Origin of the sequence: Bradyrhizobium sp. Ec3.3 (assembly GCF_000472925.1) — a bacterium.
Classification (GTDB): domain Bacteria; phylum Pseudomonadota; class Alphaproteobacteria; order Rhizobiales; family Xanthobacteraceae; genus Bradyrhizobium.
Map to the genome: position 1 here is coordinate 1 of NZ_AXAS01000067.1, position 42,344 is coordinate 42,344.

Sequence of the window (42,344 nt, forward strand, 5' to 3'; positions counted from 1 at the left end):
CTGCTCGCCTCAAAAGGTTGCGACATGTGGCGCTCCTTTGGTGTCTTTGGACAGAGCGCCGAGCGTGCCACAAACCCTCGCCGTCCGCCCCGCCCCATAGCATCTTGATCCAATGCTTTTGCCGCCCACTGCTCCACGCTTGATTACCTGAGCGCCCCCTGAGTTTTGCCTTAAAGGCGGCGGCTCAACGGCGAGGTGTTTTCCAATGCTCCGCTTCCGGAGCGATTGACGGTGAGGGCTCCAATTCGCAGAGCCGGTCGATCTGCGTTTTGAGGCGCGCTGGCAATTTCGGCTCTGGTTTCAGCGACGCGCGTAGTCTCTCGCCGATCTCTCGAACGATGGCCCGGCTGTGCACGTAGTCAATGTCGATGCGGTTGCGCATAGCGGAGCCTTTGGATTGGCAATAACGGCACCGCCTCCGCCCCCGCACCCAACCGGGGCAGGCTGGCCCTTCAGAGGAACTGGAGACCGCCGCTTTTGGCTATCTGCGCGAGCGCTTGTATTCAGAGCAGCGGGTCGCTGGCAACGACCTTTGGCTATCCGCGACATGCGCCGTGTTAGTACCGGCGAGCGACGGTCTCATGTTTTTCTAAAGCCTGGCAGGCGCTTTTCGTTCCTTTGATCTCTCTGATCGTGACACGATGTTCCTTCGGACGAGGAACCCGGAATGCGGCGTCGACGCATCCGCTAGACCGCTAAGCGATCGCAGCCATGCACTCGGGGCCAACTGATACACGAACAGTACTCGGGAACTGTTTCTGAGAGTGCCCGGTTAATTCATGGGGCGATGAAGGGGACTATCGCTATGAGGACCGAATATCTCGCTGCGATTGCGATAGCTGTTCTTGCCGCTTGTACCGGGCTGACCACTCTCGGCTCGCTGCCGCCCGGAAAGCAGTCCACGCCGGCCGTCACGCAAGTGGCGGACCGATTAGCTCTGTCCGTAGATCCGTTTTTGATGCGGTCTGGTGGCTAATAGGCGGCGTAACTCGAAATGCATTGGCCGCCGGGTGATGTCGGCGAGCAGAATCGAGTTGCCGATCAGCCCAGGGCGACCGCTTTCGCGTTCATCGAACAATGCTGTAGGCAACCTCGTTCAGTCGTGCCTACGCCGCCGCCCGATCTTCCTTATCCGCCCCGCGCATCACGATCCTGAGCGTCTCATCCGGCAACGACCGTTGCAGCGCCTTCGCCTCATCCCACGGCGCGCGCATCCAGACATCGCGCTCTTCATCAGTCGTCAGGATTACCGGCATGGCCTTCGGATGGATCGGCTCAATCACCGCATTTGGCGTAGTCGTCAGGAAGCCATACACGAGGTGCGGCCCCGGGGATCGGCTTGGATTTCGTCCCTTGAACTCAGTCCAGATGCCTGCGAAGGCCGTAAGCGGTCGGTCATCGTTCAGGCAAACCAGACGACATCCTTCTTCTTTGTCTCAGGGTTCGCCTCAGGCGCGTACTCGGCGAAGCTGTCGAAGGGGACGAGGCAGCGGTTCTCTGGCTTCAACCAGCCGCGCCAATGAGGAGATGACGTGTTGCGGATGTTGGTGACTGGAGGGCCGCCTGAGCGCGGCGGCGGTGGCATGCCCCAGCGCATCAGCGTCATCTCGGTGCCAGCCTCCCTGTTGCGGATCACAGGGGCCGGGTAGTCCGGGAAGACGCCGGGCATCGGCTGCAAGTTGCCGACGTAGCGATTGACCACGCGGAAGAGCGCGAGGATGGCGGCTTGGTTGGTGGTGATGCTGTAGAGGTTGCACATGTAGGTCAGCGGCCCGCCGACGTACTCGACCTAGGTCATCCCTTCCTGGTAGTCCGCAAACTACGGACGTAATACCCTTGTCCCTGAACGGCCGACCTGATCTCGTCGCTAACTCTGAAAACTCATTTTCTGCTCTTCCGCCACTTATGTCTGGAGCTGAGCGTCGGTATCGCAGAGCCTTTGCTTAGAACGAGCAACTCGCGCTTATCATTGCGATAGACATCAAACACCTTTCGCCCCCGCTGATTATATTGGAATAGACATGAAATAAGTTTCGGTCCTAGACGGACCAGACTAATATCTATAAGGGCCGCGCGGGTTGTAATTCTGCAACGCTCGCCGCTTTCTGCTTCACCGCGTTCCGGATTGGGATCGAGCTGATACGCTTCCGGACAGATTGGTCGGCCTAGGCGATGCAACGAGGCCGCGGATATCGTGACCGGCGGGCCGCCAGTGTGCCGCGACGGCGGCATGCCCCAGCGCATCAGCGTCATCTGCTTCCGGCAACCGTGTTGCGGATCACGGGAGCCGGATAGTCGGGAAAGACGCCCGGCATCGGCTGCAAATTGCCGACGTAGCCATTGACCACGTGGAACGGACGCTAAGCATCCTGAATCAGAATGTCGGTCAGGCTCTTTTCGTCGCGCTGTCGCGGCGTCAGATCCAGTCCTGTCAGCAGATCGGCTAGATGACTTGTCATCAGCTCGGCTGCGACGTCGGTGTCGTGGCGGGCGATGGCGTCGACCAGATGATGATGGGCATGGCTTGCACAGATGGTGTCGCGCCGGATCCAGTACAATGCGATTATTAGCGATGAGCGCGTGACGAGGTCGGCGACGATCTCGCACAGGATCGACTGCGACGCGATCTTCGAGACCTCAACATGAAAATTGGCTGACAGCATCAGCGCGTCACTGTCGCGTCCTTCACGCACCGCTTCGTGCTCCTGATCGAGATGGGCGCGCAGCCGCGCCACGTCGTCGGCCGTAGCGCGCGCGGCGGCAAGCGCTGCCGCGCGCGCCTCGACCAGCATGCGCATTTCGAAGATCTCGCGGGCTTCGGTCTGCGAGGGTTGTGCCACGAAGGCGCCGCGGTTCGGCTCCAGGCGCACGAGGCGATCGTGCGCGAGCGCCTGCAGCGCGGACCGGATCACAGTACGGCTCACCGCGTAGATCGAGGCCAGTTCGTCTTCGGGCAACTTGGTGCCGGGCGCCAGCCGATGGGCAAAGATCGCATCCCGCAGACGGGTGTAGGTCGCGGACCACCGCGCCGCTGGTTTCAAGGAGTAGGTCTGTCGGTCTTCGGTCGTGTGCATGGCCTCAGAAGCTGGACGGAGATAGCGAGGTGCAAGGTGCGATTGGATTTGTGCACGCGTTTTCACCGTCATCATATCGCGTGCTTACCTGCAGGTGAAGTGGCGAGCGGGCGGGACGTCATGTCCGGCGCATGCTGTGGCTGCGGAGCTTCCGGCGCGAACGCGGCAAACAGGCCATCATAAGGCTTGACCCGCGGCGCGGCATAGCCGCCACGCTTTGATGTCTTGTGGCCGAGGCTCACCAGGCCTTCAGCGAGTTTCACCGCCGCGCCAACGCCGTCGACGACAGGAAGGCTGTGCTCGCGCGATAGCTCGGCAGCGAGATCGGCCATGCCGGCGCAGCCCAGCACGATCGCTTCGGCTCGGTCCTCGACCACGGCCTTGGCGATCTCGGCCGAGATCCGTTGGCGTGCGTCCGAGCCGGGAATCTCGAGATCGAGCACTGGTATTTCCGATGCTCGTACCCGCGCGCAGCGGCCGGCCAAGCCGTATTTGGTGAGGTTGTGCTCGATTGCTGAGACCGAGCGCGACAACGTCGTCACAACGCTGAAACGACCTGCCAGCAGGCTGGCGATGTGGAAAGCGGCCTCGCCGATGCCGATGACCGGTGCGGCGGTGAGGCAGCGCGCCGCATCCAGCCCAGTGTCGTCGAAACAGGCGATTACATAGGCATCCACATCTGGCGCGGCGTGTATCTGCGCTAGCAGGCCTGGAATCGAGAATACTTCGTCATAGTAACCTTCGATGCTCGGCGGACCGTATGTCGGATTGATAGCCTGGATCGCGGTGCCGGAAGCGGCGGCCGCTTGCGCCGCCACGCCGATCTTTTGCGTCATTGATGCGGTAGTGTTGGGATTGATGACCAGAATGCGCATAAGTGTTTACCTGGGCTCACAATTCTCCGCCAAGATAGAGGGTTTTGATGCGTTCATCGTTGAGTAGCTCAGCCGAAGGCCCGGAGAGCGCGACGGCTCCGGTCGAGAGCGCATAGGCGCGGGCGGATATCTTGAGCGCGATGCGCGAATTCTGCTCGACTAGCAGCACGCTGACCTGCTCGTCGCGATTGATGGCGACGATCGATCGCGCAATGTCCTGCACCAGTTTCGGGGCAATGCCGAGTGAGGGCTCGTCGAGCAGCAGCAGCGTCGGCCGGCTCATCAGTGCGCGGCCGATTACTAGCATCTGCTGCTCGCCGCCGCTCATAGTTCCCGCCGCCTGGCTATAGCGTTCGCGTAGCCGCGGAAAGCGCGTGAGTACCGCCTCGAGCGTGTTGGCGACTTCGGCCTTGTCGTGGCGGGTGAAAGCCCCCATCAGGAGATTGTCCTTCACTGACATCAGCGGAAACGATCGGCGGCCCTCCGGAACCATCGCGATACCCATCTTCACTAGCTCGTCGGGCGGGCGGCCATCGATGCGTTGGCCGCGAAACCGAATTTCGCCCTTGCGGATCTTGCGAAGGCCGGTGATGGCTCGCAAAATCGAGGTCTTTCCCGCGCCGTTGGCGCCGATCAGCGCCACGGTCTCGCCCTCGTTGACCTCGAGCGAGACGTTTCGCAAGGCGTAAACCTGATCGTAATAAAGTTCGACCCCGGAGAAGGTGAGAAGCGGCTCCATCGACTACATCCCGATCGATTCGTCGGCGCTGCCGAGATAGGCCTCGATCACACGCGGGTTTTGCTGGATCTCCGTTGGCGTTCCTTCCGCGATCTTCTCGCCGAAATTCAGCACGACAATGCGGTCGGAAATCTTCATGACGGCGGGCATATCATGCTCCACCAAGAGGATGGTAACGTCGCGATCGCGTACCGCGCGCACCAGCTGGACTGCACGTCGCGTTTCATCATGGTTCATGCCGGCAAAGGGCTCGTCGAGCAGTAGGATTTTAGGGTTAGTGGCAAGTCCGATGGCTATGCCTAGCGCACGTAGATGGCCTTGCGGCAGGGTGTTGGCTAACTGTCCCGCGATCGCGCGCAGACCGAGAAAATCCAGGATCTCATCGGCAGAGCGGGCAAACTCGCGCTCGTCGGCGCGCGCGCTTGTCGAACCGGTGTAGAACCCGAGCAAGCTGGCGCGCGAACGCAAATGGTGGGCGATGATGACGTTGTCGCGCACGCTCATAGTCTTGAATATGGTGGTTTCCTGGAAGGTGCGTACGACGCCGGCACGCGCCACGACGTGAGGGGCCAGACCGGAGATGCGGTTGCCGCGCAAAAGCACTTCGCCATCGCTCGGTCGCATGAACGAGGCGATCAGCTTGAACAGGGTCGACTTGCCGGCGCCGTTCGGCCCAATCACCGAAAGGATCTCGCCCTCGCGCACGGAGAAGGAGATTCCATTCACGGCGACGAGGCCGCCGAAGCGTTTGGTTAGAGATTTGACCTCAAGCAACTCGGCCACGGCTCAGCTCTCCTTCCGCCGCGGCGCAAATAGGCTGAGAATGCCGTTGGGTAGCACCAGCATCAGCGCGATCAGCACCATGGAATAGATCAGCAACTGGAACTCACCCGTCCTGAACAGGAAATCCCAACCGAAATACAACACGAAGGTGCCGACCAAGGGGCCCATCACGTACCCCAAACCGCCGAGGAAACAGTTCAGCATGAAATTTACGGAGTCGGCGACGGCGAAGCTCGACGGATAGATCGATTGCGCGATGGCGACAAACATAGCGCCGCCAATGCCGCCGAGGAACGAGGAAATCGCATAGGCAATGATACGCAACGCGGCGACGTTGACGCCGATTGAGGAGGCCAGCTCTTCATTTTGCTGAAGCGACAGGCAGAGTTGCCCGATGCGAGAATGTACCAGACGATAGACGCCTGCGAATACCAGTACCATCAGCGCCACCGTTACGAAATAGAACGCCTGACGCGGGTTGGCCAGCGTTGCAAAATCCGGCAGTAGCGTGAGGCCGAACAGGCGGATTGCGCCTGGAGGCGGGATGTCGGTGATGCCTTTGGCGCCGTTGGTCAGCGGCACGGCCAGCGCCGCGAGCCGCGCCACCTCCGTCAGGACAAGCGTCACCATCGCGAAATAAACGCCGCGCAGCCGCAGGATCGGCAACCCGATCAGGACGCTGATGCCAGCGCAAAGCAGTCCGGCAAGCGGTAAGCTAAGCCAGAACGAGACGCCACCGGCCGTGACGAGGATCGCCGAAACGTAGCCGCCGAGCAGCGCATAGGCGCCCTGGCCGATGTTGATGCGGCCGATGAAGAAGGTTAGCCACACGCCTGCGCTGGCGATGCTCAGAAGCGCGACAGAGGTCAGGGTATAATAGAGGTCGCTGCGGCCACTGACCGCGATGAGCCAGGGCACGAGGACGAAGGCGACGACCAAAAACAGCGCCAGGGCCGAGACTTTGGATGCGGTGCTCGTCATTGTCAGCCCCATGGTTTGCCCATGAGCCCGTTGGGACGGATACTCAGGAACACCATCAAGGCGGCGAAGATCACCAGATAAGTGACGTCGCCGTAGGCATGCAGTACCGACAGACCCACCGACTCCAGCATGCCGAGAATGAAGCCGCCGGCGATGGCGCCGCCGACCACGCCGGCGCCGCCGATCATCACCATCAGGAAGGCCTTGATCGAGATCGGCCCGCCGATGCCGGAGTTGACGCCGGTAATAGCGACCAGCAAGCCGCCGACCACGCCGGCCAGCATCGCGCCAAGCGCGAATCCGATCATGGAATAGCGATCGACATTGACGCCCATTAGCTGCGCCGCGACGCGGTCCTGGGCCAGCGCCCGCATCGCCCGTCCGGGACGGCTGAACTGCATGTAAGCCATAAAGCTCGCGATCAACACCAGAGCAATGACGCCGACGATGATCTTATCATAAGGGATGATCAGCCAGTCGACGTTGAGCACACCGTTGACGATCTTCGGCACGCCGCGCTGTTTCTCGCCAAACAGCAGCAGGATTACTGCATCGAGGAAAAAGGCTGTACCGGCGGCGAGCAGCATAGTGCTCTCGTCGCGCACGCTACGCCGGATCACGGTGCGGAATAGAAACCGCTCGAACAGGGCGCCGATGATCGCCAGCGTCACGCCCGAACAGGCAAGCGCCACCACGAACGGCAGGTGCAGTTGGCCGTAGACCGTATAGGTGATGAAGCCGCCGAACACGTACATCTGGCCATGCGCAAAGTTCAGCACGTTCATCAGCGCGAAGATCAGCGTCAGGCCGAGCGCGATCAGGGCGTATTGTGCGCCGAGGTAAAGGCCGTTCACGATGACCTGTGTCATGTGCAGTCCCGTTCGAGGAGCGCGCGCAATCCGTTGCGCGCTGCGGCTCGCGTCCGCCGCGGCAAGGGGAGGGGCGAACGACGCCAGCCTTAGGCTGCCGTCGCCCGCACCCGGTCAGAGGTGTCAATCGACGTCGGCGACGAACAGCGTTTCGAACTTTCCGTTCTTGTATTCCGTGACGACGAGTGGCACGGCGAGTTGACGCTTCTGGCCGAAAGAGGTGGTGCCGACGTAGTGAAGCATCTTGTCGCCCTTGACGTAGGGGTTGGGTGCCGAAAATCCGTCAATGGTTTTCTTGTACTCGGCGATATCGTCGATCGCTTTGGGGTTCGCCTTCAGAGTATCGATGATGTATTGGAGGGCGTATACCTTGGTGTTCGACTCATCGTTGTATTCGCCGAACATTTTCGTATAGCGGGCGATGAAGTCATCCATCGCCTTGGAGCGGATCTCTGGGGTCGAAGCGCCGCCGACCGAGATGAAGCCGTTGGCAAGTTCGCCCGCGCCTTCCTCGAGCACCTTGGCATCCTGCGCAGTTTCGGTTGAGAGCAGGCCCTGATAGCCGAGTTCGCGCGCGGCGCGGATCAAGAGTGGCGCGTTGGCCGGGGAGACGCCGGACAGCACCAAGAGATCGGGCTTCAGCTTGACGATCGGCGTCAGCACCGGTGTGAAGTCGCGTGTGTCGTTCTGGTAGGTGTCCTTGTCGGCGACCACTTGGAGGCCAAGCGCGTTGGCCGCCGCGACGCCGCCGTCGCGTTGACTGAGCGGATCGGATTCATTAGCTGCGACGAAGGCGATCGTCTTCACGTTCCTTTTGTCGTGCAGATATTTGTAGATCGCCGGGCCCGATTGATAGTTTGCGACCATGCCGAGCACCGCATTAGCGGCGGGCTTTGTGTAGAGCGCCTTCGGGAAGGCGTAAGGGAAATAGATTATGCCCTTAGCTTCCGCGACGGGGCGTACCGCGGCAGCGCCGTCGTCGACATTCGGCCCCACCACATAGTGGATGCCTTCCTGGGCCATCTTCTCCATGCCGGCAATGGCGCGCTTGGGATCTTTCTGGTCATCGAAGGTGACGATCTTGATGTCGTAGGTGCGATCGCCAATCTTGACGCCACCGGCCTCGTTCCATTGCGCCGCAAGCGTCTGCATCGAGCGTACGTTCGAGGTGCCCCAGGCCGCGGCGGGACCGCTGGTCACGCCGACGAAGCCGATCTTCAATTCGGTGTTTGCCGCCTGCGCGCCGGTCGCCATCAAGCCCAGCAGTGAGGCTCCAATCAGAGCCGATTGCACAGCAGAATACTTCCTGATCATCACACGTCTCCTCCGCTGAATGAGTCAACGCCCGACATTACGGGACCACCCCGTCGCAGGTCTTGGGCTGATCAAACGCGTCCGCCTCACGATTGTCAACAATCTAAATAAATTTTGTGAACAATTTAGGCCAGCTGTAGTATACAATGCTCGCGAGGGGCGCCATGGATGAAGCGTCTCGTTCAACGTTGGGAGCTGAGCCGCTTGTTTGACATTGAGCAGGATTATCCGCGCGATCTCATCGGCTATGGCTGCAGCCGGCCTCAGCCAGCGTGGCCTCGCGAGGCTCGCGTCGCGCTGCAATTTGTCATCAATTATGAGGAAGGCGGTGAGAACTGCGTCCTGCATGGCGATGCTGCATCGGAAGCTTTTCTCTCGGAGATCGTCGGCGCGCAGCCGTGGCCAGGGCAACGGCACGTCAACATGGAGTCGATCTACGAATACGGCTCACGCGTGGGATTTTGGCGGCTGTGGCGGATGTTCACTGAACGTAACATGTCGGTCACGGTCTATGGCGTTGCCTCCGCCATGGCACGCAATCCGCGGGCGGTGGCGGCGATGAACGAGGCCGGCTGGGAGATCGCTAGCCATGGCCTAAAATGGATCGACTATCGCAACCATACGCTGGAAGCGGAACGTGCAGATCTCGACGAGGCGGTGCGGATTCACACGGCGGTAGCTGGCGTACGTCCGCTTGGTCTCTACCAGGGGCGTACCTCAGTGAACACGCTGGCCCTTGGCGCGCTGGAAGGCGGCTTTCTTTATCTTGCCGATGCCTACGCGGATGAGCTGCCCTATTGGCAACTCATTGCAGGTCGTCAGCAACTGATTGTTCCGTATACGTTAGACGCCAACGACATGCGCTTTGCGACGCCGCAGGGTTTCAACAGCGGCGATCAGTTCTTCAGCTACCTCAAGGATTCGTTCGACGTGCTCTACGCCGAAGGCGGTGCAGGCGATGCCGGCATGATGTCGGTGGGGCTGCACTGTCGCCTGGTCGGCCGACCCGGCCGCGCCGCGGCGCTTGCGCGTTTTCTGGACTATGTGCAGGGCCACACCGATGTCTGGGTGGCGACGCGGCTCGACATTGCGCGCCATTGGATCCGCCATCATCCACCCGAGGGTGGCTACGTGCGCGGGCGCATGGGCCCCGCTCTTGTTGCCGAGGTGTTCGGCAATGGCGCAAGCGAATTGCCATAACGTAGTCACCGGAGTCGAACGATGTTAACTCTTCCGGTCGTGGCGCTGACAAAGGCAGAATTTGCGCCCTTCGGTGAAGTCATCGAGACAGACGACGTGACACCGAAGCTGATCAACGAGGGATTTGCCCGGCGCTACGACGATCTGGCCAGGATTGACGTTGCCTCGGAAGGCGGGGACGTCAACGTAAGCCTGTTCATCGGTGCAACAAGACCAACTCCGATCGTCATCAGGCTCATGGAGCGTCATCCCCTCGGCAGCCAGTTGTTCATCCCATTGAACGATATGCCTTGGTTCGTGGTCGTGTGCACAGATCCGCACGATCTTTCGAGCTATCGGGCGTTTGTTGCGTCGGGACGGCAGGGCGTGAACTACGCGCGCAACTGCTGGCACCATCCTCTGCTGGTCGCCCGGGACGCCAGCCCGTTCGTTGTTGTCGATAGAAAGGGGCCGGAGGCTAACCTCGAAGAAATGTGGCTTGAAGAAGCAAGCTGGCTGCGTGTCGTGCCCGATAGAGCAGCGTAAACACGTTTGGGCAACACGACGAAGCAGGGCTAAGACCTCGGCGAACGTCCGCACCAATCATCTTTAAGAGGCATAAGAATGCGGTCTCAAATCTATCACGTGCAAGCAGGAGGACATCCAGCCCAGACCAAGCTTTTGACCGGTCGCGCGGTGTTTACGGACGCCTATGCGGTGATACCCAAAGGCGTAATACGCGACATCGTCGCCAGCTACCTTCCTTACTGGGATAATGCCCGCGTTTGGGTGCTGGCTCGGCCTTTGTCCGGTTTTGCAGAAACCTTCTCCCACTACTTGATCGATGTAGCGTCGGGTGGAGGAAGTGAACGTCCGGAGCCAGATAAGGAAGCGGAAGGCGCGCTGTTCGTCGTTGGAGGCAAGTTGACTTTGACACTCGACGGGGCAGAGCATGCTTTGGAGCCCGGAGGCTTTGTATATCTTCCTCCCAAGTGCCGCTGGAGCGTGAAGAATCGTAGCTCCAATTCGGTGCAATTTCACTGGATCCGGAAGCTATATCAGAGCGTGCCAGGCCTCGCGGCGCCGGAGGCGATCGTCACCAACGAAAGCTCGATCGCGCCAACGCCCATGCCGGACACGGAAGGGCGGTGGGCGACTACGCGCTTCGTCGAGCCTTCGGATGTCAGGCATGACATGCACATCACCATCGTCACTTTCGAGCCTGGCGCGTCGATCCCATTTGAAGAGACGCATGTTATGGAGCACGGGCTCTATGTTCTCGAAGGCAAGGCGGTCTATCGGCTCAACCAGGACTGGGTCGAGGTCGAAGCCGGAGACTACATGTGGCTCCGTGCTTTTTGTCCCCAGGCGTGCTACGCCGGTGGCCCCGGACGATTCCGCTATCTCCTCTACAAGGACGTGAATCGGCATATGGATCTGCGGGCCTTGCGACCAATAGCGCCGTAGGGGGCGATCGCAACGGCGTATGCACCGGGAGTTCATGGGATGGATTGAGGTTGGGCTGAAGCGCTCGGGACGCTGAGACCGGCGTTTCATCCGAGGGGTTCAACCTACGCCCTGATCGAAAATCGATCGAAGGCAGTCAAGGTCTGAGGACGCGGCTTGACAATAGATCTCGATCTGTCTTTTCGAAATGTCTCGGCCGGCGAACGGGTCTATGATCACCACGCCCATTCGGTTCACAACGCCGATGGCTTGCGGATCGCGGCCCTAGTTCGTTCTTAATAAGAGCGTTGATAGGGATGACCGACTTGTGCCGCGACTCCTGTTCTAAGTGTCTATTCGATCAGGATCAGACCAGGGGGGAGTGAATCGTCGTATAGACTGGCCCGATCGGATCGTCCGATCGGAACGAAACCTTTGATTTTTGCGGTCTGCAGCGCAGGAACGCCGGATTTCTCCAGTTTGCTTGCAATCAGGCCGCGCAAAGACATGGGTAGATCCAGACTCCGATCGTCGACAACGCGCGCGGCCCGGAGGAACAGAATCTGCAGGTCGAGCAACTCCGGCGTAGTCCAATCGAAGCGCTGGAAAGCCTGATACGCGTGCTCGACGAGATCGGGCGAGACGACAGTCTCCGGCCCTGCGTAGAGCGGAGTGCGGTTGAGCAGGAGCCCGAGCGCCGCAAGATAAGGAGCGCAGTGCCGCTTAGCCCGTACAAGCGTCACCGCGATGTCGCAGAGGCAACGCACCAGTTCCGCCTTGGTGTCGTGATGGATCAGTTCCAGGGATCCAGCCAGACGCACGAGTTCGTCGGGCGCCCTGCCGCTGCGGATCCTCTCGATCTCTCCGGCCATAAGCCTGGTCTGGCGTTCGCGCGTGAGCCCGCCCGCCACCCGGCGCCAGAGGATGTATTCTTGGCTCTTGATGCGCCGACCAGGAAAACACGGGCCATCATCGTGCACCCGCCACAGGGCATCGATACGAAGGTCGTCCCGGACAACGCCGAAGCCCGGGCGCAGCAGGAATCCAGCCATGATGAGCCAAGCCTCTTCGTGGTCCGCGGAACGTCGTCTGTCGTCCCGCCGCTCCTCAAGCGCCGGCCAAAGGGCGCGCAGCAGGGGCCCGTTCCATTCACCTCTGGCAGATGCGAGGATGCGCTCCATACCCTTGAGGATCGTGGCAGCAGTAATCTTGTTCCTTTTGTTGTTACTGGCAGGCTGGGTGAACACGATCCCGATCTGCCTGCGTGCCGTTTCCAGCGCGTCCGCTGACGCGTTCGGTTCAATCGGAGCGTTTGCCTCCCGCGCCCGCCCCGCACCGGGCGCGCCCGCGACGCCTTGGACGTGCTCGCGCATGTTGAATTCCAGCGGCCAGGACTGCTGGACGGCGGGATCGGCGCTGACGCACGAGATGTGGAGCAACCCCAGTGCGTTCATCCGCGCCGTCAGACCGACGGACAACATCCCGCCCGCTTCCGGACCGGATAGCTCAGCCGTCCTGACGATGGTCTGGAGCGGGGGCAACGCGTGAAATTCGCCTTCGGACCAGGAAACGATGTCTCCGGCCCGGCTGACGCTCTTCCGCGTTGAGGAATAAGCCTGGAAGCGCACCAGCTGATCGGTGCGGAGCTTAAGCCCAAGATCAGTGATCTCAAAAAGCTGCGACGGCGCTGCACCCTGAGGAAGAACGCACACGAGGGGCGGGCGCACAGTCTGGCGATCCGTTGCCTGTATCCCCTCCACTTCGAGAAAGATCGCAGCGGCGGCCCCAGCGGCGATGCGACCCGAACGGTGGTGGAGAAGGGCACCAAATCGCGCGGCTCCGCGCGCCACCGCCAGATCCGGCTCCTCGTTCTCCAGAACCAGGGGTACGAAGCCGTCCTGCCAACCTCTGATCTGCTCGCGGAGTCTTTGTCGCAGGAGCGGCGGTCGGACGGATCCGCCGTTGAACAGGACGGCATCAATGCGCGGGCGATCGTTGAGGAATTCGGCAAGGTGTCGGGTTATCGCGCTGTCGGGAGGATAAGGAAGCCCCCATTCCCTCAGTGCCGCGTGTGTCCGGTACGGCCGCGCCGCCGCGTCGCAGAAGGGAAAAAATCCGTCCAGCAATAGGCTCTCGATTTCCGCCCGCATCACCGTCGCTGTCTGCGAGCCGCCGACCATCCCCGACCCGCGACCGGCCAGTGCAACAACGAACCGCTCATCCGGCGGTCCTGTAGCGGCGAGCGCGAGCTCTTTCAGATGACGGCAGGCGGCGACGAGCTGATCCCATTGCGGGCCGGAAAGCCGGCCGCCCGCCTCAGCAAGCCGCGGCTCCAGGAAATGGGCGACGGCAAGGTCGATATTGTCGCCGCCGAGCAGCGTATGCTCGCTCACCGCGACACGCCTGATGTCAGGGTCCGGCGTTTGCTCGTTCACGCGAACTTCAAAAATGCTGAAATCCGACGTTCCGCCGCCGATATCGATAACCAACACGTGTCGCAGCCCGGCATCGCCGTTGTCGGGCCGCTGCCATAATTCGAGCGCTGGGTCGTGGCTTTCCAGCCAGCAATAGAACGCAGCCTGTGGCTCTTCGAGCAGTCGCACATCACCGGGGAAGCCCGCTTCCTCTGCGGCGGTAATCGTCAGTCGCTGCGCCGCCGCATCGAAGGAAGCCGGGACGGTAACCGTGATGTCTTGATCATCGAACGCAAAGCCGGCCTGGGCAAACCGGCTGTTCCAGATCCCCCGCAGATAGTTCAGAATCAGTGCCGAGGCCCGTACCGGCGAGATTTTCTGCTCACGTGCCAGAACCGTTGATCCCCATGGCAGAAAGGGTGCCAACCGGTCGGCGGCGTGATGACAAAGCCACGACTTCGCGGAATGGACGACCCGTCCGGGCGCTTCGCTTGCCTTTATGCGTGCAAAAAGGCCGACGATCCATTGTCCGGCTCCGACCTCCTCACCGCGGAAATGTGCTGCGACCGCTTCCTCTGGCAGGTACAGGAAAGAAGGTAGCGTTGGCTTCCCGGTCAGACTCGCCAGGCCTTCCCATTGCGGGACGAGAAGGACTTCTGGCGTCCCCTCGCCGACCAGCGGCGCGAATGCGAGTGCGGAGTTGGTCGTGCCGAGATCAATACCGATGGCGAAGCGGGCGCGGTCTTTCGTCAAGAATTACCTCCAGAGGCGGTTCGGCCCCTATTCCGTGCGGACCTGGAACTCAACCTTCCATCGGCGATCGGAGTTCGTGTGCCTCATCCAAAGCTCAAGGATACCAAGTTCGGTGACGACGGGACTGACGCGGACCGGCACCACCTGCCCCATCGGGACGTCCAGGGGCGGGATCGCGACTTCGAGTAGGCCAGCGTCATCAAGGTCACGCTCGGCGTCGGGGAGTATCTGTCCCGGCGTATCGCCGCTTCGTACCGAGGAGGAGAAAAACCGAAACTCCGCCGTGCGGCCGGTGACAAGGCCGAACTCGCGTCCTTCGATCAGCAGTTCCGTGCCTTCCTGCATCCCCTGCGGGACAACACACAATGCCTTCAGCGGCGGCTTGTAGCCCGGAACGGCGGGCATCGACGTTTCCAGGCCGATGTAATAGGAACGCGCCGCGCCGGCCTTAATGCGCACGCCCTTGCCAGTGGCGCGGTGGCGTCCGTAGATCGCGCCGCCGCGTGCGACGGCGAGGTCTGGTTCGAAACCCTCCAATTCGCGGACTGGCCGGCCCCCATTCCAGGACGCCAGCAGCTCAAGCACCCGGGTACGGATTGGCGCGGCCTTGAAAACGCCCCCATTGAACAAGACCGCGGTCGGCATCAGCACCTGCGCGCCAGCCGAAACCTCCACCAGAGCGGCAAGCTTTTCGCTTGCCTTCACGTTCTGCAGACTCCGAGCGAGAAACTGGGCGATATGCTTGCTGACGACGGGGTCGGAAGCATAGGGCAAACCGAATTCCTGCAGCCCTGTCATGCGGCTCTCGCGCGGCAGGTCGTCGACACTGGTTCTAGCGAAAAAACCGTCGACGACAACCTGCTCCAGTGTCTCGCGATCGAGAGTCGTTGAGACAGTTTTGGCAAGCAGGCTGGAGCCGCGCGACGGGACCGCGATCGGCGCCTGCGCCAGCCCGGCATCATCAAACAGCACGATCTTGGCTTTGGAGGCGGCATGCACGAGCGCCAGGAGCTGCCAGGAATCCAGCCGTTTGCCCGCGGCCTCAAGCTTAGCGTTCAGCGCATACGCGAGCGCCAAATCCATATTGTCGCCACCTAGCAGAATGTGCTCGCCGACGCTGACACGCTCAAGCTCCAGCCGCCCTTCGACATCTGTGACCGCGATCAAGCTAAAATCCGCTGTCCCACCACCCACATCGCAGACCAGCACGATGTCGCCATCAGCAATCAGTTTTCGCCAATCTCTGCCCGTCTGCGCCATCCAGGCGTAGAATGCAGCCTGCGGCTCCTCCAGCAATGTGACGTCCTCAAGGCCCGCAGCCTTGGCAGCCTCGGCAGTGAGGCTTCTTGCGACCTCATCGAACGAGGCAGGAACGGTTACAACGATCTCGCCTTCCGCGAGGTCCCAATCCCGGCCCTGCGCCCGCTCGGTATGTAGGACCGCCTCCCTGAGATGTTGGAGGTAATGGCGCGAGCATTCGAGTGGCGAGAGCTTCTCTTCCGCGATGTCGGATCGCCAGGGCAGAATCTGCTGCTTCGGGTCGATATGCGGGTTGGACAGCCAGGATTTGGCGGAGGTCACAACGCGATCAGGCACGAGCGCCCCCCGCTCGCGCGCGAACTGGCCAATGATCACGCGCTCCCCGGCATCATTCCAGGGCAGAGGAAAAGAACTCTCCGGGAACTCCTCGGAGTGCGGAATATAAACGGCGGACGGCAGTGTAAGCATCTCGCCGATTTGATTCGGCCCTACGGTCTGCGCGATTTCGATAATCCTGGTCTCACCACTCTCGAGATCGGCGATCGCGATTGCGCTGTTGCTCGTGCCGAGGTCGATAGCAAGACTGAAACGAGCGCTCATGAAGGGGGTGTCCTGGTTGTCGTGCTGTCAATTCGCGTCAATAGCCGCGCGTGATGGAAAGCACCGGTTGTACGTGATCCGACTCGGCGCCCGGCAGCCGGCCGCTGCGAGCCCGCTTATCTCAGTTCCACCTCCGCCGGAGCGATTGCTGGAAGTCGATCGGTCGAACTCCACAAAACGCGCGGTAGATTCACCGCATCCGTTTTCCAGCCGTGGTGGACAAGCACTCCCGAGAACGGCGCCGGGCCGCTGATCTTGCCCAGCAGTCGGTACTCGTCCGGCGAATAGCCAGCGGCGACCTGCACCGTCGATCCCTCGCTCTCTGCGCGCACGGGGGAGATTCGGAAGTGCTCCAGCAGGGCGGTCTTGCATCCGGCATGGACCACGCGCGCGGCTGCCCCAACCTGTGCGTCATCATGCGCGTTGATGTCCTCCATCAGGAAATCGACCAGCCGGCCCCTTGCCTGCAGCATCGCCAAAAAGCTAACGATCTCGGCGTCTGCCCGGTTTGCGCGAGTCGTAACAGGCATCGGTCGGGCCGCCTCAGCGCCAGCACTTCGGCTATCCCGTGACGGGCCGCGCCAGACCATGATCGCTATCAGCGCGACAAGGCTCAGCGCCACCGCCCCACCCGATAGATACATTTGGAATGCGCTAGCTGCCGGCAGCAATTCCAGAGCGTTCACCACGACCAGGAGCAGGACCACTATAATGGCGATCGCTTTCATCGCATGCATGTTTAGCCGCAGCTCCCTTTTGACCCGCATCAGCGTTGATTGACGCATGTCCCTCAAGGCCTATGCGGCACGCCGCCTGGAACAGGTCAGGCCCGATCTCGCCGCGTCAGCAGAGCGGGCAAACCTTGCCCGCTGTAAAGCGCGGGCGCGGACCCGGTTAGGTTTCCACAACCATCGAGAGGTAAGCAAATCACACTTTGCTGCGGTGCATGAGTCGGGATTTGGCCCTGCGCTGACGTGCCTTCGTCCTCCGCCAATGCCGATTTTGGTGGCAAAGCGGACACCGCCTTATCGAGCGTCCGGTAAGGGCCTTTTATGAGTACGCGCCCCAAGCCACTCTGCGAACCTTGCCTGTCGGGCAAACCACCCGGATGTGCACGCGCCGGGGGCGCGTCGTCCATGCAATCCTTCATATGGCGGACTTGCCGTTAGCTCGTTCGCTCGTATGGAACGTCCCGACGATCGGCATCCTTATGAATGTTGCCGGGCTATTCCTGAAGTGGCGGTCCCGTTCGGCTCGGTCCACAGCCAGCCAACGAGGCCGGCAAGTGCGCTGCAACTCGCGGTCACAAGCATGATCGTGCGCAGCGCGCGTTCAAATGCGGCAACCACCTCTTCATGAATGCCGGACTGTCCGGACATAACGGCATTCAGGGCTTCGTTCGCTTGCGGGGGCGTTGGTCCGACAAGATGATATGAAAAGCTTGCAAACAACGTTGCCCCGAGCGCTGCGACCGCGAGCAGGCCGGCTATTCGCGCGACCGCGTTGTTGACGCCGGAAGCAATACCGGCGTGGACGTTGCCGGCGGCAGCCATCACTGTTGATGTTAGCGGCGGAACCGTGATCGACATGCCGGTGCCCAGCAGGAAGATCGACGGAAACACTCCGACCCAAAAAGGTTGCCTGAGATCGACAACGGCAAGCATCGCCAAGCCGCAGGCCGCGATGATGGGCCCCATCGTGAGCAGCGACCGCGGCCCCAGACGGTCGGTCAGAGTGCCTGCGAAGGATGCGCCGAAACTCATGATCAGGGCAAAAGGCAGCAATGCCGCTCCAGCTTGTGTCGCGGAGTAGCCGCCGAGCCGGATCAAGCCGAACGGTAGATAATAGAGAGCGCCACCGAGCGCGAAGTAGAGTAACAGCGTCAGCGCATTCGTTGCGGAAAAGTTCCGTGATCGGTAGAGCGACAGCGGCATCATCGCCCATTCATGGAGTCGGGCTTCGATCGCGACGAATAAAGCAAGGAATGCAGTTCCCATTCCGAGGGCGGCCAGCACTGTTTTGTCGCGAAATCCCGCCGTCGGAATGGCACTGAGACCCAACGTGATCGTAGCGAGGCCAATCGCGACTGTGACGGCGCCGCTCCAGTCGAGTTGCTTCGCGTGCGGATCGCTGCTCTCGCTGGCGAAGCGAAGCGCAAGTCCGGCCGCGGCAATCGCGAGCGGGACGTTTAGCAGGAAGATCGCCCGCCATGAGACCTGATCGACCAGCCAGCCACCCAGCGGCGGGCCTGCTGCCAACATCAGTGCACCTGCGCCTGCCCATATCCCGATTGCCTGGCTCCGCTCGTGCTCGTCGAAGCTCGCTCCTAACATTGCCAGACTGGCCGGCGTTAACAGGGCGGCGCCAAACCCTTGAACCGCGCGGCTGACGGTGAGGGCCGCAATGTTTGGCGAGAGCCCGCAGGCGACGGAGGCAGCGGTGAAGACCGTAACGCCCAGAACAAAAATCCGGCGTCGACCATAGAGGTCGGCGGCGGAGCCACCGATCAGCACGAGCGCACCCAGCAACAGCATATAGGCGTTGACGATCCACTGTGTTGCTGCCGCATCCGAATGTAACGCCTGTTGGATTGCGGGTAGCGCGATGTTCACTACCGACCCGTCGAGGAACGCCATGCTCGACCCGACTATGGTCGCCGCCAGCGTCAGCCACTTGCATCTTTGCGACAGAGCCCGGTCAAAACAGGTTGTCGCCTGGATGATCCCCGCGTGGCAGGCGGCCGTGTGAATCCAACCATTGGATGCTCGAGAAAGACGGTTGCCGCCGGTGGGGGTGCGCCTTGCGTATACAGTTAGCAATACTCGCCCGTCGCCGCGTCTTGATCTAGTGACAAACCGGAATAGGCTCGCGCCAACCCGTTAGTTCCAAGCCTGGCAGTGCGCTATGGCTAGGGACGCGCCCGACGACTAGGCGCGTCCCAAGTCCAAAGCCGACAATGGGACTTTGGCGAATGACCGCTTTGCGCCACAAGCGCCCGCTCTCGGTCCGATGGATATGCTGAGCACGTCGGGTAGGCCCAAAACCAGGCTCTGTCTTCGGTGCGAAGTTGCGCATTATGGCGTCACAATGGCAGACTAGATCTACTCGCGTTTCATCGTCTAGCTTTGAGCGCCGAATGGACCTCGCCTAACATCATCTCCGTGCTGTGACCACCCGGATGAAGCTTAGTTGGAGGAAGCACTGTGAACGCAAATTGGCCAGACATCCCGTTCGAGAACTGGCGCGAGACATGTTCCGCGCTCCATATGTATTCGCAGGTTGTGGGTAAGTACCGACTTGCACGAACGCCTTGGCTCAACCATTCCTGGCACGCGACCCTCTACGTTAACGCACGTGGGTTGACGACTTCGTTGGTACCGGACGGGGCTGGCATTGAGATCACCCTCGATCTCCGGAAACATGCCGTCATCGGAGAAGCAGCAGACGGGCGCGCGACTGAGCTTCCGTTAGGACCGATGTCTGTGGCTGACTTCTATGCATATTTTCTCGAACTCGTTCGGCGTATTGGGGGCACGCCGGAGCTTCACGACCGACCCAGCGAGGTGCCAGCCCCCATCTCATTTCGCGATGATCGGCAAACGAGGCCCTACGATGCTGCAGCCGTGACAAGGTTCTTCGAGGCGCTCGTGCTCGCCAACAATGTATTCACCCGATTTCGAACCGGTTTCATCGGAAAGGCTAGTCCCGTTCATCTCTTTTGGGGCAGCTTTGATCTAGCGGTCACGCGCTTCTCCGGACGCCCCGCGCCCCTCCATCCGGGTGGCATTCCTTCTTTGCCGGACGAGGTGACCCGCGAGGCATACAGTCATGAAGTCTCGTCGGCAGGTTTTTGGCCGGGCGGCGGCGGCACGGACTTTGCGGCCTTTTACTCCTATGCCTATCCCGCTCCTGCAGATCTTGCGGACGCGAAAGTGATGCCCGATGGAGCCTACTTCGACCGGAAGCTCGGGGAATTTCTCCTGCCTTACGATGTGGTGAGACAATCAGCTGACCCGGAGGTAGCACTGATGGCCTTCCTGGAGAGCACATATCTGGCCGCAGCCGACCTCGGGCATTGGGATCGCAGGGCCCTCGATTGTCCCACCGGCGTAGCCCGCCGACCGCGGCCATTGAGTTAAGGGGCCCAAGGTCCCACAGCTGATGTTCAACTTGAAGACAGCGAAATCGATAAACTCTGAATTACCGGCAAACTTGATCGCTCGCGTCGACGAGGTGGTTGAATAGCTTGGTCGCCATGTCGGCTTCTGGTTCGCTGACCTGCAACCAGATGGCTTCGCTGTCTGGTTTTGAAGTGATTGTGTTGAAAAAGTCGCGCTCGCGAAAGCACCTATAGCGCCAATAAACCAAGTGGCATGACCTGGACGGCCTTTATCTTACTGTTGGTGATGGCGATCGCAGCCTCGAAGTTCGTGCGCCATTCGCTCGCGGTGCTCGCCGCGATAGTGACGATCGTCGCACTGGTCTGGGTTTTGGCGGGGCACCCTCGGGATCCGCCACTTGGAGGCACTCGTTCGAGTTCGACGTCTCGCAGTACTCCATAGGTCGGCCGTGGAATTTTGCGGGGCCAAACCCCTCAGCGGTGCCACGGCAATGGTGTAAGCAGTGGTCGTTAGACTCGATTCGTTTGGCGCGCCCATTACCGCCGAGCACCTCGCCTCGGCATTGAGCCTAAACCACTTATGCCGAGGTCGCCTTTCGGCTCGATCCCGCTCCGGCTCAACGTGCCGGGGATGACCGAAGAAGTCCAGCGCGATCTCTCTACCGAGACAACCTGAGATGCAGCGGGTCGAGCAAGTTTTTCTACAGATTCTCTCCCTCCAGCGAGAATGGTTCAATGAATCCTGCTGAAGCACTGTCTCGAAGATCTGGCAGTCCAATTGCGAAGCTAACATGCGAAACGGAGTCAGTTCGCGAACTGATAAGGTTTCATACGAAACGGAGTCAGTCGGTGGACTGATAAGGATTTCGTTGAAATCTTATCAGTTACTGGCCGGCTGCCGTTGGGTGAGGGCAAACAATCCGGTCGGGGCCTCTGGCTGACTACCAACGCTCACCGCCGATCACCCGGATTAAACGAGTGACCGGCGGTCAGCTGTGGGGCTTTCCCAAGAAGCTTGCGCAGCCGAAGCTGGCGGTCGAGATCGACACGCGTCGGCACAAAAACATATCACACTAAACCGCCGTCGCGGTAGAGCACGACGGCTCGACGCCCGCGTGTAGGGAAGTGGCTCGGGCTCTGCCAGCCTTTAGCTGCGCACGGCTGCGCGGAAGCCGACGAAGCTCAAGGCGCCCGCCACGATGACGGTAATCCAGCTCGCCCAGAACGGCACATCGACGCCATTCAAGGTGACGGACCACCCCATCACAATACGGATCAACTGTAGAAGTGCGATTAGGGCAAAGATGGCGGCGGCAAGTGTGCAAAAGGTTCTTATGGTCATTGCCCGTCTCCGATGGCAGAGGACGTGCTCGTCCCCTGCAGCCAAAATGGGGAGGGACCGGCGCCGCGGCCACTCCCCTCAAGCAGGGAAGTGGCTTAACTGAGCCATTCTCGATGTGTCACACGATCGCCGTTTCGCGGCGCCGCGAGTTGGGATCACTTCCCGCCTTCGGCCCAAATGCGAGGTGCGCAATGTCCGCTTTTTGGTCGCTATCGGGAGAAAAGCGGACGTCGCACGCAATCCGCGGGCGGTGTTACGCGTCAGAAATCTGTATGCGGCAATCAGTGCCACAATGCTCGCAAAAATCAGCAGTGCTCCGATAATTCGACGTTATCAAGACCTTCTCCATTCTGCGCGCATCTGATCGCAGAAGGCGAGCGCGCGCGTTGGTCAAGTCAACAACAGGCTTGCTGTGTCACATGGCATGCGGATTTGCGCTTGGGTAGCCGGCGCGCGGGCTGCACTTGTAATCTATGCGTGAGGATTTGGCGCCTTGCGCGCTTTACGCACCAGTAAGTTCTAGCGATGAAGCCGAAACGGCAAGGGCCTGCGCACTCGGAAGCCCTAGGCAGAGTAGAGGCCGGCTTTTAGTTGCCGAAGGGGCTCACTGTTTGCGCGGAGTGGCGCGGGTGAACCGCCCATTTCAACACAATGGACAAAGTGGAGCGCATTCTGAGAGTGGCGGTAGATCTTATTGCGATTGAACGTGATAAAACATGCGCATGCCGGGAACAGGAAGCGTCGCGCGCACGATCTCTCTGCGGATCCGCCGGTCATTGCCGGCGCGCCGGGTATCGGATGTGTATGCTGAAGATCTGTCCGGACTACGCGATCAGATCGTTCATTTGCAGAGCAAGATAGAGAAGAACGCGCTGCTCGTTTGCGGCAAGCCGAAGGCCCGTCATTCGCTCGATCTTGTCGAGCCGGTAAGCGACGGTTTTCTGGTGGGTGCGAAGTTCTTTTGCCGCAGCTTGCTGGGAACAATTGCACGAAAAGAAAGCCCGCAAAGTCTGCAAAAGGATTTCGCGTTGTGGACTCCTCTCCTCCAAGAGTTTTCCCAAAGTCTCTTTTGCGAACTCGCGAAAGTCGGTGCCGTCACGGATGCCCATTAGAAGCCCGGCGACTCCGACTTCATCGAAACCGACAACGCTGGTCCTCCGACTCTGACGAGCGACATCCAACGCAATATGAGAATCCTTCCATGCTGCAGGCATGAGCATCGGATCGGAGCAAGGTCGGCTTAAACCCACGTACACGAGCGAGCCGGGAACACGTCGCATGATTTCGGCCACGAGGCTCTGGACGAAATCTCTAGGCCGCGCGCCGTCGCAAGTCGAAATAACGATAGCGAGTTCGTTTCCGCGCAATCCCGACAGCTTAGCGATGTTGCGCATCGGTAGGTGATTTGGCGCTTCGGCGACGGAGCGGCGGCGGCTTTCGATCTCTCCGCCGGTTAGGACATTTGAGTTGTCAGGTTTGTCGAGACCGTCGATACGACAGACGGCTACACAATATTCAGCGGGAATTTCAGCATCCAGTTCTATGGCCCGTTGAAGAGCCAGCTGCCGAAGGTGGTCGGCTCCTTCCAAGAGATCCCAAGTCAACGTCGCAAGCTTGTCGCTAAGTGCACGTGCCGCCGCTCTTTCCTTGGTTTGATGAAGCGCGGCGGTAACGCACAGTTCTGTAATAGCGAGCTGTGCGCTCTCGTTCTCGATTTCCGGATCGAGCATGATCGCCCAGCCCAGCTGTTCCGATCCTGCCGTTATGCTCTGAAAGGCGAAGCGCAGTTTCCCGGCAGATATCGTTCTATATCGGGTTTCAGAACCCCGATTTTGCGAAATCCCGATCCGAATGGTGTGGAGAACTCCGTCTGTGGCTGCCGTTCTGGGATGGCAAGCCTGCACATCCAAGTGTTTGTCCAGAACAATAACAGCAGTTCGAAGATGTTGGTGTGCGCATTGCGCAATTTCGGACAGCCCGCCGCCATCTAGAAGGGTGGAGATAAGGCTTTCCTGCAGAGCTGCGGAATTGCGGATGACGTTATACCGCTGCTGGAGTTTGGTATGGGCGTCTTCCAGCTTCTGAGCGGCCAATTCGCGCGCGTCAAGCAGGGCAGCGTTCTCGATCGCAAGAGACGCTAGATTGGCGAGTGTAGCGAGTTCCGCCATGTGTTGAGGTGTAAACGTCGACGGCTTGCGCCGCCAAACCTCGAGGACGCCAATCACCTGTTCCTGGGACATAAGCGGTACCGCTAGAGCGGAACGGACGCGTTCGGCCCGCGCTAGGCTCATGAAGTCACGGCTGATGATCTCGCTTTGAACGTAGTCTTCTATCGAGCATGGCTTGCGTGTTTCGAGGACGCGGCCGCCGACGCCCTGTCCGGACTTCATGCGAAGGCTGGCCGTCTCGGCTGCCAGATTGCCGGTACAGCGCTTCATCACCAATGCATCTTCCTCGAGAAGCATGATGCCGCAGATGTCGGCGGAAAGTCGTGCCTTTGCTTCGTGGGTTATCTGAAGAAAAATCTCCTGAAGATTGCGGCTCTTTAGGATCTTGTTCGCTACGCGCTGAAAGACGCGGATAGCTTCAAGTTTGTCAGGATTGCCGCAGTGGGTCTCGCTCGACGCAATCGCGAGCCTGAACACTTGGGATAAGGTCGCGACATTGTCGCGCAGTGGGCCAGAATCGGTCACTCCTTCGACGAGAAGGGCGACGCTGCCGACCTGGACCGGAACGAAGATCGAGTCATCGAACTGGATTATGTCAGCCAACGCATCTGGAAGACTTTCGATCAGGGCTTCATCGGCGCCATCGTTGAGCTTTTCCCATTCGCGCCAAGCACCTGCCGAACGAACGAGCAGCCGAACCTCGCGAGCAGAAAGAAATTTGCGAAACAAGATGCGAGCTTCGGCAAAGAGCGTCTGTGGTCCGCGATCAGCCGCATTGGCGAGCGTGACAATCGATTCTCTCAATAGCTCGGGCGCAAAGTCCGGATGTCCCTCAAGCATTCCTTTCTGCGCCAGCAGTGCGGTCCTACTCATCGAGCTTTCTCCCGCCGGCACGAGGTACACCGCTTTTGTTCTTATGGGCACGAACGTTTCTTGTGCGATGCAATATTGTCGCCGATCGACTAAGAGCTTGCTCTGCTTGGCCTAATTTGGCAATGGCGGACGAGGATCTCAATCAGACCCGGGGGTCGATGACGGCCTTCATGATCCTCTGAGCCTTAAGATCCGCATAGGCTTGCGAGGCATCGCCAAACCCAATTCTGCGATCGACTACCACCGTTGGATCGAGAGCGCCGGTTGTGATGAGTGACAGGAGCCGGGAGCGGAGGCGGATGGAATCACCAATTGCGAACCCTAGCGTGAGTTCGTTCGCAAAGCCTCTCGCCAGGGGAAACGGCCAAGTCTCAGCCGCATGGGCGCCTACGGAGATGATCCGGCCACGCTTTCGCACTAGGTCAAATGCGGCCGTCAGGGCGGAGGCACTCCCTACGGCCTCAATGATAACATCGGCGCCTTCTCCGTCGGTCAGGCGGGTGATCAAGGCGCGAGCCTCTTGTGGTGATGCAGCGAGGCTGCCGTTGGAGCGGGCGAATTCGCGCCGCGCTTCGCTCGGCTCTACCACGATGACTGCGCCTGCTCCGGCAGCCTGGGCCGACAGGCTGGCAAGCTGACCGACCGTTCCGCCGCCGATGACCGCAACGATTTCACCGGGTGAGAGGGCGCTGCGCTCTACGGCGGCCCAGCCCGTCGCTAAATTGTCGCCGAGCAGGATCGCAGCCTCGTCGGAACAGCCTTTTGGTATTAATCCGAGCGTCGTGTCGGCGTACGGGACCCGTACAAGCTCGGCCTGCGCCCCCGCCAAGGCCGGCCCGAAGGAAGTGCCAGTCCCGAAAAAGGCTCTCTCCGAGCACTCCCAATGGTCGCCTCGGTCGCAACATCGACAATGGCCACAGGCGGCGAAGTCAGACGCCATGACCCTGTCACCAACCTTGAACCGGGTCACAGCACTCCCGATAGTCACGACCTCGCCCACGAATTCGTGGCCGATAACGGCGCCCGGCCGGATGCCTGCGAAATCGCCCGCGATGACATGCAGATCGGTGCCGCAAATGCCGGCTAATTCGACGCGAACCAAGGCATCCCCGGGCAGCTCGAGTCGGGGCGGGGGTACGTCCTCTACCGCAACAGTGCCAGATCCCTGGTAGACGACTGCGCGCATGTCATCCCAGCTCAGAAATGCGTTTGGCGATGCTTCGGGCGGCTTCCGCGAGCGCGGCCTGCTCGTCGGGCCGCAGCGGCAGTTTTACGATTTCCTTCACGCCATCCGTGGCTAGCCGGACCGGCAGACCTATTCGCGTGTCCTCGACACCGTAGGCGCCTGCCGATTGCACGCACGCGGCGATCAGGTCACTGCCGCCTTTCACCATGGCCGCCACCATGGACGCCGCCGATTCAGCTGGCGAAAAATATGCGCTTCCCTTTTGAAGGAGTTTGACGACTTCGGCTCCGGAGTCGCGCGCACGTTCCACGATCGCGGCGAGGCGGTCTTTTGCGATCAATTCCTCCAGTGGCCGACCGCGGACGGTTGCGAGACTCAATGGGATCACCATCTCCGTGCCATGGCTCCCGAGCGCGATCGCGCTGACATCCTGTGGTCGGGCGATACCTTCCAGTGCGATCAGCGAGCAGAAGCGAGCGCTGTCGAGCACGCCCGCCATTCCAATAATCCGGTTGGAGGGAAACCCCGTTCGCCTCGCCATCAGATGGGTCATCTCCTCAAGCGGGTTGGTCACGACGATTGCCACCGAATTGGGGGCATAGCGGCGGATCCCGTCGGCAACGCCGCTGACGATTTCCGCGTTCACGCCGGTCAGGTCGGTTCGGCTCATGCCCGGCTGGCGCGGCCGGCCGGCCGTCATGATGATGTAGCTTGCGCCCTCAAGCGCCGACAGGTCGGTGCTTCCTTCGATCTTGGTCGTAAATCCGCGGAGCGAAGCGCTGTGCCACATGTCGAGCGCAAGCCCGGCAGCAAGTCCGGGAATGATGTCGACAAGCGTGACCCGCGAGAAAAGCGACGTTTCAGCGAGACGGAGAGCCGTCATGGCGCCGACGTGACCCGCGCCGATGACCGCTGCCCGCGGTCGATCATCACGAGTTTTGGTTTCCGACTCTCCTAGAACCCGCATCTTCGGAGGGACCGGTGCGCCACGACGGTAGAGGGCGCCCGACAGCGCTCCGGGTTGAACCGAGCTGGCGCCAGCCGACAATTTTCTTCCGGGCGTGGGCTTGGCTGGTGCTTGAACTATCGCTCGCAAAGCGGGTGCAGCAGGCGGTGCCGTTTCCTTCGTCGATCCGGACCGTTCGATCCGGACGTTCAACTCCTTGGCGCGATCGGCCGCGAGCGGCGTCAGAATGTCTCTCGCCCCGATGACGAGGACTCCATTCGCATTTTGGACGTCCGCAACGGAGACGACGCTCATGCCTTGCCTCCCAACTCCTCGAGCGACGCGACGGCAGCCTTCGCAGCAGCTTCGACTTCGCTCTCGGTGCCAGAGATGAATAGTCGGCCAAACCGGCCGACCGCACGAACTTCGATTAAGCTGATATTGGCAGCCTTTTCCGCTTCGTTGCCTGCGAGTGTCACGTAAGCCGCTGGCGTTGCTTCGAGCACGAACAGGCTGGACCTCGGCAGCAGCAGATTGCCCTTGCGCCACTTATTGATGAGCTGCGCCTGATACGGATTTACATTGGTGACGAATTGCGATGAGACGATCGTCGGTCGCACACGGTCTTCTTCCTTGAGGCCAAGATAGTCCAGGACGGCTTGGCCAGCGGCCAGCACCTCTGATTGCGTGCGGGAGTGGATTTCCAGAAGACCAAATTCGCGTTCGATGATCTGAAGGGCCGGCCGGACATCCGCCGCCTTCAACGCGATGTCCGCGCAGCGAAAGATCTCGTTTCCGGGAGCCACTTCAATAAAGAGCTCGGACATACCAGCGACCGGGACGTCTCCCTGACACGTGGAGGCGACATGCGCGGCAGCTTGAGGCTGCATGCTGTCGATGAAAGCATAGGTGCGGAGTTGGAAATCCATGGGGTCAGCTCATTGCGATTCCGAAGGGGGTTACGAGTTCCGAGTGCGGGTAGGCCCAGGTCTGAATTCCACTGAAGCCGGCGACGATTGCGGCCGCGTGAGAAACCCGGACGGCACCCCCGACGAGGTGGATGGATTCGACGGCATGGTTTCTGATCTGGCGAACGATGGAGCTTGCGATCCGCTCGATACCGGGACGGAGGATGTGAGAGTAATCCTGATCGCCTCGGCGCTTTCGTTCCTCGGCTTCCTCCACGGGAATCCTCAAGGCGCCCGCCAGGATCAGATCCAGATGATGGCCGCCGCCGGGCTCGTCATCGAGCGCAATGATGATGCCGTTCGATACGACGCCGACGCCCGTCGAACCGCCACCGACATCGACGATCACGCCGTCGTGCAGTCGAAGCAAAGCCTGGGCCGCAGTGACCTCATCGACCAACTGGCGGCACGTAATGCCCGCGTTTTCCAGGACGTAGCGACAGGCTCTCGCTTCGGCCTGAGGTACTCCTGGAGGAAACGCGGTCGCCGCTGCAGCAATTTCTCGTTCCAGAACGCACGTTGCCGTAGCTTTGAGCTGCCTGACAGCAGTGACCGCGTCCGCGAAATTGACGACAACGCCATCGCGCACGGCCTGGCAGGGGAGGCAGTCCCAGTAGACGGGGCGCCCTTGCCCGTCTACAGCCGTCAGAACGATCGTCGCCGTTCCGAGATCAACACCAAACGACAGGGGCAACTCTGACGAGCAAGTCGAACTGCGAAATGTCGCAGCCGCCGTTTCGAGAAACGCAGTCACTTCCTGACTGACAGTTGACTTAGGTGATCTCGTGCGCGCGAGCATGCTCACAGCCCCATGTTCGCTTGATAGAGCGAGCGCCAGGGTCGCACTTCGTGAGCGATACGCTTGATGTTGATGAGATGGAGCGGGGTCACGTTGTCAGAGACGATCGAGCCGCTCCAGGTACCCGTTCCGAGCATGAAAGACGGGTCGGTCGCGCAGCTATAGCCCATTCCGCCGAACAGCGTTGGCGTGTTGATTACGATGCGACCGGCCGGGAGGGCCGCCAGAGTGGCGATGACCCGATCGTCCTCGCAATGAAGACCAAGGGTGTGGCCCTCTCCGCCAAACGCAAGAATCTGCCGGCACCGCTCGAAGCCGGCCGGAAGGTCCGCGGTCCGGTAAAACGACAGCACAGGTCCTAGAATCTCGCGGGAGAGGCGCGCCTGTGGGCCTACTTCGGTCAAATGGGCGCCAAGCACCTTGCAGTCACCGGGTACGCTGAGATTGATCCGCCGAGCCAGTTCTTGCGCGGAAAGACCTACCGCCTCAGGTCTAAGCTCGCCCTTGTCGGTAAAGATGATATCGGCGAGCCGTTTCTGATCTGGTCCACTCAGGAAAAATGTTCCCTGGGCCGCGAACGCGGCGATGCCGGCTTCGGCAATCGGTTCGTCGAGCACGATCGATTGCTCGGCGACGCACGCCGTGCCGTTATCGAAGGACTTTGACGTGATCGCCATCAGGGCGGCTTCCTTCACGTCCTTCACTGAGCGATGAATGTAGACCGGCACATTGCCGGCGCCGACGGCGAATGTCGGTTTGCCGCTCGAATACGCGGCGCGCACCATTCCCGGCCCCCCGGTCGCCAGCACCAAAGAAACATCCGGGTGCCGCATCAATTCGCCGGTAGACTGGATCGTTGGAAGGGAAAGACAGGAGATCAGACCCGTAGGCGCGCCGGCCTTGACCGCGGCTTCGGCCATGATTTCCGCGGTACGGATGCAGCACTTGACGGCGCGAGGATGTGGAGCGCAAATAATCGCGTTTCCTGACTTGACGGCGGCCAGACACTTGAAAAGGACGGTCGAAGTTGGGTTGGTGACCGGAATAATGGCCGCGATCACTCCCATCGGAGAACCGACGGCGGTCATACGGTTGACTTCGTCCACCCACAATACTCCGACGGTCCGCATCGGCAGCATCGATGCGGCGACGAACTTGGTATTGTAGAGGTTCTTGAGAATCTTATCCTCGTAAACCCCAAACCCGGTCTCATCGACAGCCATTCGGGCGAGCTCTTTGGCGGCCGCGGTGCCCGCATCCGCCATCGCCCGAACGATGTTGTCGACTTTTTCCTGGTCCGCGCCAGAAAATGCCTGGAAGGCCAAGCGTGCTTCACGCGCCTTGCTCCGCGCGTCCGCCAAACCTGCCAAGTCGGAATCAAGATCCAATGCCACGCCCATGGACTTGCTCACACCTTCTCATTTCAAGAATCAAAGGGAAGGATCGCGATCAACCCTTGCCGAGAATTCCCTCGACGTCCTCGTGAGGCCTGGGAATGACATGCACTGAGACGACTTCGCCGACCTTTCCCGCCGCCGCCGCACCCGCATCCGTTGCGGCTTTCACGGCGCCGACGTCGCCCCGGACCATGACGGTTACCAGGCCGCCACCAATCTGTTCGCGGCCGATGAGCCGCACATTGGCGGCCTTCACCATGGCGTCGGCCGCTTCGATAGCGCCTACAAGGCCTTTCGTTTCGATCAGACCAAGTGCGCCTCTGGGCTGACCCGTCGTCGGGGTGTTCATATGCATTGCTCCTTGCTTGGGTTGAGATTGAGACTTCGACAGGCGTCGCCGCCGGTCAGGTTTTCGAGTAGGCATTTTGAGTGCCGATCTGAACGGAATCGACGACAGCAACGATCGCGGCGTCGGTCGGGACTGTTGGGTCGGAAACCCGCGCTGCGCTTCCCTTGGTCACAAGCACGACTTCGCCTTCGCCGACGCCGACGAGATCGATGGCCACATAGCTGCTGGGACCATTAGCGGCTGTCAGTTCCTCGGCAACTGACAGGGGCGTTACGACGAGCAGTTTGAAAGAGTTCAGGCCGGACGACTTAACCGTCGAAACGACGGTACCGACCACACGCCCGATCTCCATAGCGCACTCCCTAGACGCGATTGTAGGCGTTCGACAGAAGCCATTTCTTGAACTCTAGGAGCCCATCGTGCCGAGCGTCATTCTCTCGGCCGGATAAAAAGCATCTGCCCGATTTATCTTGCGCACCCATAGCGAGGACATCCTAAATGCGGATGATGGCTGTGCTCGCAAAGGGTGCCGCCAAGAGCGCCGCTAGGGAGAAACAGAATGATTCAAGACGAAGACGTCCATTTTCATAAGGCGGACTCGGGCACCCCGAACTGGGCGGAGACCAATTTTTTTGGGTTCTTCAATGCCGAGGCCAAGTTGAACGTCGGCGTTTACGCCCTGTTCCGCCCCAACCTGGGCATCGTCAGTTCTACGATCTGCATGAACTCCGGGTTCGCCAACGCCCCCTGGGAGGCGGACTTCTGTGATCTTCGGGCATCGATGCCGATCCCCGAGCCGCGCGACCTGAGCAGGTTCACTCTCGAGAATTCTCTGAGCATCGAGTGCCATCGCCCGAACATGGACTGGCACATCGGTTATGACGACGGTGAGGGGACGCTGATCGACGTGGAGTACCGCTCGATCATGCTCCCGTTCGATATCCATGATCCGGACATGGATCCTATGAAGGCGAAGGCGCTGAAAGAGGCTGAACAGGGTGGCAAATTCGCCTGGGGCACGGCTTACAACGGGCATTTCGACCAGACGGGCCACTTCTTGGGGAAGGTTGCGATCCGCGGGAAGACCTTCCCGATCGACTGCATTTCGACCATGGATCACAGTTGGGGCCCGCGGCCTGAACGCGGCGCTCCCAACATGAGCTGGCTGCACGCACACTTCTCGAAGGATCTGGCCTTTCATTCCATCTTCAGCTTTGATTCCAAGACCAACGGTCGTGATCTGTCGCTTGCCCACGGCTACGTCGTTGAAAAGGGCAAGATTTTTGGATTGAAGGCCGCCCATGGCACGACAAAAAGGTCGCGGGATCGTTACGCGGACGAAGTCGAGCTTGTACTCATCGACAGCAGCGATCGAGAATGGAAGCTGCGCGGCAAGGGACTGACGACCTTTCCTTGGCAGTGCTGGCCCAACATGGTGTCCTTCAACGCGCTTGCACGCTGGACCTGCGAGACTCTCACCGGTTACGGAGAAGTACAAGATTTCTTCGAGATGCCACAGCTCACCGCGTTGAACTCGAAACCGGAAACGCGGATCCGCGCCGGAGCATTGGGATCGCCATGAATCCGGTCCGCGCTGTTCTCTTCGACCTCGACGGGACGCTGGTGCAGACCAGGGAGGCGTCGTGGCGCATCTTTTCCAAGACGAACGCTGCCCTGGGGCTTGGTATCAACAGCCAGGCCGAGTTCTTTCGTCTGCTCGAAGACAACATGTTTCATGGTTTGCAGAAACACTGCGGCGATGATCGCAAAGCTGGCGCGGCCGCCAAGCATTTTCTTGACCTGTTGCAGCGCGAGTACAATCCGGAGTTCGTGCCGGGGATGGCTGATGTCGTGCGGGCCTTCGCTGGAAGCTGCTCGCTCGCCGTCATCTCGTCTAATTCCGTGGGAACCATCAGACGTGTGCTGGACCGCGAAGGTCTTACACACTGCTTCTCGCATGTCTTCGGTGGTGACGTCGAACAGGACAAGCGGGCGTGTGTGAGGCGCTTCCTGGCGGATCGGTCGTATCTGGTCAGCAGAAATTGCTCGCCGGCTTATCGCGAAGGTCATGAGCCGGAGGCCCCCCGCGCCGATCAGATTGCGCTGATTACGGATACGGTCGGAGACGTCAAACACGCGGTGGAGTGTGGCGTCCGGGCCATCGGCGTGGCCTGGGGCATGCATACCGAGCAACAACTGCTTGTGGCCGGTGCGGAATTCGTAGCTGTTTGGCCCCAGGAACTCGTGGCGCGCCTGCTGCCGGGTGGCTTTGCCACAAGCTGCTCGGTAGAGCCCTTCGCCGAAGGGGGATCGAATTCCGCGGTTAGTCGGTCCGGCTGTGCTTGCGGCTGTCAAGATAACGACTTAGCCGACGCCGCAGCCATGCGTAGACGTCGAAGGATGGCGGCAGCCGCATCACTCGATCAGCGCACAAGCTGCGGCGTCGAGAGCTCTTTCGCACCGGCGGCCGCGCCTCCAGCGAGCGACGGCACCTTTGATACGCTTCTCTTGGCGAGCCTTCGGCGCCTGAAAAACAACGACCCGCCAGCGTTACGATGATTGATCTTCCAACCACAGCAAACAGACAGGGAGGAGTTTAGATGAGCTATGTCGCGGAAGGATACAATAGTTTCGAGACCAAGAAGACCCCATCGGGAATCGTTAGGTATCTTCCAGATCCGAAGTCCGTTATTGCTCTGATCCAGAGCGGCAAGCTGAAAGAGCACATCCTCCTTGTCCAGGGCGGAACGACGACATTCCTTGCGCCGGCGCTGAGCATGGGCGCCATCGGCGTGATCACCATGTCCGGTGCGCCGGAGTCCCATCTCGGAATCCTTTCTCGCGAATTCCAGATGCCTTGCGTCATGACGGCCTACCTCACCGGCAGTGAATCTCGCTATCTCACGGGCGCGAATAACGACGCCCATTTCGCGGCGATCATCAAAGCACTCGACGGCAAGAAAGTGCAGTTGCACTGCGAAGACAGAGAGACGGGCCGCGTCGCTGTTCTGAGCTGATCCACGCAAACAAAATCCGAGCCGAGGAGGAAACAGATGTCTACCTACAAGGACCGCTACAAGTCCGCTGACAACGGTCTACGTTTTCAGGATCTGGTTTATCAAGGCAATTTCAAGGGGATGGACCCCGTGCCTGACGGCATTCTGGGCGACAAAGTTCTGCGGCAGCGCGCCAAGAGCAAGGTGCTGGAAAAGGTGAGCAAGGAAGACGTCCTCAGAGATCAGTTCACGGTCGACGAGCTCAACGATCTCAACAACTATCTCGCTTGGAATATCTGGGACGTGCTCGTGATGCGCGCCACGGAGGGCGTTTCGGGCATGATCCCTCGCCAGGAGTACGAGATCCTCGCCTTTATGCACGAGTTCTATCGCTGGCCCGAGATTTTGGAGATGACGACCAACGAGGTCGGAGCGCAAGGCATCGTAGACATCGGCGCGTCGGCGAGGCGAGAGATCGGCACCAAGGTGAACTGCGTTCATGACTGGTGCATCGGGGCCGTCGGCTTCGGCATGGGCCGTTGCGGCCTTCTGGCGCTCGAAGCCATCCAGCCGCAAGACTATGTCCGGGAAAGCAATATCATCCTGAAGTTCATGCAGCGCGTTCTCTGGGGCAAACGCCAGGACGGATATATCCTGAACTCCCAGGACCGCTATCGCTGCAAGATCCATGAGAAGGATATTCTCGACAAGCTGATCGGTCAGGTCGAATATTTCGAGCCGGCCAGCGACAAGCACGACACTTTGGTGCGGTTCAACGCCGCCGCGGAGTTGCTATCGTTCCTTGATCACTACGATTGCCGGCTCGGATTGGGTGATACGGGGCCCTATGAGCTTCCGGATGGGAAGATCATGATCATCCGTGACCTGTTCACGAATGAAGAGGTTTACGATTGGAGCGACGTGTGTGACCACGAGAACGTGCCTCACTGCTATACGATCTGCCTCGTGATCGATCCGAGCAAGATGGGGTTGGATGAAATCCGAGTAAACGACATCTCGACGACGTTCACCCGTCCAAAAAACTACATCGAGCACATCGTCGGTGGTGCCGTTCTTGTGCGCGAGAAGTGGAATACACCGATGGGCGAGGTGTATCCCCTGAAGATTTCGGAATTGGACAAGCGCTTGGAGGGAATTCAACAGGCAACTTTCAAGCTCTATACGAAGTTCTCTCGCATGTCGCGCCGCACGCTTATCACCAACGGCATGTACGTGTACTATATCGACATGATCCTGCCGCATCTGCGCTTGGCCGGCACCTATGAAAAGGCTTGCAAGGATTACGAATTCTGGGAGATCGACCAGCGCGTGTCGAACTACTATTACGACATCGTCAAGCGCGGCTTCGCGCAGGCGACGGTGCCGCAAAAAATCTTCTCGGGCGAGGGATATCTTCCTTTCCCGGATAATGTGAGCCTCACCAGGTCGAAGTATTACTGGAAATAGCACTCAAGTGTCTTGCCGAGCGCGGCACTGCGTCGCGCTCGGTTCGGGCGTCGATTGGATGGAAGATGACAGTTTTGAGCGAACAAGAGTTTCGTGTGCTTAACGGCGCCCATCTGAAGAAGATGGCTACCGCCGCGGAATTGGCGAGCGCTGTCGGTCTCGATGTTGCAGTGGTCGAGCCTGTGCTCAATGCGGCGGCCGGTAGTGGCCTCTTGATGGCCGCCGAAGGAAGGCACCTGCTTCTGCCCGAGGGGACGAGCGCAGTACATGAATATTACCGGACCGCCTACGAAGCGATGCGCTCCAACGACCTCGTACTTGCGTGGTACGAGCGCTTCGAGACCGTTAACGAGCAGTTCATCAAGCAGGTCAGCGAGTGGCAATCAACTGATGGAGACGAGCGAGTTCAGTCGCGCCTCATCAAGACAGTCGAACGGCTGACCAAGAACCTCCGGGAGCTTACTCCGATCGTTCCTCGCTATGAGACTTACGTCGACCGGTTCGGCGGCAGCGTCGCCCGGATCGACCAGGGGGAGAAGGACTTTGTGTGCAAGCCTACGATCGATTCCGTTCACAACATCTGGTTCGAGTTTCACGAGGATATTCTCACGGTCATCGGGCGTCCGAGGGATACTTGAATGCAACTGCGCGTGGCGACTGGCGTGATGGATGACAATTTCGTTCGGGATGTGACAGATAGCGTTGTAGAAGACGCGCTGCGTTTCGGTGGCAAGGCGAGCGGCCTCGCCAAGATGGCGCGCGCTGGAATACCCATCCCTCCCGCCTTCGTCATAGGGGTCGATGGTTTCCGTGAATTCAAGACTAGTGGAGGAAAAATCGGGGAGCGGTTGTTGTCGCAGATCCACGATGCGATAGGCACTCTGGAGAAGCAATCTCAGCGATCGTTCGGGGACCAGGATAGGCCCTTGCTCGTATCGGTGCGCTCGGGCGCCCCTGTCAGCATGCCCGGCATGATGGATACGATCCTCAACCTCGGACTAACGTCGGCATCGGCCCTCTCCCTCGCACGCGGCCCCGGCGGGAGTGACTTTGCGCTCGACACATGGCTGCGCTTCTGGCGTATGTTCGCCGACATCGTTTTGGGGATTGACCCATCCGATCTGGCCCATTCTGTGAAGGACGCGGAATCGACCGCAAGGAACGAGATCACGGCGTCCGCTTTCCAAAATCTCGAGCGATCGATCCTCGATCATATTGAAGCGGCATGTGATGCCGCCAGCGCCGATCCGTTCTGGCAACTTGAACAAGCAGTTGAAGCTGTGTTCCGGTCCTGGGACAGCGCACGAGCGAAGGCATACCGAAAACATCACGGAATTTCCAACGACCTTGGAACAGCCGTCACTATTCAGGCTATGGTTTTCGGCAATGCGGATGACAATTCGGGATCGGGCGTGGCGCTCACCCGGAATCCGAATGATGGGAGCAAGACTCTCTACGGCGAATATCTGATCGGCCGCCAAGGCGAAGATCTCGTTTCCGGGACACACACACCGATCGATTTATCCGACCCCAGTGCGCTCGATCCTGGCCTTCGACAGGCCTTCGAAAAGCATAGTCAGACCCTCGAAGGGCTCTACGCGGATGCAGTCGATATCGAATTCACCGTTGAATCCGGGAAGCTGTATCTGTTGCAAGTGAGGCCAGCCAAACGAACGGCGGCGGCCGCCATCAAGATAGCGGAAGACCTGGTCGCGGAGGGACTTATCGACGAGCGGACTGCGCTGGCGCGAATCACTTCCGAGCAAGTCAGAAAGGTATCGCGGCCGTCTTTCGACGAAAATGAGCTTGCGATGGCGCTTGTGGTGGCGCAGGGACTTGGATCGTCGCCAGGCCACGCCTGCGGCGCCGCGATTCTCGATGCAGACCGAGCCGCTGATCGGGCTCTGGCCGGCGAGGCCGTCATTCTCCTGCGTCCGACGACCAGTCCGCAGGATATCAGAGGAATGCTCGCCGCAAATGGGGTGATTACCGCGCGAGGCGGAGCGCTCAGCCACGCCGCCGTCGTTTCTCGAGCGCTCGACAGGCCCTGCATTGTCGGCTGCGATGCAATTGCCATCGACGCAAGCCGCAAGACGTTCTCGATCGCCGGCAAGACCTACCGCGAAGGCGATAAAATCTCGATGGACGGAGGAAGCGGAAAGGTTTTTTCGGGAGCCATCAAGCTTAAGGCGGCAGGCGTTGGCATGCCTTCACTGCGGCGCATTCTGGAATGGGCAGATCGCAGGTCCGAAACCTCGGTCTGGATATCGCCAAAATCCGGCGACGAGTTTCTCGAAGCAGCGAGCGCGGCTGTGCCGGCGGGTAGCGTCGTCAGCGTCACCGACCTCATCATCGCGAAAGGCACCGTCAGCCGGTTCGTCGAATTGACGTCCGCGGCGGGACTTCCGAACGGGCCGCGAGCCATTGCGGATGAGATTCGTTCGATAGTGTGCGAAGCTTGTGCTTCCGCTTTTTCGGGACCCCCGCGTGGTTCGGTCCAGTTTCGGTTGCCGCGGGTGAGTTCGGATCGGGCCCGCCGCTTAATAGAGAACTGGCAGGAACTGCCGCCGGGCTTCTTTTTGCCTCTCGGTTCTTTGACTTATCTTCGGGCAATATTGCTCGGGATATCAGCCGCCGCAGAGAGCGCTCGATACCGAGACGCTACCGCCCTCATCGGAGGCATCTCAAGTTCTTCCGAATTCGTTGCGTTTCAGCGGGAGGCTCGACAGATGGGGCTAGGCGCAGGGGCAATGATACAGAATGCGATGGCCCTTGATGATGTCGTGCAGATAGCCGAGTCGGCCACGCCGATCTGGGTAGATATCGGAGATATCGTGCGCACGATGTACGGCTTTCCTATCGAAGTGCAGCAATCGCTGGAAGTGCTCGACCAATATGTGAAGGATGATCTTGTTCGCGCTAATCCATTTCGGCGGCTTCCAACTTATGTGACCAATTTGCTGGCGGCGGCAGCCGCCGCGGCAGAGAAAAGCGTATCTGTTGGAATTGAAGGCAGTGCGGTCCCGCCGGAACTTCTCGTCGAGCTTCATCGAATAGGATTTCGACGTTTTTCCGTTTCGATTGGGCGGCGAGATGAACTCCGCTTTTTGCTCGGGCGTTCGCAGAAGGAGTAAGGCATGGCGTTGCAAGCACTTGGATTGGTTGAGACGAAGGGATTGGTAGCCGCGATCCAGGCTGCCGATGCCATGGTGAAGGCCGCAAACGTGAAACTTGTCACCAAGCAGCAGCCAGGTGGTGGGCTCATTTCCATCATCGTTCAAGGTGACGTTGGAGCGGTAAAAGCTGCCGTCGACGCGGGAGTGGCGGCTGCAAATCAGATCGGCCAAGTCGTATCGGCGCATGTAATTCCGAGGCCGCACGATGGCATGGAAGAGATTCTGGAGCGACCGGCGGTTCGATAGTTGTGTGTGGCCGGTCTATCTCGAGTTCGCGTCGCGCTTGAGACTCTTAATCAGCGGCTCTGTCAGATTCGTGAATCTTACGTCGCCACACGAGCGTGCGTGGCCGAATGACGGCGCTTCTGGCGGTCTACCAAGACGCGAGGTCTGAAATTCGACTGCCCAACGATAAGAAGACGGTGATTCTAGAGTGGGTTTAGCAATGTAGAGGACCAGTGCTCGAACCTCCGACGCACCCCTTAGTGCGCCTCTACTAATGGCAGCCACATAGTCTCCCGCCACGCATGCGCCCAGCCGTTGCAAAGCGCCGCTGGGAATGTAAACTTGCCAGTATTTTCCGACGATCTTTAACACTCTTGCACCCGACACCGAACCGATTGCCTTTAGATAAGCTTTTCCTTTGGGGGTACCCATGCTCGATACCGCGACCACCACGCTATTGCGCGCGGTCCTAGACGAGGTCTGCGAGAACGTCGCCCGTCATGAGACCGGCGCCCGCGCCTATGTTGCCTCTAAAATTTTGGAAGCCGCTACCAGAGGCGAGACGTCGCCAGACGGTCTTAAGCACGCTGGTCGAGCAGCTTTGTCCGAGGCTCCGACCACGTGGCGGTAGTCGCGTGAGGCCGAGATGAATTTTCAGGTCACCGTCCTGAAGATTTTGGTGAGCCATCCCGGCGGTTTCGCCGTGATGGCCGATCTCAAGCGCGATATGGCGATTTTAGCCACCAGCGGCAGCGACTGGAGCGAGCGTACCAAACGCCCAGTATCGCGTGTGCCGGATCTAGGTATCTTTTCTCAAGGTCTAGTCGATCGCCTGAACGGTGGGTGGCGGATCACCGATAAAGGGCGCGCTGTATTGGCGCTCATGGAAGCACGCCCTGCCGCTGCAGACGAGGTAAACGCAGAAATTACGCGGGGCCAGTCCCGTTCGTCAGGGGGGCCCTGCAATTCCCGGTCGAGAGGAGCCGGCGCGATCGCGAACGCCGCGAGCGACGGCGCGCCGCCCGGCAGCGAGTACGGGCGAATGCTTCCTAACTGGGACGCCTCTTCAGGCGTCGGGATCTTCGCCAAATGCTAGGTCAACTTTGGATCTCTCTGAGGTGGGCCACGGCTGGGCCTCCGGGTCAAAGGCGTGATGACCGAAAGTTCGCCAGGTGAAGCTGTCGGGCCTCTCTCAAAGACGACGCAAGGAAGCCGAGGCGCTCTAGCACAAGCCTCACTTCGTCAATGCCATCGGTGCCGAAGCAAAGCTGTTCTCGCAGCGGGGGCGCGCAACGATATCGCAACGAATTGGGTGATATGACCGTGAACAAAACGGGACGGAAACAGAGGCCACGGCGAGAAAAATCAACAACTTGGAACATGTTCACTGCGTTCGGGACGCAGGGATCAGATCGCCACTTGAACCGAGTGGCGGTATCGGTGGTTGCGCTGAACCTACTAATCGATGGCCTTGTAGTCGCAGTTGATCCCGTAAAGTCAGAATAGCGCGTGTTCAGATATCAGGCAGTGCAATGACTACGATCGTGCGACGAATGCCCATTTTCGGTCGGATAAGCCCAGGGGTGCGACCGGTAAGTCATTGATTGTTCTCAACCCGGGGCTGTCTCAAAAGGCGCGCACCCGCCTGACCTGCGAGCCCAATCGGATTTCTCCCCGCCAGCTTTTTTTCCAGTGACCGGGCGGGCAGCCATAGCCGCGCCAGCCCACCTTCCGGCCGCGGCTCCATCAGGCGGTAGCCGTCGCCGTGACGTTAACCATGCCCGTGGCCCAAACTGTGCCCGCCCTTTAGTCGCCGTTGATCCCAGCGTCGGCAGCAAACGGAGATCCTGCTGGCATCGCCGCGACAGCAGGCTCGGCGTAGCAAGGGCGATACATGGCTTGTAGCTGTTTGCCGCGAAGGAAGATCATTCTGCGGGTAAGACCGCCGCGATTTGTGATCCATCGCCGTACTTGGGACGGATACCCCGAATAGAGTATCTGGGTTGCTTCAGGATTAGTGACAATTCGGCCATTGCCAGCGAAATCAAAGGCCGCGTGAAACCCGAGTGTCGCGTTCGAGGTGACACAAATCTTGTTGTGAGGGATTGCCGAGAGGAGGATGGTGCAGGCCGAAGCGCAAAGGCCATCAATCATCACCGTTTGGCCTGAAGCGCGGAGTTTGCTGTACTTATCGACGTACGTCCCGATCTGCCCACCTGGGTCGTCCGCAATCCGAACCGCTGCATTGCCTGCCCCTACGCTTGCAAGCAAAAGCGCTGCCGTGAGCAGCGCAGACAGCGATAGCGTCGGATTGGTCATACCTCTCTCCTAGCGGCAATATTTTCTGCTGCTAGCGGCAATATTTGCCCTGAGCGCTCCAGTGCGTATGTGCGCTCGGACACAGTCCATCCGGCTCAAGGCGCGCGCCATAGACGTACGTCCCGATCTGCCCGCCTGGGTCGTCCGAGCCGATGAGGGGGAACTTGGGAGCCGATTTAATCATCGTTGTCGCTGGCTGGAGTCGTGGCCGTCTGGGCAGCGGCTTTCGTTTTTATCATCGCCGTCATCATCACAGTCTGGGAGATCAGCACACCGCTGGCGCTCGCCACATATTTCGTGTTTTTGGCGTGTCGTTCCTCCATCCGGTGGTCAAGGAGCGCTGGTTCGGGAGGACGACCGAGACTGTTGTTCGGTCTGGTCGTCGTCGCCTACGCGATGCTGGCGCTATATCCCGGCATCGAACATGCCTTTCATCGCAAGCACGAAAACCGGGTGTCGGCCTTCCAGCAACGATTGCAGGTCTTCGCTGAGCGTCCGAAGAGGAATGGCCTTCTTCAGTGTTCAGCCGATCACAGGTGAGGTTTCTGAGCGGGACACCGCAAGAGCGGGCCGGGATGATCGTGCCTACGCTTTGGCTTTTCTGCCGGCCCCCGTGTGCGCCGGAATCGACCACATTGGTTGAGATCGCGCTGAAGGCCAAAAAAAGATCTCCGCTCTTCCCGTAGAAGAATGGAATATTGAACTCGAAGAGAGTGACAAACGGTGCATCGCTCTGATGCGGGAGCGCTCTCTACCGTGATTTGTTTCACAGATAGAAAAACACTATCCGGGTGACAAACCCGAGTGAGGCACTGGGCTTGCTTTGAGCCAGATGTTGTTCACATGCAGCTCCAAGGAGGCAAGTAATGAATGAAATGCGTGAACTGACTGACACGGAAGTCGAGTCGGTTTGTGGCGGGATCTCCGACCTCGGCAAGTACATCACAAAGGCGGTTGGTGACGCTATCAGCGCTGCCATCGGGGATAAACCTGGTAACGGCCCTGGTGTTTATCCTCAGCCGGCGTACAGTCCGAAGTCGCAGCTTTAAGTCACGTTAAATCTCGAACGCGACAGGCGACGAGAGCCCGCTGCGAAATTGGCAGCGGGCTTTTCGGCTATGAGACAACCCAATCTCAGATCAGCACCGGTCGTAGCCGCGGCTAACCATTTGGAGAATTGGCGTCGGGTGGTAGATCTTTGATCAGCCTGCATCGTGGGTCACGCCATGCTGTGGGTTAGAGCCGAGGCGGAAGCAACACCTCCCTTCCTCTCTGCTTTTCGGTTATACAGAAATATGACAAGGTCAATTAAGGTTACATCCGCAGGCTGGTTGAGATCGGGCTAAAGGCGAAGGGGAAATGAGCCCTGTGCTTCAGATAACTCTCTGAATTGCACTTGCCCCACTGGCTGATCATCGCCGGCAGCGCTTTGGTCGCACTCGGGTTTGTCGGTCTCATCATCCAGCGCATCAGGGCTCCGACATCCGAACAAAACGAAGATCCTGAATCCACTGATAAGGAAATTGCCGAAAATCTGGATCGCTCGTCGTGCCGACGATCTCGTTCCGACTGCTCTATGGTTTGCTGATCATAGGCCATGGCCGGCGGCAGATCCTGTGGTTTGGGGTGACCGCGCACCCGACGGCCGAATGGCTCGCCAATCAGCTCACTGAAGCCTGTGGCTGGGAGCAAATCCCTCGTTACTTAATCAGGGACCGCGATCGAG

The 42,344-nt window shown here is 59.8% G+C and carries 36 protein-coding genes and 4 pseudogenes; 15 read left to right on the top strand and 25 right to left on the bottom strand.

Annotated elements, in window-relative coordinates; translation table 11 throughout:
- Positions 1-184 precede the first annotated feature (184 nt).
- The 11 genes and pseudogenes from YUU_RS59375 to YUU_RS0138935 all read right to left on the bottom strand — a co-directional run bounded on the left by YUU_RS59375 (position 185) and on the right by YUU_RS0138935 (position 8,635).
- Positions 185-382 carry a hypothetical protein gene (locus YUU_RS59375; protein ID WP_156944766.1) on the bottom strand — a complete coding sequence of 66 codons (198 nt, stop codon included), beginning with the start codon at positions 380-382 and terminating at the stop codon, positions 185-187.
- A 724-nt stretch (positions 383-1,106) separates the two neighbouring features.
- A pseudogene (locus tag YUU_RS62940) lies at positions 1,107-1,759 on the bottom strand (SOS response-associated peptidase).
- 35 nt (positions 1,760-1,794) lie between these two features.
- Positions 1,795-1,989: pseudogene (locus YUU_RS61710) on the bottom strand (hypothetical protein).
- Between the two features lie 231 nt (positions 1,990-2,220).
- Positions 2,221-2,348, bottom strand: a pseudogene (locus tag YUU_RS61715) (SOS response-associated peptidase); the annotation flags it as partial.
- Positions 2,349-2,360: 12 nt separating this feature from the next.
- Entirely contained in the window at positions 2,361-3,074 is a 714-nt protein-coding gene (locus YUU_RS0138905) for a GntR family transcriptional regulator (protein ID WP_035664608.1), read from the bottom strand.
- A gap of 71 nt (positions 3,075-3,145) precedes the next feature.
- Positions 3,146-3,949 (bottom strand): aspartate/glutamate racemase family protein, encoded by an 804-nt coding sequence (locus YUU_RS53265; protein WP_084801759.1) that lies wholly within the window; start codon positions 3,947-3,949, stop codon positions 3,146-3,148.
- Between the two features lie 16 nt (positions 3,950-3,965).
- Positions 3,966-4,688, bottom strand: coding sequence for an ABC transporter ATP-binding protein (locus YUU_RS0138915; RefSeq protein WP_027527135.1), 723 nt, complete (start codon positions 4,686-4,688; stop codon positions 3,966-3,968).
- A gap of 3 nt (positions 4,689-4,691) precedes the next feature.
- Positions 4,692-5,471, bottom strand: coding sequence for an ABC transporter ATP-binding protein (locus tag YUU_RS0138920; RefSeq protein WP_027527136.1), 780 nt, complete (start codon positions 5,469-5,471; stop codon positions 4,692-4,694).
- 3 nt (positions 5,472-5,474) lie between these two features.
- Entirely contained in the window at positions 5,475-6,452 is a 978-nt protein-coding gene (locus YUU_RS0138925) for a branched-chain amino acid ABC transporter permease (RefSeq protein WP_027527137.1), read from the bottom strand.
- 2 nt (positions 6,453-6,454) lie between these two features.
- Positions 6,455-7,321 (bottom strand): branched-chain amino acid ABC transporter permease, encoded by an 867-nt coding sequence (locus tag YUU_RS0138930; RefSeq protein ID WP_027527138.1) that lies wholly within the window; start codon positions 7,319-7,321, stop codon positions 6,455-6,457.
- Between the two features lie 123 nt (positions 7,322-7,444).
- Positions 7,445-8,635, bottom strand: a complete 1,191-nt coding sequence (locus YUU_RS0138935; RefSeq protein WP_027527139.1) for an ABC transporter substrate-binding protein — start codon at positions 8,633-8,635, stop codon at positions 7,445-7,447.
- A 168-nt stretch (positions 8,636-8,803) separates the two neighbouring features.
- Between YUU_RS0138935 and puuE the strand changes: the two are divergent.
- The 3 genes and pseudogenes from puuE to YUU_RS0138950 form a co-directional block, all read left to right on the top strand.
- Positions 8,804-9,814: pseudogene (puuE, locus tag YUU_RS53270) on the top strand (allantoinase PuuE); the annotation flags it as partial.
- A 42-nt stretch (positions 9,815-9,856) separates the two neighbouring features.
- Positions 9,857-10,360 carry an ureidoglycolate lyase gene (locus YUU_RS0138945; RefSeq protein WP_027527140.1) on the top strand — a complete coding sequence of 168 codons (504 nt, stop codon included), beginning with the start codon at positions 9,857-9,859 and terminating at the stop codon, positions 10,358-10,360.
- A gap of 78 nt (positions 10,361-10,438) precedes the next feature.
- The gene (locus YUU_RS0138950; protein ID WP_027527141.1) at positions 10,439-11,281 is read left to right on the top strand and encodes a bifunctional allantoicase/(S)-ureidoglycine aminohydrolase; all 843 of its coding nucleotides are present in this window, start codon (positions 10,439-10,441) and stop codon (positions 11,279-11,281) included.
- A gap of 332 nt (positions 11,282-11,613) precedes the next feature.
- Here the strand turns inward: YUU_RS0138950 and YUU_RS0138955 are convergent, their stop codons facing one another.
- The 4 genes from YUU_RS0138955 to YUU_RS53280 form a co-directional block, all read right to left on the bottom strand.
- Positions 11,614-14,427 carry a hsp70 family protein gene (locus YUU_RS0138955; RefSeq protein WP_027527142.1) on the bottom strand — a complete coding sequence of 938 codons (2,814 nt, stop codon included), beginning with the start codon at positions 14,425-14,427 and terminating at the stop codon, positions 11,614-11,616.
- Between the two features lie 27 nt (positions 14,428-14,454).
- The gene (locus tag YUU_RS0138960) at positions 14,455-16,287 is read right to left on the bottom strand and encodes an Hsp70 family protein (RefSeq protein ID WP_027527143.1); all 1,833 of its coding nucleotides are present in this window, start codon (positions 16,285-16,287) and stop codon (positions 14,455-14,457) included.
- A gap of 116 nt (positions 16,288-16,403) precedes the next feature.
- Positions 16,404-17,072 carry a DUF2760 domain-containing protein gene (locus YUU_RS53275; protein WP_210164186.1) on the bottom strand — a complete coding sequence of 223 codons (669 nt, stop codon included), beginning with the start codon at positions 17,070-17,072 and terminating at the stop codon, positions 16,404-16,406.
- Between the two features lie 423 nt (positions 17,073-17,495).
- Positions 17,496-19,106 carry an MFS transporter gene (locus YUU_RS53280; RefSeq protein WP_256375327.1) on the bottom strand — a complete coding sequence of 537 codons (1,611 nt, stop codon included), beginning with the start codon at positions 19,104-19,106 and terminating at the stop codon, positions 17,496-17,498.
- Between the two features lie 384 nt (positions 19,107-19,490).
- On the opposite strand from YUU_RS53280, the gene YUU_RS0138975 reads away from it, so the two are divergent.
- Positions 19,491-20,426, top strand: coding sequence for a DUF5996 family protein (locus YUU_RS0138975; RefSeq protein WP_027527145.1), 936 nt, complete (start codon positions 19,491-19,493; stop codon positions 20,424-20,426).
- Between the two features lie 1,128 nt (positions 20,427-21,554).
- Here YUU_RS0138975 and YUU_RS0138990 read toward each other — a convergent pair.
- The 9 genes from YUU_RS0138990 to YUU_RS0139030 form a co-directional block, all read right to left on the bottom strand.
- Positions 21,555-21,749: a hypothetical protein gene (locus tag YUU_RS0138990; protein WP_027527146.1), complete on the bottom strand. Its 195-nt coding sequence runs from the start codon at positions 21,747-21,749 to the stop codon at positions 21,555-21,557.
- A gap of 824 nt (positions 21,750-22,573) precedes the next feature.
- Entirely contained in the window at positions 22,574-24,790 is a 2,217-nt protein-coding gene (locus YUU_RS0138995; protein WP_156944768.1) for a GAF domain-containing protein, read from the bottom strand.
- 142 nt (positions 24,791-24,932) lie between these two features.
- A complete protein-coding gene (locus YUU_RS0139000) occupies positions 24,933-25,892 on the bottom strand; it encodes an alcohol dehydrogenase catalytic domain-containing protein (protein WP_245288239.1) in 960 nt (319 codons plus the stop codon).
- A gap of 85 nt (positions 25,893-25,977) precedes the next feature.
- The gene (locus YUU_RS0139005) at positions 25,978-27,135 is read right to left on the bottom strand and encodes a malate dehydrogenase (RefSeq protein WP_210164187.1); all 1,158 of its coding nucleotides are present in this window, start codon (positions 27,133-27,135) and stop codon (positions 25,978-25,980) included.
- Positions 27,136-27,233: 98 nt separating this feature from the next.
- Positions 27,234-27,851 carry a BMC domain-containing protein gene (locus YUU_RS0139010; RefSeq protein ID WP_027527150.1) on the bottom strand — a complete coding sequence of 206 codons (618 nt, stop codon included), beginning with the start codon at positions 27,849-27,851 and terminating at the stop codon, positions 27,234-27,236.
- A gap of 4 nt (positions 27,852-27,855) precedes the next feature.
- Positions 27,856-28,689, bottom strand: a complete 834-nt coding sequence (gene eutJ / locus YUU_RS62945) for an ethanolamine utilization protein EutJ (RefSeq protein WP_027527151.1) — start codon at positions 28,687-28,689, stop codon at positions 27,856-27,858.
- Positions 28,690-28,691: 2 nt separating this feature from the next.
- A complete protein-coding gene (locus YUU_RS0139020) occupies positions 28,692-30,101 on the bottom strand; it encodes an aldehyde dehydrogenase family protein (protein WP_198031911.1) in 1,410 nt (469 codons plus the stop codon).
- A gap of 37 nt (positions 30,102-30,138) precedes the next feature.
- On the bottom strand, positions 30,139-30,435 hold the full coding sequence (locus YUU_RS0139025) for a BMC domain-containing protein (RefSeq protein ID WP_027527153.1): 297 nt from the start codon (positions 30,433-30,435) through the stop codon (positions 30,139-30,141).
- A 55-nt stretch (positions 30,436-30,490) separates the two neighbouring features.
- Entirely contained in the window at positions 30,491-30,787 is a 297-nt protein-coding gene (locus YUU_RS0139030) for a EutN/CcmL family microcompartment protein (RefSeq protein WP_027527154.1), read from the bottom strand.
- Positions 30,788-30,994: 207 nt separating this feature from the next.
- On the opposite strand from YUU_RS0139030, the gene YUU_RS0139035 reads away from it, so the two are divergent.
- The 9 genes from YUU_RS0139035 (at position 30,995) to YUU_RS59380 (ending at position 39,395) form a co-directional block, all read left to right on the top strand.
- Entirely contained in the window at positions 30,995-32,017 is a 1,023-nt protein-coding gene (locus YUU_RS0139035; protein WP_027527155.1) for a hypothetical protein, read from the top strand.
- Positions 32,014-32,994: an HAD family hydrolase gene (locus tag YUU_RS0139040; protein WP_051390136.1), complete on the top strand. Its 981-nt coding sequence runs from the start codon at positions 32,014-32,016 to the stop codon at positions 32,992-32,994. The genes YUU_RS0139035 and YUU_RS0139040 overlap by 4 nt, the downstream gene beginning before the upstream one ends.
- A 41-nt stretch (positions 32,995-33,035) precedes the next feature.
- Complete coding sequence (locus tag YUU_RS0139045; RefSeq protein ID WP_027527157.1) at positions 33,036-33,452, top strand: PEP-utilizing enzyme; 417 nt, start codon at positions 33,036-33,038, stop codon at positions 33,450-33,452.
- Between the two features lie 36 nt (positions 33,453-33,488).
- Positions 33,489-34,898, top strand: coding sequence for a hypothetical protein (locus tag YUU_RS0139050; protein WP_027527158.1), 1,410 nt, complete (start codon positions 33,489-33,491; stop codon positions 34,896-34,898).
- A 65-nt stretch (positions 34,899-34,963) separates the two neighbouring features.
- Positions 34,964-35,536, top strand: coding sequence for a hypothetical protein (locus YUU_RS0139055; protein ID WP_027527159.1), 573 nt, complete (start codon positions 34,964-34,966; stop codon positions 35,534-35,536).
- Positions 35,537-38,032: a pyruvate, phosphate dikinase gene (locus tag YUU_RS55445; protein ID WP_051390137.1), complete on the top strand. Its 2,496-nt coding sequence runs from the start codon at positions 35,537-35,539 to the stop codon at positions 38,030-38,032.
- 3 nt (positions 38,033-38,035) lie between these two features.
- A complete protein-coding gene (locus YUU_RS0139065; protein WP_027527160.1) occupies positions 38,036-38,320 on the top strand; it encodes a BMC domain-containing protein in 285 nt (94 codons plus the stop codon).
- Positions 38,321-38,729: 409 nt separating this feature from the next.
- Positions 38,730-38,930 carry a hypothetical protein gene (locus YUU_RS61725; RefSeq protein WP_027527161.1) on the top strand — a complete coding sequence of 67 codons (201 nt, stop codon included), beginning with the start codon at positions 38,730-38,732 and terminating at the stop codon, positions 38,928-38,930.
- Positions 38,931-38,945: 15 nt separating this feature from the next.
- Positions 38,946-39,395, top strand: coding sequence for a hypothetical protein (locus YUU_RS59380; RefSeq protein ID WP_245288241.1), 450 nt, complete (start codon positions 38,946-38,948; stop codon positions 39,393-39,395).
- 710 nt (positions 39,396-40,105) lie between these two features.
- On the opposite strand, the gene YUU_RS0139085 is transcribed toward YUU_RS59380, so the two are convergent.
- On the bottom strand, positions 40,106-40,618 hold the full coding sequence (locus tag YUU_RS0139085; RefSeq protein ID WP_027527162.1) for a hypothetical protein: 513 nt from the start codon (positions 40,616-40,618) through the stop codon (positions 40,106-40,108).
- A 204-nt stretch (positions 40,619-40,822) separates the two neighbouring features.
- Between YUU_RS0139085 and YUU_RS59385 the strand changes: the two genes are divergently transcribed.
- Entirely contained in the window at positions 40,823-41,158 is a 336-nt protein-coding gene (locus YUU_RS59385) for a hypothetical protein (RefSeq protein ID WP_156944769.1), read from the top strand.
- A 326-nt stretch (positions 41,159-41,484) separates the two neighbouring features.
- Positions 41,485-41,667, top strand: a complete 183-nt coding sequence (locus tag YUU_RS59390; RefSeq protein WP_156944770.1) for a hypothetical protein — start codon at positions 41,485-41,487, stop codon at positions 41,665-41,667.
- The last annotated feature ends 677 nt before the right edge of the window (positions 41,668-42,344 follow it).

Coding starts and splice junctions, on each gene's coding strand:
- YUU_RS0138935 (WP_027527139.1), bottom strand. CDS start 8,635: ATGATCAGGAAGTATTCTGCTGTGCAATCGGCTCTGATTGGAGCCTCA.
- YUU_RS0139050 (WP_027527158.1), top strand. CDS start 33,489: ATGTCTACCTACAAGGACCGCTACAAGTCCGCTGACAACGGTCTACGT.
- YUU_RS61725 (WP_027527161.1), top strand. CDS start 38,730: ATGCTCGATACCGCGACCACCACGCTATTGCGCGCGGTCCTAGACGAG.
- YUU_RS0138950 (WP_027527141.1), top strand. CDS start 10,439: ATGCGGTCTCAAATCTATCACGTGCAAGCAGGAGGACATCCAGCCCAG.
- YUU_RS0139065 (WP_027527160.1), top strand. CDS start 38,036: ATGGCGTTGCAAGCACTTGGATTGGTTGAGACGAAGGGATTGGTAGCC.
- YUU_RS0138915 (WP_027527135.1), bottom strand. CDS start 4,688: ATGGAGCCGCTTCTCACCTTCTCCGGGGTCGAACTTTATTACGATCAG.
- YUU_RS53265 (WP_084801759.1), bottom strand. CDS start 3,949: ATGCGCATTCTGGTCATCAATCCCAACACTACCGCATCAATGACGCAA.
- YUU_RS0139085 (WP_027527162.1), bottom strand. CDS start 40,618: ATGACCAATCCGACGCTATCGCTGTCTGCGCTGCTCACGGCAGCGCTT.
- YUU_RS0139030 (WP_027527154.1), bottom strand. CDS start 30,787: ATGGAGATCGGGCGTGTGGTCGGTACCGTCGTTTCGACGGTTAAGTCG.
- YUU_RS0139055 (WP_027527159.1), top strand. CDS start 34,964: ATGACAGTTTTGAGCGAACAAGAGTTTCGTGTGCTTAACGGCGCCCAT.
- YUU_RS0138990 (WP_027527146.1), bottom strand. CDS start 21,749: ATGACCATAAGAACCTTTTGCACACTTGCCGCCGCCATCTTTGCCCTA.
- YUU_RS59375 (WP_156944766.1), bottom strand. CDS start 382: ATGCGCAACCGCATCGACATTGACTACGTGCACAGCCGGGCCATCGTT.
- eutJ (WP_027527151.1), bottom strand. CDS start 28,689: ATGCTCGCGCGCACGAGATCACCTAAGTCAACTGTCAGTCAGGAAGTG.
- YUU_RS0138930 (WP_027527138.1), bottom strand. CDS start 7,321: ATGACACAGGTCATCGTGAACGGCCTTTACCTCGGCGCACAATACGCC.
- YUU_RS0139045 (WP_027527157.1), top strand. CDS start 33,036: ATGAGCTATGTCGCGGAAGGATACAATAGTTTCGAGACCAAGAAGACC.
- YUU_RS55445 (WP_051390137.1), top strand. CDS start 35,537: ATGCAACTGCGCGTGGCGACTGGCGTGATGGATGACAATTTCGTTCGG.
- YUU_RS59380 (WP_245288241.1), top strand. CDS start 38,946: ATGAATTTTCAGGTCACCGTCCTGAAGATTTTGGTGAGCCATCCCGGC.
- YUU_RS0138925 (WP_027527137.1), bottom strand. CDS start 6,452: ATGACGAGCACCGCATCCAAAGTCTCGGCCCTGGCGCTGTTTTTGGTC.
- YUU_RS59390 (WP_156944770.1), top strand. CDS start 41,485: ATGAATGAAATGCGTGAACTGACTGACACGGAAGTCGAGTCGGTTTGT.
- YUU_RS0139035 (WP_027527155.1), top strand. CDS start 30,995: ATGATTCAAGACGAAGACGTCCATTTTCATAAGGCGGACTCGGGCACC.
- YUU_RS0138905 (WP_035664608.1), bottom strand. CDS start 3,074: ATGCACACGACCGAAGACCGACAGACCTACTCCTTGAAACCAGCGGCG.
- YUU_RS0139025 (WP_027527153.1), bottom strand. CDS start 30,435: ATGAACACCCCGACGACGGGTCAGCCCAGAGGCGCACTTGGTCTGATC.
- YUU_RS53275 (WP_210164186.1), bottom strand. CDS start 17,072: ATGCGTCAATCAACGCTGATGCGGGTCAAAAGGGAGCTGCGGCTAAAC.
- YUU_RS0139040 (WP_051390136.1), top strand. CDS start 32,014: ATGAATCCGGTCCGCGCTGTTCTCTTCGACCTCGACGGGACGCTGGTG.
- YUU_RS0138960 (WP_027527143.1), bottom strand. CDS start 16,287: ATGAGCGCTCGTTTCAGTCTTGCTATCGACCTCGGCACGAGCAACAGC.
- YUU_RS0139010 (WP_027527150.1), bottom strand. CDS start 27,851: ATGGATTTCCAACTCCGCACCTATGCTTTCATCGACAGCATGCAGCCT.
- YUU_RS0138945 (WP_027527140.1), top strand. CDS start 9,857: ATGTTAACTCTTCCGGTCGTGGCGCTGACAAAGGCAGAATTTGCGCCC.
- YUU_RS0138995 (WP_156944768.1), bottom strand. CDS start 24,790: ATGAGTAGGACCGCACTGCTGGCGCAGAAAGGAATGCTTGAGGGACAT.